The 56826-nt window shown below is 48.1% G+C and carries 61 protein-coding genes (2 of these 61 running past the window's edge); 14 read left to right on the top strand and 47 right to left on the bottom strand.

Going from position 1 to position 56826, the window contains the following annotated elements; all coding sequences use genetic code 11:
• From rplR to lpdA, 18 genes are all read right to left on the bottom strand, one after another.
• Nucleotides 1-28 carry the start of a 50S ribosomal protein L18 gene (gene rplR / locus ACFSUS_RS23080; RefSeq protein ID WP_381526273.1) on the bottom strand. It extends 326 nt beyond the left edge of the window, so only the first 28 of its 354 coding nucleotides appear in the window; its start codon is at nt 26-28; its stop codon lies beyond the left edge, outside the window.
• Nucleotides 29-152: 124 nt separating this feature from the next.
• Entirely contained in the window at nt 153-710 is a 558-nt protein-coding gene (gene rplF / locus ACFSUS_RS23075; RefSeq protein ID WP_381526271.1) for a 50S ribosomal protein L6, read from the bottom strand.
• 13 nt (nt 711-723) lie between these two features.
• Nucleotides 724-1122 carry a 30S ribosomal protein S8 gene (gene rpsH, locus ACFSUS_RS23070; RefSeq protein WP_381526269.1) on the bottom strand — a complete coding sequence of 133 codons (399 nt, stop codon included), beginning with the start codon at nt 1120-1122 and terminating at the stop codon, nt 724-726.
• A gap of 92 nt (nt 1123-1214) precedes the next feature.
• On the bottom strand, nt 1215-1484 hold the full coding sequence (rpsN, locus tag ACFSUS_RS23065; protein ID WP_077919287.1) for a 30S ribosomal protein S14: 270 nt from the start codon (nt 1482-1484) through the stop codon (nt 1215-1217).
• Nucleotides 1485-1505: 21 nt separating this feature from the next.
• Nucleotides 1506-2060 (bottom strand): 50S ribosomal protein L5, encoded by a 555-nt coding sequence (gene rplE / locus ACFSUS_RS23060; RefSeq protein ID WP_381526267.1) that lies wholly within the window; start codon nt 2058-2060, stop codon nt 1506-1508.
• Between the two features lie 34 nt (nt 2061-2094).
• Nucleotides 2095-2454, bottom strand: coding sequence for a 50S ribosomal protein L24 (rplX, locus tag ACFSUS_RS23055; RefSeq protein WP_381526264.1), 360 nt, complete (start codon nt 2452-2454; stop codon nt 2095-2097).
• A 3-nt stretch (nt 2455-2457) separates the two neighbouring features.
• The gene (rplN, locus tag ACFSUS_RS23050) at nt 2458-2826 is read right to left on the bottom strand and encodes a 50S ribosomal protein L14 (RefSeq protein WP_169550472.1); all 369 of its coding nucleotides are present in this window, start codon (nt 2824-2826) and stop codon (nt 2458-2460) included.
• 3 nt (nt 2827-2829) lie between these two features.
• Nucleotides 2830-3057, bottom strand: a complete 228-nt coding sequence (gene rpsQ, locus ACFSUS_RS23045) for a 30S ribosomal protein S17 (RefSeq protein WP_381526328.1) — start codon at nt 3055-3057, stop codon at nt 2830-2832.
• A 159-nt stretch (nt 3058-3216) separates the two neighbouring features.
• Nucleotides 3217-3411 (bottom strand): 50S ribosomal protein L29, encoded by a 195-nt coding sequence (gene rpmC / locus ACFSUS_RS23040; protein WP_381526261.1) that lies wholly within the window; start codon nt 3409-3411, stop codon nt 3217-3219.
• 21 nt (nt 3412-3432) lie between these two features.
• Nucleotides 3433-3864 carry a 50S ribosomal protein L16 gene (rplP, locus tag ACFSUS_RS23035; protein ID WP_381526260.1) on the bottom strand — a complete coding sequence of 144 codons (432 nt, stop codon included), beginning with the start codon at nt 3862-3864 and terminating at the stop codon, nt 3433-3435.
• Nucleotides 3865-3962: 98 nt separating this feature from the next.
• The gene (gene rpsC / locus ACFSUS_RS23030) at nt 3963-4850 is read right to left on the bottom strand and encodes a 30S ribosomal protein S3 (RefSeq protein ID WP_381526259.1); all 888 of its coding nucleotides are present in this window, start codon (nt 4848-4850) and stop codon (nt 3963-3965) included.
• 3 nt (nt 4851-4853) lie between these two features.
• Nucleotides 4854-5246, bottom strand: coding sequence for a 50S ribosomal protein L22 (gene rplV / locus ACFSUS_RS23025; RefSeq protein ID WP_381526257.1), 393 nt, complete (start codon nt 5244-5246; stop codon nt 4854-4856).
• An 85-nt stretch (nt 5247-5331) separates the two neighbouring features.
• On the bottom strand, nt 5332-5610 hold the full coding sequence (gene rpsS, locus ACFSUS_RS23020; protein WP_020600951.1) for a 30S ribosomal protein S19: 279 nt from the start codon (nt 5608-5610) through the stop codon (nt 5332-5334).
• 9 nt (nt 5611-5619) lie between these two features.
• Nucleotides 5620-6444 (bottom strand): 50S ribosomal protein L2, encoded by an 825-nt coding sequence (rplB, locus tag ACFSUS_RS23015; protein ID WP_381526255.1) that lies wholly within the window; start codon nt 6442-6444, stop codon nt 5620-5622.
• A 29-nt stretch (nt 6445-6473) separates the two neighbouring features.
• Nucleotides 6474-6761: a 50S ribosomal protein L23 gene (gene rplW / locus ACFSUS_RS23010; RefSeq protein WP_381526253.1), complete on the bottom strand. Its 288-nt coding sequence runs from the start codon at nt 6759-6761 to the stop codon at nt 6474-6476.
• A 4-nt stretch (nt 6762-6765) separates the two neighbouring features.
• Nucleotides 6766-7395 carry a 50S ribosomal protein L4 gene (gene rplD, locus ACFSUS_RS23005; RefSeq protein WP_381526251.1) on the bottom strand — a complete coding sequence of 210 codons (630 nt, stop codon included), beginning with the start codon at nt 7393-7395 and terminating at the stop codon, nt 6766-6768.
• 3 nt (nt 7396-7398) lie between these two features.
• Entirely contained in the window at nt 7399-8019 is a 621-nt protein-coding gene (gene rplC / locus ACFSUS_RS23000) for a 50S ribosomal protein L3 (protein WP_381526249.1), read from the bottom strand.
• A 476-nt stretch (nt 8020-8495) separates the two neighbouring features.
• The gene (lpdA, locus tag ACFSUS_RS22995) at nt 8496-9896 is read right to left on the bottom strand and encodes a dihydrolipoyl dehydrogenase (protein WP_381526247.1); all 1401 of its coding nucleotides are present in this window, start codon (nt 9894-9896) and stop codon (nt 8496-8498) included.
• A gap of 176 nt (nt 9897-10072) precedes the next feature.
• Here lpdA and prfB point away from each other — a divergent pair.
• Both prfB and ACFSUS_RS22985 read left to right on the top strand, forming a co-directional pair.
• Nucleotides 10073-11150 (top strand): peptide chain release factor 2 gene (gene prfB / locus ACFSUS_RS22990; protein WP_381526245.1). Its coding sequence is split into 2 segments (ribosomal slippage): nt 10073-10132 and nt 10134-11150, totalling 1077 coding nucleotides; the frame shifts between segments, so codons are not numbered across the junction.
• Nucleotides 11151-11384: 234 nt separating this feature from the next.
• Nucleotides 11385-12017 carry an SGNH/GDSL hydrolase family protein gene (locus ACFSUS_RS22985; RefSeq protein ID WP_381526326.1) on the top strand — a complete coding sequence of 211 codons (633 nt, stop codon included), beginning with the start codon at nt 11385-11387 and terminating at the stop codon, nt 12015-12017.
• Here ACFSUS_RS22985 and ACFSUS_RS22980 read toward each other — a convergent pair whose 3' ends face one another.
• From ACFSUS_RS22980 to ACFSUS_RS22915, 14 genes are all read right to left on the bottom strand, one after another.
• The gene (locus ACFSUS_RS22980) at nt 12018-12890 is read right to left on the bottom strand and encodes a carboxypeptidase-like regulatory domain-containing protein (RefSeq protein ID WP_381526243.1); all 873 of its coding nucleotides are present in this window, start codon (nt 12888-12890) and stop codon (nt 12018-12020) included.
• A gap of 25 nt (nt 12891-12915) precedes the next feature.
• Entirely contained in the window at nt 12916-13611 is a 696-nt protein-coding gene (locus ACFSUS_RS22975) for a DUF2306 domain-containing protein (protein ID WP_381526242.1), read from the bottom strand.
• 143 nt (nt 13612-13754) lie between these two features.
• Nucleotides 13755-14660, bottom strand: a complete 906-nt coding sequence (locus ACFSUS_RS22970; protein WP_381526239.1) for a LytR/AlgR family response regulator transcription factor — start codon at nt 14658-14660, stop codon at nt 13755-13757.
• A 31-nt stretch (nt 14661-14691) separates the two neighbouring features.
• Nucleotides 14692-15312, bottom strand: coding sequence for a rhomboid family intramembrane serine protease (locus ACFSUS_RS22965; RefSeq protein WP_381526237.1), 621 nt, complete (start codon nt 15310-15312; stop codon nt 14692-14694).
• A 58-nt stretch (nt 15313-15370) separates the two neighbouring features.
• A complete protein-coding gene (locus tag ACFSUS_RS22960; RefSeq protein WP_381526235.1) occupies nt 15371-16342 on the bottom strand; it encodes a polyprenyl synthetase family protein in 972 nt (323 codons plus the stop codon).
• 60 nt (nt 16343-16402) lie between these two features.
• On the bottom strand, nt 16403-17230 hold the full coding sequence (locus tag ACFSUS_RS22955) for a hypothetical protein (RefSeq protein ID WP_381526233.1): 828 nt from the start codon (nt 17228-17230) through the stop codon (nt 16403-16405).
• A gap of 145 nt (nt 17231-17375) precedes the next feature.
• Nucleotides 17376-17810 (bottom strand): nucleoside deaminase, encoded by a 435-nt coding sequence (locus tag ACFSUS_RS22950; protein ID WP_381526231.1) that lies wholly within the window; start codon nt 17808-17810, stop codon nt 17376-17378.
• 10 nt (nt 17811-17820) lie between these two features.
• Nucleotides 17821-18504: an NUDIX hydrolase gene (locus ACFSUS_RS22945; protein WP_381526229.1), complete on the bottom strand. Its 684-nt coding sequence runs from the start codon at nt 18502-18504 to the stop codon at nt 17821-17823.
• 68 nt (nt 18505-18572) lie between these two features.
• Nucleotides 18573-19253: an NUDIX hydrolase gene (locus ACFSUS_RS22940; RefSeq protein WP_381526227.1), complete on the bottom strand. Its 681-nt coding sequence runs from the start codon at nt 19251-19253 to the stop codon at nt 18573-18575.
• A gap of 6 nt (nt 19254-19259) precedes the next feature.
• Nucleotides 19260-20111, bottom strand: a complete 852-nt coding sequence (locus tag ACFSUS_RS22935; RefSeq protein ID WP_381526226.1) for a phosphodiester glycosidase family protein — start codon at nt 20109-20111, stop codon at nt 19260-19262.
• A 67-nt stretch (nt 20112-20178) separates the two neighbouring features.
• Nucleotides 20179-22437 (bottom strand): S9 family peptidase, encoded by a 2259-nt coding sequence (locus tag ACFSUS_RS22930; protein WP_381526225.1) that lies wholly within the window; start codon nt 22435-22437, stop codon nt 20179-20181.
• A gap of 6 nt (nt 22438-22443) precedes the next feature.
• Nucleotides 22444-22965 (bottom strand): DinB family protein, encoded by a 522-nt coding sequence (locus tag ACFSUS_RS22925; RefSeq protein WP_381526223.1) that lies wholly within the window; start codon nt 22963-22965, stop codon nt 22444-22446.
• Nucleotides 22966-23073: 108 nt separating this feature from the next.
• Nucleotides 23074-25245, bottom strand: a complete 2172-nt coding sequence (locus ACFSUS_RS22920) for a S46 family peptidase (protein ID WP_381526221.1) — start codon at nt 25243-25245, stop codon at nt 23074-23076.
• 181 nt (nt 25246-25426) lie between these two features.
• Nucleotides 25427-26767 carry an NAD(P)/FAD-dependent oxidoreductase gene (locus ACFSUS_RS22915; RefSeq protein WP_381526219.1) on the bottom strand — a complete coding sequence of 447 codons (1341 nt, stop codon included), beginning with the start codon at nt 26765-26767 and terminating at the stop codon, nt 25427-25429.
• Nucleotides 26768-26986: 219 nt separating this feature from the next.
• Between ACFSUS_RS22915 and ACFSUS_RS22910 the strand changes: the two genes are divergently transcribed.
• Together ACFSUS_RS22910 and ACFSUS_RS22905 are read left to right on the top strand one after the other, a co-directional pair.
• A complete protein-coding gene (locus tag ACFSUS_RS22910) occupies nt 26987-29389 on the top strand; it encodes a TonB-dependent receptor (protein ID WP_381526217.1) in 2403 nt (800 codons plus the stop codon).
• A 19-nt stretch (nt 29390-29408) separates the two neighbouring features.
• Complete coding sequence (locus ACFSUS_RS22905; protein WP_381526216.1) at nt 29409-30362, top strand: DUF4249 domain-containing protein; 954 nt, start codon at nt 29409-29411, stop codon at nt 30360-30362.
• An 81-nt stretch (nt 30363-30443) separates the two neighbouring features.
• Here ACFSUS_RS22905 and ACFSUS_RS22900 read toward each other — a convergent pair whose 3' ends face one another.
• On the bottom strand, nt 30444-31547 hold the full coding sequence (locus tag ACFSUS_RS22900; protein WP_381526214.1) for a chorismate mutase: 1104 nt from the start codon (nt 31545-31547) through the stop codon (nt 30444-30446).
• Nucleotides 31548-31823: 276 nt separating this feature from the next.
• On the opposite strand from ACFSUS_RS22900, the gene ACFSUS_RS22895 reads away from it, so the two are divergent.
• Together ACFSUS_RS22895 and ACFSUS_RS22890 are read left to right on the top strand one after the other, a co-directional pair.
• Nucleotides 31824-33032: a proline dehydrogenase family protein gene (locus tag ACFSUS_RS22895; protein WP_381526324.1), complete on the top strand. Its 1209-nt coding sequence runs from the start codon at nt 31824-31826 to the stop codon at nt 33030-33032.
• A 128-nt stretch (nt 33033-33160) separates the two neighbouring features.
• The gene (locus ACFSUS_RS22890; protein WP_381526212.1) at nt 33161-33955 is read left to right on the top strand and encodes a lipoprotein signal peptidase; all 795 of its coding nucleotides are present in this window, start codon (nt 33161-33163) and stop codon (nt 33953-33955) included.
• A gap of 76 nt (nt 33956-34031) precedes the next feature.
• Here the strand turns inward: ACFSUS_RS22890 and ACFSUS_RS22885 are convergent, their stop codons facing one another.
• Nucleotides 34032-34910: an OmpA/MotB family protein gene (locus ACFSUS_RS22885; RefSeq protein ID WP_381526210.1), complete on the bottom strand. Its 879-nt coding sequence runs from the start codon at nt 34908-34910 to the stop codon at nt 34032-34034.
• A 374-nt stretch (nt 34911-35284) separates the two neighbouring features.
• On the opposite strand from ACFSUS_RS22885, the gene ACFSUS_RS22880 reads away from it, so the two are divergent.
• Nucleotides 35285-36427 carry a lactonase family protein gene (locus ACFSUS_RS22880; protein ID WP_381526208.1) on the top strand — a complete coding sequence of 381 codons (1143 nt, stop codon included), beginning with the start codon at nt 35285-35287 and terminating at the stop codon, nt 36425-36427.
• Nucleotides 36428-36502: 75 nt separating this feature from the next.
• Here ACFSUS_RS22880 and ACFSUS_RS22875 read toward each other — a convergent pair whose 3' ends face one another.
• The 4 genes from ACFSUS_RS22875 to ACFSUS_RS22860 all read right to left on the bottom strand — a co-directional run bounded on the left by ACFSUS_RS22875 (nt 36503) and on the right by ACFSUS_RS22860 (nt 42072).
• Nucleotides 36503-36994 (bottom strand): hypothetical protein, encoded by a 492-nt coding sequence (locus ACFSUS_RS22875; protein WP_381526206.1) that lies wholly within the window; start codon nt 36992-36994, stop codon nt 36503-36505.
• Between the two features lie 189 nt (nt 36995-37183).
• Nucleotides 37184-38581: an FGGY-family carbohydrate kinase gene (locus tag ACFSUS_RS22870; protein WP_381526204.1), complete on the bottom strand. Its 1398-nt coding sequence runs from the start codon at nt 38579-38581 to the stop codon at nt 37184-37186.
• The gene (locus ACFSUS_RS22865) at nt 38578-39852 is read right to left on the bottom strand and encodes a sugar isomerase (RefSeq protein ID WP_381526202.1); all 1275 of its coding nucleotides are present in this window, start codon (nt 39850-39852) and stop codon (nt 38578-38580) included. The genes ACFSUS_RS22870 and ACFSUS_RS22865 overlap by 4 nt, the downstream gene beginning before the upstream one ends.
• 72 nt (nt 39853-39924) lie before the next feature.
• Nucleotides 39925-42072 (bottom strand): bifunctional aldolase/short-chain dehydrogenase, encoded by a 2148-nt coding sequence (locus ACFSUS_RS22860; protein WP_381526200.1) that lies wholly within the window; start codon nt 42070-42072, stop codon nt 39925-39927.
• Nucleotides 42073-42199: 127 nt separating this feature from the next.
• Here ACFSUS_RS22860 and ACFSUS_RS22855 point away from each other — a divergent pair, with 127 nt between their 5' ends.
• Entirely contained in the window at nt 42200-43267 is a 1068-nt protein-coding gene (locus ACFSUS_RS22855; protein ID WP_381526198.1) for a GntR family transcriptional regulator, read from the top strand.
• A gap of 83 nt (nt 43268-43350) precedes the next feature.
• Here ACFSUS_RS22855 and ACFSUS_RS22850 read toward each other — a convergent pair whose 3' ends face one another.
• Nucleotides 43351-44355 (bottom strand): YpdA family putative bacillithiol disulfide reductase, encoded by a 1005-nt coding sequence (locus tag ACFSUS_RS22850; RefSeq protein ID WP_381526196.1) that lies wholly within the window; start codon nt 44353-44355, stop codon nt 43351-43353.
• A gap of 479 nt (nt 44356-44834) precedes the next feature.
• Here ACFSUS_RS22850 and ACFSUS_RS22845 point away from each other — a divergent pair, with 479 nt between their 5' ends.
• Entirely contained in the window at nt 44835-45689 is an 855-nt protein-coding gene (locus ACFSUS_RS22845) for a M12 family metallopeptidase (RefSeq protein WP_381526194.1), read from the top strand.
• Between the two features lie 127 nt (nt 45690-45816).
• Here the strand turns inward: ACFSUS_RS22845 and ACFSUS_RS22840 are convergent, their stop codons facing one another.
• The 3 genes from ACFSUS_RS22840 to ACFSUS_RS22830 all read right to left on the bottom strand — a co-directional run bounded on the left by ACFSUS_RS22840 (nt 45817) and on the right by ACFSUS_RS22830 (nt 46869).
• Nucleotides 45817-45990, bottom strand: coding sequence for a hypothetical protein (locus ACFSUS_RS22840; RefSeq protein ID WP_381526192.1), 174 nt, complete (start codon nt 45988-45990; stop codon nt 45817-45819).
• Between the two features lie 15 nt (nt 45991-46005).
• Nucleotides 46006-46143 (bottom strand): hypothetical protein, encoded by a 138-nt coding sequence (locus tag ACFSUS_RS22835; RefSeq protein WP_381526190.1) that lies wholly within the window; start codon nt 46141-46143, stop codon nt 46006-46008.
• A 192-nt stretch (nt 46144-46335) separates the two neighbouring features.
• A complete protein-coding gene (locus ACFSUS_RS22830) occupies nt 46336-46869 on the bottom strand; it encodes an SdrD B-like domain-containing protein (RefSeq protein WP_381526188.1) in 534 nt (177 codons plus the stop codon).
• A gap of 210 nt (nt 46870-47079) precedes the next feature.
• On the opposite strand from ACFSUS_RS22830, the gene priA reads away from it, so the two are divergent.
• From priA to pyk, 4 genes are all read left to right on the top strand, one after another.
• Nucleotides 47080-49608 carry a replication restart helicase PriA gene (gene priA, locus ACFSUS_RS22825; protein WP_381526186.1) on the top strand — a complete coding sequence of 843 codons (2529 nt, stop codon included), beginning with the start codon at nt 47080-47082 and terminating at the stop codon, nt 49606-49608.
• A 38-nt stretch (nt 49609-49646) separates the two neighbouring features.
• Nucleotides 49647-49865, top strand: a complete 219-nt coding sequence (locus tag ACFSUS_RS22820) for a DUF2281 domain-containing protein (RefSeq protein WP_381526185.1) — start codon at nt 49647-49649, stop codon at nt 49863-49865.
• The gene (locus ACFSUS_RS22815) at nt 49865-50260 is read left to right on the top strand and encodes a type II toxin-antitoxin system VapC family toxin (protein ID WP_381526183.1); all 396 of its coding nucleotides are present in this window, start codon (nt 49865-49867) and stop codon (nt 50258-50260) included. The genes ACFSUS_RS22820 and ACFSUS_RS22815 overlap by 1 nt, the downstream gene beginning before the upstream one ends.
• Nucleotides 50261-50363: 103 nt before the next feature.
• Nucleotides 50364-51800, top strand: a complete 1437-nt coding sequence (pyk, locus tag ACFSUS_RS22810) for a pyruvate kinase (protein WP_381526180.1) — start codon at nt 50364-50366, stop codon at nt 51798-51800.
• A gap of 189 nt (nt 51801-51989) precedes the next feature.
• Here pyk and ACFSUS_RS22805 read toward each other — a convergent pair whose 3' ends face one another.
• Both ACFSUS_RS22805 and yihA read right to left on the bottom strand, forming a co-directional pair.
• The gene (locus tag ACFSUS_RS22805) at nt 51990-52478 is read right to left on the bottom strand and encodes a DUF5606 family protein (protein WP_381526178.1); all 489 of its coding nucleotides are present in this window, start codon (nt 52476-52478) and stop codon (nt 51990-51992) included.
• Nucleotides 52479-52605: 127 nt separating this feature from the next.
• The gene (gene yihA / locus ACFSUS_RS22800) at nt 52606-53208 is read right to left on the bottom strand and encodes a ribosome biogenesis GTP-binding protein YihA/YsxC (RefSeq protein ID WP_381526322.1); all 603 of its coding nucleotides are present in this window, start codon (nt 53206-53208) and stop codon (nt 52606-52608) included.
• Between the two features lie 282 nt (nt 53209-53490).
• On the opposite strand from yihA, the gene ACFSUS_RS22795 reads away from it, so the two are divergent.
• Nucleotides 53491-53979: a thioredoxin family protein gene (locus ACFSUS_RS22795; RefSeq protein ID WP_381526176.1), complete on the top strand. Its 489-nt coding sequence runs from the start codon at nt 53491-53493 to the stop codon at nt 53977-53979.
• Between the two features lie 53 nt (nt 53980-54032).
• Here ACFSUS_RS22795 and ACFSUS_RS22790 read toward each other — a convergent pair whose 3' ends face one another.
• The 3 genes in view from ACFSUS_RS22790 to ACFSUS_RS22780 are tightly spaced (each overlapping or abutting the next) and all read right to left on the bottom strand, a layout consistent with a single transcriptional unit that may run on beyond the window.
• Complete coding sequence (locus ACFSUS_RS22790) at nt 54033-54998, bottom strand: MraY family glycosyltransferase (RefSeq protein WP_381526174.1); 966 nt, start codon at nt 54996-54998, stop codon at nt 54033-54035.
• Nucleotides 54995-55924 (bottom strand): NAD-dependent epimerase/dehydratase family protein, encoded by a 930-nt coding sequence (locus ACFSUS_RS22785; protein ID WP_381526172.1) that lies wholly within the window; start codon nt 55922-55924, stop codon nt 54995-54997. The genes ACFSUS_RS22790 and ACFSUS_RS22785 overlap by 4 nt, the downstream gene beginning before the upstream one ends.
• Nucleotides 55921-56826, bottom strand: partial view of a glycosyltransferase family 4 protein gene (locus ACFSUS_RS22780; protein WP_381526170.1) — the 3' portion only. The gene runs 306 nt beyond the window's last position; 906 of the gene's 1212 nt are visible here — the last part of the coding sequence; its start codon lies beyond the right edge, outside the window — the gene reads right to left on this strand; its stop codon occupies nt 55921-55923. Before ACFSUS_RS22780 ends, ACFSUS_RS22785 begins: the two co-directional genes overlap by 4 nt.

Genomic DNA, 56826 nt, shown 5'->3' with positions numbered 1-56826 from the left:
GTCTTCTTGCTTTTTTATTCGTTGCCATCTTATTTGATTCCAACCAAATAGGCGATTTAAATTGTCATTGATTGTCATTCTTCGTCATTAATTGCCATCTGTTGTGATCAACGAATGATCACCTAATGACAATCAATGATAACCTGATGACCTTATTTCTTAGACGAAGATTTACCAGCTTTACGACGAACTTGCTCGCCAACAAAACGGATACCTTTGCCTTTGTATGGTTCAACTTTACGCAACGAGCGAATCTTTGCCGCTACATCACCTAAAAGCTGCTTGTCTGACCCTTCAAGGTAAACTTTGGGGTTTTGACCTTTTTCGGTTACCGCTGTTACTTTGATTTCAGACGGAACAGCTAAGTACACATTATGTGAGTAACCAAGCTGCAATTCAAGAACATTATTAGCTACAGATGCTTTATAACCAACCCCGATTACTTCAAGATCAAGCTTAAAGCCCTCGCTTACACCAGTCACCATATTGTTAACCAGTGACCGATAAAGACCATGCAGCGCTTTATGACGCTTCTGTTCAGTTGGGCGAGATACTTGAATCTGCCCGTCTTCGACTGCTACCGAAATATCCCGGTCAATCGTTTGGGTCAGCGTTCCTTTAGGTCCTTTTACCGTAACGACATTCTGGTCGTCTACAGACAACGTAACGTTGCTGGGCAGGACGATGGGTTTCTTACCTATGCGTGACATCGTTCAGTTCGGATTAATATACGTAACACAATACCTCACCACCGACATTCAACGTCTTTGCCTCTTTATCGGTCATTACACCTTTAGAGGTCGAGATGATAGCAACCCCTAATCCATTCAGGATACGTGGCAGGTTGTCGGCACCCCGATACTGGCGCAAACCTGGACGGCTGATGCGCTGTAAATCAACGATAGCTGGTTGCTTAGTCGTTGGGTTGTACTTCAGAGCGATTTTTATAATACCCTGTGGAGTGCTATCGTCAAACTTGTAGTTTTGGATGTATCCTTTGTCGTACAAAACCTTCGTAATTTCTTTCTTTATATTGGAAGCAGGAATTTCCACAACCCGGTGCTTGGCCCGGATAGCGTTTCTGATACGAGTCAGAAAATCTGCTATTGGATCTGTATTCATTCTTAGCGTTGCGTTACTTGCAAACCCCTGTTTCCAAGAAAGTTCGCAAAATTACGGAAACTGAATTACAAATTGAAATGATAAACTGGAACTTACCAGCTTGCCTTAGTTACGCCAGGAATCTTACCTGCTGATGCCATCTCACGGAAGGTAACCCGCGAAATACCGAACTTACGCATGTATCCTCTTGGACGACCCGTTAGCTTACAACGGTTATGCAGACGAACAGGTGATGCATTTTTGGGCAGTTTGTCAAGCCCAATGTAATCACCAGCGGCTTTCAGAGCAGCCCGCTTCGCAGCATATTTAGCTACTAACGCTTCACGTTTCCGCTCCCGTGCTTTAATTGATTCTTTTGCCATGTCTAACGCTTTTATAGGTTATTATTTGCCACTCTTGGCGAATGGCATACCCATTGCTTTCAGTAACTCATAGCTTTCGTTATCGGAATTGGCAGTCGTCACAAACGTGATATCCATTCCAGAAATCCGAGCTACTTTATCGATGCTGATCTCAGGGAAAATAATCTGCTCCTGGACACCAAATGTGTAGTTACCACGACCATCAAACCCTTTGTCACTAATGCCTTTGAAATCCCGAACCCGTGGCAGTGATACTGTCGTTAGGCGGTCAAGGAATTCATACATTTTCTCACCACGCAGAGTTACTTTAGCGCCAATAGGCATTTTCTCTCGTAGTTTGAAGTTCGATACAGCCTTTTTCGACAGTGTCGGAACAGCTTTCTGACCAGTAATGGTCGTTAACTCTTCGACACCTACATCTACCAGCTTTTTATCAGCTACAGCGGCTCCTATACCTTTGTTGATAACGATCTTGCTCAGACGCGGTACTTGCATAACCGACTTATACTGGAATCTATCTTTCAACTGAGGTACGACCTCGTTTAAGTATTTTTCTTTCAGTCTTGGCGTTGCCATTTTCTTAGACCTTTTCTGGTGTTACTTACGAATCTTAACGAAGACTCGGATCAGGGATAAAGTTGCCGGTCTTCTTCGAATACCGTTGCAACTTTCCTTTCTCGTTTAATTTACGGCCCGTGCGGGTAGGTTCACCAGTAGCAGGATCAATTACTTTCAGATTGCTGATGTGGATTGATCCTTCTGTTTTTTCCAGGCTTCCCTGCGGATTAGAAGCTGTTGGCTTCATGTGTTTGGTAATCATAGCTACGCCCTCAACGCGAGCACGATCTTTCTCTACGATCACTTCTTTCACCACACCGCGCTGACCCTTTGAGTTACCACCAATCACGACGACAGTGTCGCCTTTCTTGATATGGAACTTGTGTTTTGGCAGCGTTATTTTCTTTTCCATTGCTTACAGTACCTCTGGGGCTAACGATACAATTTTCATGAACTGCTTCTCGCGTAATTCACGGGCTACAGGCCCGAAAATCCGAGTACCGCGTGGCTCATCGTTGTTGTTTAGCAGCACGGCTGCATTATCTTCAAATCGAATATACGAACCGTCTTTACGGCGTATCTCTTTCTTCGTACGAACAACAACAGCTTTCGATACCGTACCTTTTTTCATGTTACTGGACGACAGCGCTTGCTTCACCGTCACGACAATCTTGTCACCGACTGACGCATAACGCTTGCCAGTACCGCCCAGGACGCGGATAACTAGTACTTCTTTCGCACCACTGTTATCGGCTACACCTAATCTCGATTCTTGCTGTACCATGTGTTATTTAGCCTTTTCGATGATTTCGACTAATCTCCAACGCTTATTCTTGCTCAACGGGCGTGTTTCCATCACACGAACCGTATCACCAATGTTACATTCGTTATTCTCATCGTGAACAGTAAGTTTCTTCGTTTTATGCTGAAACTTACCGTACAACGGGTGCTTCACTTTGCGGTCAATGGCTACAGTGATTGTCTTTTGCATTTTATTGCTGGTCACTTTACCAATACGCTCTTTACGTGCGTTCCGCTCCGACGTCGACTCTGAGCTACCTGCTGTTGAAGCTGGGGTAGCTGTTGCCTGCGGCTGTTCTGGTGCTACGACCGCTGGGGTTTCGGTTTCCGCCTGCGGTGCTGGTGCTTGTTGCTCTTCCATCGTCGTGTCTTATTAGGCTTGCCCTGATTTAGCCGTCAATTCCGTGTGCAGGCGAGCAATCCGTTTCCGACTCTCGCGAATGCGCATAGGGTTCTCAATAGGAGATACCGCATGGGCAAATTTCAGTTTCAGCAGACGGTCTTGTTCTACACCAATTTCAGTGCGCAATTCGTCAGCCGACAATCCTTTTAAATCTTCTTTTTTCATCTTGTTCGTCGCTTAAGGATACTACTCGTCACCTTGCTCCTGATAATCGCGCCGAACCACAAATTTGGTCCGAACGGGAAGTTTCTGAGCGGCAAGGCGCAGGGCCTCCATACCCGTTGCTAAATCAACGCCCGTTGCTTCGAACATAATCGTGCCGGGCTTCACTACAGCTACCCAATACTCGGGAGCCCCTTTACCTTTACCCATCCGTACTTCGGCTGGCTTCTTGGTAATTGGCTTGTCGGGGAAAATGCGAATCCAAACTTGGCCTTCACGTTTCATAGCCCGCGTTACAGATATACGAGCAGCTTCAATCTGGCGGGCGGTGATCCGACCTGGTTCCAATGATTTTATACCAAACGTACCGAAGGCGATTTCATGGCCGCGTGATGCAATACCTGGAATCCGCCCTTTATGTTGCTTACGGAATTTTGTTCTTTTTGGCTGTAACATCTTTGTAAGAAGTCTACAATTTGCAGTTCGGGGGCTTCAGTTTAACAAGCAATTGTCAAGAGAAATTCGACACTGCAAACTGAAAACCGAAAACTCGTTTATCGTCTTGGTCCTCCACCGCCACGGTTGCCACCCTGGCCACCACCGCGGTTATTACCACCACCACGGTTGCCACCCTGGCCACCGCCACGATTGTTACCGCCACGGTCATTTCCACCGCGATCACCACGTCCGCGTCCACCACGGTCGTTACCATCGCGATCACCACGTGGACCACGACGTTCACCACGATCGTTTGCGCTAGCAGTACGTTCGCCGGCTTGAGCCTGGCTCATCATAGCAGCTGGTGATAAATCACGCTTTCCGTATACTTCGCCTTTAAAGATCCACACCTTAATGCCGATTTTACCGTAGACGGTTTGCGCTTCCGAAATAGCGTAATCAATATCAGCACGGAGTGTATGAAGAGGAACACGACCTTCTTTGTACTGCTCCGAACGAGCGATTTCAGCCCCACCTAAACGGCCTGATACTTTCACTTTGATGCCTTGCGCACCTACACGAATCGCTGACTGGATAGCCTGCTTCATGGCACGGCGGAAGGAAATACGTGCCTGTAATTGCTGAGCAATCGCTTCTCCAACAAGTTTCGCATCGATTTCAGGACGCTTAATCTCGAAGATATTGATCTGGACATCTTTGCCCGTGATCTTCTTCAGCTCTTCTTTGATCTTGTCTACTTCACCACCGCCTTTACCAATCACAATACCCGGACGAGCTGTGTGAATAGTAAGTGTAACACGCTTCAGCGTACGCTCGATAACTACACGAGCAATAGCTCCTTTCGGAATACGAGCAGCTACGTATTTCCGGATTTTTTCGTCTTCAACGAGTTTATCCGAAAACTCTTTACCGCCGTACCAGCTCGATTCCCAGCCCCGAACAATGCCAAGTCGTAGGCCAACTGGATTTATTTTTTGTCCCATTTCTTATTGTTCGTTTTCAGGGGTGGTTTCTTCTACCTGAGTTAATGCAGACTGAGCCGCGCTATCAACCACAATTGTAATGTGATTTGACCGCTTACGAATCCGGTGACCACGCCCCTGAGGAGCCGGACGCAAACGCTTCAGCATCGGACCGCCATCCACAAAAATCGTTTTTACATATAAGTCAGCGTCTTCGATCCGCTCATCTTCATTTTTTTGTTGCCAGTTAGCAACTGCCGACAACAGCACTTTTTGCAATACGGCGGCACCGGCTTGCGGCTGATATTTCAATAAACCCAACGCCCGGCTAACGCGCTGACCACGAATTAAGTCGGCGATTAACCGCATCTTACGGGGCGACGTGGGCACATCTCTAAGTCTTGCTACTGCTTCCATTTTTTCAGTTATCACCGGGTCGCCGGTGCGATTAGGAGCGAACAGCTATCAGTTACCTATTGATAACTGTTGGCTGTTAGCTGATTTATCGTTTGCCCTTGTCTTTCTTTGCGGTGTGCCCCCGGAAGTTACGCGTTGGTGAAAACTCACCCAGTTTATGACCTACCATGTTTTCGGTGACGTAAACCGGGATGAACTTGTTGCCGTTATGAACAGCAAACGTGTGGCCTACGAAATCTGGCGAAATCATCGAACGACGCGACCAGGTTTTGATGACCGATTTCTTGCCCGATTCGTTTTGCGCCTGCACTTTGTTGTCCAGACGAAAATCAATATATGGGCCTTTTTTAAGTGAACGTGCCATTGTTATCTGTTACTTTTTGCGTCGGCTAATAATCATGCTGTTCGATGCCTTGTTCTTCTTACGGGTCTTTTGACCTTTAGCGAACTGGCCATTGCGCGAGCGTGGGTGACCACCAGATGCCCGGCCTTCACCACCACCCATTGGGTGATCGACAGGGTTCATCACAACAGCCCGTGTACGAGGGCGAATACCTAACCAACGGTTTCGGCCAGCTTTACCCATCACAACGTTCATGTGATCAGGGTTCGATACCGAACCTACTGTAGCAACGCATACGCTCAACACCCGGCGTGTCTCGCCTGAAGGAAGACGCAGAATAGCATACTTATCTTCACGACCTACTAACTGAGCATACGTACCAGCCGAGCGAGCCATAGCTCCACCTTTACCAGGCGTCAGTTCAATGTTGTGAACAATTGTACCGATTGGCATAGCATTTAACGGCATGGCGTTACCTACATCAGGTGTAGAACCTTCGCCAGACATAACGGTCTGACCAACGGTAATGCCCTGAGGAGCGATGATATAGCGCTTCTCACCATCAGCATACTGTACCAATGAGATACGAGCTGAACGGTTTGGATCGTACTCTACAGTCAAAACTTCGGCAGGTTGGCCGACTTTGTCGCGCTTGAAGTCAATGATGCGGTAGTGCCGCTTGTGACCTCCACCAATGTAGCGCATAGTGCGGTGACCTTCGTTGTTCCGGCCACCGGTTCTCTTGATGGGCTCCAGCAGGCTTTTTTCTGGCTTGGAGGCTGTTAGTTCCGCAAAGTCAGGTGCCACGCGGAAACGTGTACCTGGCGTTATCGGTCTTAGTTTTTTAACTCCCATGACTGAATAATTGGTAGAGCAATGTTGGTTTACAGGTCAGCGTAGATATCGATTACTTCGCCTTCTGCAACCGTTACGATTGCTTTCTTGGTAGTTGGGGTTTTCCCCGTTACAACGCGTCCGTTAATGTTCTTGCTACGCTTTTTGCCCAGCGACCGCAGTGTGTGCACAGACTCAACGTTAACACCGTACATTTTTTCGACGGCTTTACCGATTTCGAGCTTATTCGCTTTTAGCTCAACCTCAAAAGCATACTTCCCCTGCTTGTTAAGGCCCGTCATCTTTTCGGTGACGATTGGTCGTTTCAGTACGCTCATGATATTATTTGTCGAACAACGTTTGAATGGTTGACAAAGCTTCTTCGCTAATCAGCAGTTGGTCGGCGTTCATCAGATCATAGGTATTAACCTGTGAAGCGGTGGTAACCTTCGCTTTCTGCACATTCCGGCTAGATAAAACAACATTCGTGTTTACATCTGGCAGAATGAGAAGAGTTTTACGACCGGTTACATTCAGGTCACTCAAGAACTGGATGTAATCTTTCGTACGAGGAGCTTCTAGAGCGATGTTATCAATTACTGAGATGTTATTAGCCTGCGCTTTAACGGCGAAAGCTGATCTACGGGCCAGCGACTTAACCTTCTTGTTTAATTTGAAGCTGTAATCGCGGGGACGGGGACCGAAGATGGTGCCACCACCAACAAATACTGGCGACTTAGCGCTACCGGCGCGGGCACCACCTGTACCTTTTTGCTTCTTCAGTTTACGTGTCGAGTGCGCGTTTTCGGCCCGCTCTTTCGCCTTGTGCGTTCCCTGACGTTGGTTGGCCAGGTATTGTTTCACGTCGAGATAAATCGCGTGTTGGTTCGGCTCGATACCGAAAACCTCTTCCGGAAGGGTGACCTTCTTGCCTGTGTCTTCGCCCTTGCTGTTATATACGATTACTTCCATGGCCTATTTCTCAATAATAACGTATGAATTTTTGGCTCCTGGAATCGAACCGCTAACAACGAGCAGGTTTTGCTCAGGCATAACACGCAGAACGCGCAGGTTTTGCACTTTCACACGGTTGCCGCCCATGCGACCAGCCATGCGCAGACCTTTGAACACCCGCGAAGGGAACGAACAGGCACCAATCGAACCTGGGTGACGACCCCGGTTGTGCTGACCGTGCGTTTGACCGCCAACCCCGCCAAATCCATGACGCTTTACAACGCCTTGAAAACCGCGACCTTTGGCTGTTCCAACGACATCAACGAAATCTGCTTCGGCGAATACGTCGGCTACCGTAAGCGTTTCACCAAGGTTAAACTCTTTGTCGAATTCTTTGAACTCAACGAGTTTACGCTTAGGCGTGGTGCCAGCTTTTTTGAAGTGGCCTAGCTCCGGCTTGTTGGTGTGCTTTTCTTTCTTTTCGCCGAAACCCAGTTGCACAGCCGCGTAGCCATCCTTCTCGACGCTACGAACTTGAGTTACGACACAGGGACCTGTTTGAATCACTGTACATGCCAGAGCCTGCCCGTCCGCATTGTACACGCTGGTCATCCCGATTTTCTTGCCAATTAAACCAGACATTTGTGTTTGTTTAAAGTAAGCAGGTAATTAAGATAATGAACTCCCGTTCTCGGCTTTGCGGAAAACCTCGCATCGCCCAAATTGGGCCGCAAAGGTAAGGAGATTGTCGGACGATTCCTATATCTGCCTATTAATCAGGTCCAATAAACAACATAAAAAAGGTCGGGCGCACTGCACCTGACCTTAAATGGCGACAATACCTTTACGCTGCAAGGTTTGTTCACCGAAAAGTCAGATGTGGTTTCTACCAAGTCATATAGACCTCAGCGGACCTTCATCCTCGTATGTTGTTGTATTACACTCCGAGTTTGGGAGTGCAAAAGTAAGAATTACTTGTGAGAAATGAAAAATTTATTTTAAACTAATTTGCTTATTCTTTTGGTCTAACGTAAAAAGTGGTCAGCCTAGAGCTAATAGCTTTAAGCTGACCACTTTTACGTAGCTGCAAAGTCTTAGGGGTCTTACAGATTGAGGTACTACAAGTGAATTGCTTCTCCGTAAGCAGCTTCGGTTGCATCTTTTATAGCCTCCGACATAGTTGGGTGCGGGTGAACAGCTTTGAGTATTTCTTCGCCAGTGGTTTCGAGCTTGCGAGCAGCTACAACTTCGGCAATCATCTCCGTTACGTTGTTACCAATGAAGTGAGCTCCCAGAAACTCGCCGTATTTAGCGTCAAAGATTACCTTGACAAAGCCTTCTGGTGTACCCGATGCTTTTGCCTTACCCGAAGCGGTAAACGGAAACTTACCTACTTTAAGGTCATAACCTGCTTCGCGAGCTGCTTTCTCAGTGTACCCCACCGACGCAATTTCAGGTGTGCAATAGGTACAGCCGGGAATGTTGTTGTAATTAAGTGGCTCGACGTGCGGCAAACCAGCGATCTTCTCTATACAGATTATACCTTCGGCTGATGCTACGTGTGCCAACGCCTGTCCTTTGGTTACATCGCCAATAGCGTAATATCCTTCGATGTTAGTCCGGTAGTAATCATCAGTAACGATCTTGCCCCGGTCAACAGTTATACCGACCTCTTCCAGACCAATATTTTCGATATTAGCAACAATACCAGCGGCCGACAAGACGATATCAACATCAAAGGTTTTTTCGCCATCCTGCGTTTTAACGAATACTTTGCAGCCCTGGCCGCTCGTGTCCACTTTAGTTACCTCGGACTTGGTATAAATTTCGACGCCCAGCTTTTTGTATTGCTTGGCAAGTTCTTTCGAAATTTCTTCGTCCTCAATGGGCACAATGCTAGGCATGAACTCAACGATAGTTACTTTGGTACCCATGCTGGCGTAGACGTAAGCAAACTCAACGCCGATGGCTCCTGATCCAATCACGAGCATTGAGTTGGGCCGCTTTTCAAGCGTCATTGCCTTACGATATTCGATAATCTTTTCTCCGTCGTAAGGAGCAGCTGGCAGCTGACGAGCGCGGCTTCCGGTAGCAATGATGATGTGCTTCGCTTCATACTCAGTTGCTTTTCCATCGCCCCCGGTTACTTCAACTTTCTTACCGGGTTTAACTTTACCAACGCCGTTTATAACATCAATTTTGTTCTTTTTCATTAAGAACTGTACTCCCTTACTCATACTGTCGGCGACGCCCCGGCTCCGCTTAATAACAGCTCCAAAGTCAGCTTGTGACTCACCCTGGATAGTAATTCCATAGTCGGACGAGTGCTTAATGTATTCAAAAACCTGAGCTGATTTTAACAGGGCTTTGGTTGGAATACAACCCCAGTTTAGACAGATGCCGCCGAGGCTTTCGCGCTCAATAACGGCCGTTTTCATACCCAATTGCGACGCCCGGATCGCGGCTACGTAACCGCCTGGACCGCTACCCACAACGATTACATCGTACTGTGAAGCCATTTTTCGTTTTTAGTTAGTCATTAGGTAGCCATTGATCGTCAATAATGACAATCAATGACACTATTTAGAGAACGCAAAGGTAGACTGAAAAGTTGATACCGAAGCCAAACCTCTTACCCGCCTTCTTTTGTTCTATCTTTGCATTCTTTTATAATAAACTAGTATACGACAAGTTCATGACAACCGACCAGTTGAACGACTTGAGGGCCAGAGTAGAGGCCTTGAGGGGGTATCTTTGACTACGACACTAAGAAAGAACAGCTAGCCGAGCTTGAGCAACAAACGTTTCAGCCTGAATTCTGGAACGACCCTGCCCGTGCTGAAGGCGTAATGAAGCAGGTACGCGGTCTGAAAGGCTGGATTAGCGGCTTTGATAAATTGAACGGCCAGTTTGGCGACCTCGAAACACTATTTGAGTTCTATGAAGCGGGCGACGTAATTGAGGCAGAGGTGGAAGAGGAAGGTCGCAAAATGACCGATACATTAGAAGACCTTGAACTCAAAAAGATGCTTGGCAATGAAGAGGATCAGCTCAGTGCCGTGCTTGAAATAAACGCTGGAGCGGGCGGTACAGAGAGCCAGGATTGGGCCGACATGCTCTACCGTATGTATATGCGCTGGGCTGAAAGGCATGGCTACAGCCTTAAGCAGGTGGATTACCAGGAAGGCGACACAGCAGGCATAAAATCGGCCACAATCGAGGTGGATGGTCCGCTGGCGTATGGTTTTCTTAAATCTGAAAACGGAGTTCACCGGCTTGTCCGTGTATCACCTTTTGACTCAAATGCCCGGAGGCATACATCATTTGCTTCGGTATTTGCCTACCCATTAGTCGATGACACCATCGAGATTGAGGTTAATCCGGCTGATATCGATTGGGATACGTTCCGATCAGGGGGCGCTGGTGGCCAGAACGTGAACAAGGTAGAAACGGCCGTCCGGTTACGGCACCGCCCATCGGGTTTGATCATCGAGTGTCAGCAAGAACGCAGCCAGCTGCAAAACAAAGAAGTAGCGATGCGCCTGTTGAAATCAAAACTCTACGAAATAGAAGTGCAGAAGCGTAACGCAGCTCGTGCTGAAGTAGAAGCCGGTAAGCAGAAGATCGAATGGGGCTCGCAAATTCGGTCTTACGTGCTCGACGATCGGCGTGTGAAGGATCACCGAACGGGTTACCAAACGTCTAACACCGACGCCGTACTCGATGGTGATATTGATCCGTTTATCAAAGCGTTTTTGTTGGAGCAGGAATAGTCTGATTATCTGAGCAGGAATAGTCTGATTATCTGAACCGGGGTTTTAACAGGATTTAGAAGACTTACACGATCTTGTTTCAAGAATCTGATTTGAGTATGTAAACGTTTATGTAATCACAAACATTATGTAGATGCCTGTCAAATGAATCTTGTAAATCCTTTTAATCTCGTTAAAATCCTGGTTCAGACACTTCTCCTGGTCGCTTGTACCCAGCGCTCTGATGAGCCCATTATGATTATGAATCCGAATCCTAGTGCATCTAAGTATACCTTTCTTTCATTGGGGGATTCATACACGATAGGAGAAAGCGTATCAGCAAACGACCGTTGGAGCGTTCAACTGGCGGGTATGTTGCAGAAGGATGGTATTGACGTAAGTAGTCCAGACATTATTGCTAAGACCGGTTGGACAACGGCCGAGTTGCAGGATGCTATTAAAGCCAGCGGGAATAAAAAGACGTACGATTTAGTCTCTCTGCTTATTGGTGTGAATAACCAATATCGCGGGCAAAGTCAAGATCGTTACCGTACGGAGTTCAATCAACTACTACAAACGGCAATTGGCTTTGCGGGAGGTAAACCGGGACGCGTTTTTGTGCTGTCGATTCCTGATTGGGGCGTATCTCCGTTTGCACAAGGTCGAAACCAAAGGCAAATCTCTGGTGAGATCGACGCCTTTAATGCTATCGCTAAGGAAGAATCTCAGAAAGCGGGGGTTTCTTACGTCGACATTACTCCTTTAACGCGCAAAGCCGCTGGTGATAGCAAGCAATTTGCAGACGACGGATTACACTATTCGGGTCAGCAGATGCGACTATGGGCTGAAGCCGCCCTACCGATCGCGAAAACATTGCTCGAAAAATAATCAGCGGGGCGCACAAACCATTGCCAGATTCATACACGCTGACATTTGCCCAAACTTCTTCCACCGAGTCTGACTACCGTACTTGTACAGGTGCACAGCGCCAATAGACGGCATCGTAATAGGAATACCAAGGTAACTTCCTTTGCCCCCATAATTGACCCATTCGATACTTACCGCTACGTCGTCTGCCGCAAATACGTTATAAGGCCGCAGATCAACAGTAATCCATCCTTTCTGTGCTTTCTTCAAGTCGATGTATACTGGACGTTGCAGTAAGGAATTGCTGGGATAGTTACGACGTAAGCTGTACACATTGATGCGAAACCGGGTTGAGTCGAAGTTATTAGCGCTTACGTAGAAACGAAACTCTTCCAGATACGCCCCCTGCTTCGGAACACGAAAGACTCTACCAATTTCAGCACCCAAATTTTGCCTGGGTTTGTTTGACAGCGCAAAGTTGGTTTTCATCCTTGTGTCTACGTGATTATTACCGGTTTGTCGTACTTCCCAGTCTGCGGAGCGTACCGTTACTTCTCTTAGCCGAATCGACAAAGGAGTAAGCACAATAACGGGTTTAATGGCAAGCTTAGCTACGGCTACGTTAACTGGTAAGCTCAGGGCGGAATACCCTATTAAAGACACACGTAGCGTATCTGTTTGCCGAATGCCGTTCGTCAAATACAAGCTGAATCGTCCATTTTCATCAGCGACCGTACCTACTGTTGTATTCACAAGGCCCACACTGGCAAATGGTAGTGATGCGCCGGCCGTGTCAGTAACAACCCCTGTTAAAGTTGAAGGTAAACTTTGCCCCCAAACAAATGAGATTGATGCAAAGAGCATAAAAAAGGTTGCCCAATAAACCGTTTTCATTAGTGTACAATGAGTGATAGTTTGACTAAGCCAGTGTACTATTTGCTTTTGAAGCGAATTTGCTTTTGTAATACCATACGGTTCGGCTAATAATTAGCCCACCAATAATAGAGGGGGCAATCCAAGTAATCGTGCCAACCCACTCTGGAGAATTGGCGGGTGTAAGGCGGTTACCATTCGTAACAAGGGCGGCAGTGAACGTAGCGATGTAAGAGCCGCCCATCCGGGTTATGTGCTGGAAAAACCAATGCATTTTTTCTGCCGGCCGCTGAAAAAACTGATAATCTCGCCGGGCAAAAACAAACGTCAGAATGCCGAAAAACAGAAACGTAATGGCAAAAAAAGACGCTGATCTGGTGGATAAATACAGGCCGAATGCAATCATGCCAAGGCTCACGGCCATTGTCAGGTACGTAAGGCCACGATCAAATGCTGTACGTTCTCCATTCTTTTGTTTCGTTGCCCGCCAGCCTGTCACGCTTAAGTAGAAGCTTAGAACAGCTATCCCAGTCAGAAACAACCGCATCATTTTGAACGGTTGAAGAACGCACAGTAGCAAAGCTGTTACCGCCACTGCAATCATGCAATACACATAGACCAGCCCAGTACGATTATGTAGGCGGCTACCTTTTTTGGAGAACATAGGCACCAGGCCAATTAATAAGGCTGTGATACCCGCAGCGATGTGAGTAATGAGGAGCAGAACGATCAGCGTTTTCATGATTCCTTACGTTTAAGGTTCGCCATAACGACGAAACAAACGTACAGCGGCTAACCGGCTGAGCGCAAATTAAAGGGCTGAACAGAAGTGGTTTGGGGAGTTTGACAAACCGCTTGCCCGTTTGGCAAAGCTTGTGGGACGTTTTACAAAGCCTTAAGCTCAGCAACTAGTGTATCATTATACCGGCGGGCCACCGGCACCTGAAGTTGGCCGTCCAGTAGATGAAGCTTATAGCCCTGTGCGTTACCAGTTACCCGTTCAACCCTATCAAGGTTGACAATGTAAGAGCGATGGCATCGGACAATATATGGAACGTTGATCTGGCTTTCCAAACGGCTCAAACTACTTCGCAGTAACGGCTTTGCCTGCTGACCATTTTTCAGATAAACAACCGTGCAGTAGTTATCACTAGATTCAATACACAGCAAGTCCTGAGCTGGTAACGTAATAGTGTCCTTATCGTTGTCGGCAATGAGTGTTATCGATTCATGATTTGAGGCTATCTCATCAGGTTTGCCGTCACCAACCGATACCCTTTTCGGATAAATAGATACGCTGTTAGCGTGAACGCGAAGTTCGCCAGCAGCCTGGCTGTACTTCTTAAGTTGGGTAATGTAGCGGAGCAACACCAGGCCAGTTACGGGAAATACACTGACTAGAAATGTAACCAGGATCATGCTAATCCAGTCAAGGCCACCGTGCTCTCCTTCGCCCAAGTGCCACTCTAAATACAATCGGTTCCCAATGGCGATCAAAAGAATATTGAACGTTATGAGCAGAATTTGGCGTCCTACGGTCCAATGCTGATCAGAAAACTGTTTTGGAAAAAGCCGTTGCCAGAACAAAAAGTTAAACGCCGTAATGATAAAGGAAACTAGCCCAAACCCCATTATCTTCCAAAATCTGTTTGGCGTTTCCCAGCTATTTAATCCAAACGGCTGAAACGCAACGAGGAATAAGCCCACAAATAACCCAATGACAGCAGCTTTCCGTAATTGATGCCACGGGCGTTCTTCAGATGGATAGGGTTGGTTAAGTAACTTAATCATAGGTGTTCTACCGCCTGCCCATTAATTAACCTTAAAATAAGCGCCAACTAGCGATCTGTTCAATAAACTGTGGCAAAACGGTTGGATAAACAATAATCATGAACACTACTCCAAACAAGGCACCGTAGAAGTGGGCATCATGATTGACGTTATCACGACCCTGGCGTGACGAATAGTAGGAGTAAGCCAGATACAAACCGCCGAAAATGAAGCCTGGGATACACAGGGTGAAGTACAGACAGATATCAATCAGCGGGCGAAACAATATAGTTGCAAACAAAATGGCCGCTACCCCTCCCGACGCGCCTAACGAGTTGTAATTAGGGTTGTTACGGTGCTTCAAAAAACTTGGAATATCAGACACCAGAATGCCAACCAAATAGAAACCAATTAAATAGATAGGGCCGCTGGCACCAAACAATAGCGCAAACACTTGCTCAATAAAGCCTCCAAAAAAGTAAAGACTGAGCATATTAAACAGTAAGTGGCTCCAATCGGCGTGAAGAAATCCCGATGTCAGCAATCGGTAATACTGCCCCTGCCGACTCACTTGATACGGATTCATGATCCAGCGGTTCATCACGCTGTAGTCATTCCAGGCCCAAACGCTGATGCCGACCGTAACAAGAATAATTAATAAGGTTATGCTCATGAAAATGATTTTGATTTACGGTCTACGACGTACAGGTTAAATCGTGCATCGTAAGTTTTTAGCTTTCCCGTTCGACCAATTGCTTGGCGAACTGAATTAATAATGCTTTCCGGTCAGCATCCGCTCTAATTTCGTTAAAGTTGGCGAATCCGCGGGCAAAGTAATCGTTGATCCGCGATTCGGCAATCTGACGTATACCTAACTGGTCATAAATGGCCGTAACAGCCTGTACTTTCTCGGCCTTATCGAATTCTGTCCGGGTCAGCCAGCTATCCAGCTCATCTTTAACGGTCCCCTTGGCCTGTTCGAGGGCTTCAATAAGCAAAAAGGTCTTTTTATTCGCAATAATATCGCCCCCCACCTGCTTACCAAACTTCGCCGGATCGCCGTATACATCTAGTAAATCATCTTTCAACTGAAAGCCAATGCCAATGTTCATTCCTCCTTCGTAGAGATGTCGCGTAGTTACGTCATCAGCACCGGCAATGAGTCCACCTAATTCTAACGCGTAACCAAGCAATACTGACGTCTTAAGCCGGATCATCTCGATATATTCCGCTTCTGTTACGTCCCAGCGGGTCTCAAAATTCATGTCCATCTGCTGGCCTTCGCAGACTTCAGCGGCAGTGCGAGTGAAGCGGGCCATAATGGGCTTAATTTTATCAGCTTCAACATTCAGCAGAAGTTGATAAGCGTTCACCAGCATGACATCGCCGGATAAAATGGCAATATTATGATTCCATTTCTCATGCACAGTTGGATGCCCCCGGCGCAGCGGAGCCTGATCCATGATATCGTCGTGCATGAGTGTGAAGTTGTGGAAGACCTCAACTGCTAACGCGGGTCGAACGGCTTTTTGCCAGTCATCGGTGAAAAGATACGTAGCCATTAAGGTCAGTAAGGGACGCATCCGCTTACCTCCAAGGCTCATAATGTAGCGAATCGGATCGTACAGTTCGGGCGGGTGTTGCCCATATTGGGTAAGTTGAAGTTCGTTTTGAAGTTCGTCAATAAAAGCAGTTGGACTCATTCGACTAGGGCGGCATACCGCTGGTTTGGGGCCAAAAATAAGGCAAAAGCCCCCAAAAGCCTAACGGCCAATCATCCGTCGGTAACTACGCTGGCCAGGCGTAATCAAAATGAAGATCAGACGCCCAGATACAATAAAGTAACCGTCATTGCGATTACTGTTACCACGCTGTGCTCCTATGGAATTAGGCGTTTGTCCTATTTCTAATCGGCGGTCGGATAGAGCAGCGGCCAATGGTTCCATAGTTGTTCGGTCGGGATAAATCGTGCTGACATCATCTACATAATCACTCATTACGTGCGTGTAAGAGCCTTCTATATTAATCCGAAATCGCTCTGTCGCAACGACTGGCAGTCCCAGTCCATAACGGAACATCACTGGTAGGCGGTTGTATTCAACACTTTCGGTACGCAACGGAGCAAGACTATATGACTGACCTTTATAAGTGGCTTTCGGCGTAAGGTATGTCAGTCCAACTCCCGCAAATGCGTAGGGGATAGTCGCTCTATATGGATCATCGATGGGCCAGAAATCATATTGCAGGCCGGTCCAGACATCCGGATTTAAGCTATGAAACGAAAGGTTATTATACTCAATGCGGGTGTGCCGATGACTACCGTAGATGTAATAAAGCTGCGCTTCGGTCCGAAAGGTTAGTTTATAGGATAAACGGTAAGCAACACCCACGTTCAAAGCGGCTCCCAACCGCAGGTGAGATAGGTCGCCACGCTCGTTCATATCGCCGGCGTAGCGCGTGGTGCCTACTCCCGCGCTTAAGCACCATGTGCCGGGTTTTTCCTGCCAGATTTTATACCGCTGCGCCGAAGCACCTGCGGATAGCATAAGCCACGGCATGCCGACCAGCAGCACGCGTTGATACAAGTTCACAAGTTCAGTACGTTACGGTGTAATTCAAGCACGAAAAGTAACGTGTATACTAAACAAATGAAAGGTATCCGATTTTTAAGATTAGTTGATTAACAGATTTATTTCGTAAGCGGTCTATTACCTTCTAATCCAATAGAAATAAAGCTTACAATTCGCCAATATCTTCGTTCCAGAGCGTTGGCTTCTCGGCAATGAACTGGTTCATCATGTCGACGCACTCGGGCAGATCAAGGTCAATTACTTCAACGCCGTGCTGCTCCATAAATTCGCGTGCTCCGGTAAACGTCCGCGACTCGCCAACAATCACTTTAGGAATCTTAAACTGCACAATCGTACCGGCACACATATAACACGGCATGAGGGTCGAATAAATAACCGTATCGCGAAACGAGCCGACGCGTCCGGCATTGTTGAGACAGTCCATTTCGCCGTGCAAAATAGGATTATCTTCCTGCACGCGTTTATTGTGACCCGAAGCCACCAACTTACCATTCTTGATCAGCGCTGATCCGATGGGAATGCCACCTTCACTCAAACTCTTACGGGCCTGGCGGATGGCCTCCTGCATAAATTCGTCCATTGTAATGGGTTTAAAGCAAATTCATGGTTTCGTAATCACCTACTTCTTTTAGATACAAGAGGTGGCTCATGACACCGTGTATGTTCGGCACGAGCCGGTGCGCTTCGGGTAACGTAACAACGTGCAATTGCGTATGTTCATTCTCGCCCTCAGCCCCGGTCGATTGACCTTCAAATTGTTGAATGTCAGCTAGCGGCATCCGGCGTTCAAGATAGAAAAAGTGAAGCGCTTCGTCGCTGGTTGCCGTAGCTGAGAATAGCGGTTTGTTGAATAAAGGCTTCAAATCGCCTGGTTTAACCTCCAGTTTTGTTTCTTCACCCAGTTCACGCGCAGCAACCTCAACGGGCGAATCATCTTCTTCATCAATCATGCCCGCGGGATGTTCGTAGGTGTATGAGCCGTCGCAGATGCGCCGTTGCTTCACTAACAATACGTATTTGTCGTCGGTCTCTTCAGCAATCAAAATCACCAGTATTGATACAGCGTCGCCTTTGATGAAACCAATTGGATTCAGCTTAGTGCCTTCGGGCGTGTCGGCGTCTATATTGAGTAAGGCATACAATACGTTACCGTCTTTGTTGGCCCGATGAACGTACAGCTCCTGCACGTCATTAAGCTTAATTTTATTCTGCTCTAAATGATTGCGCCAGGTCTGGTATTTAGTAGCCTCGCTGAGTTTCTCTTGTTCTTCCATGATCGATTGGGTTGCACCAGAAATTCAACCCGCTCAAGCCGGAAGAGTTTGTGCCGATGAGGAAGCGCTTACAGTAGCTTCATTGTCTCGAAATCACCAACGTGCTTCAGATACAGAAAATGGAGCAGTAGTCCGTTTACATTATTGACCAGTTTATGCGCTTCGGGTAACGACGTAACACTGGTCGTGATACGCTCGAACTCCGACTGGTTGCCCATGTCTTTGTGATGAAACGCCATAATTTCCTCACGAGGCATCTCTCGCTCGATGAAGAAGAAATGCATACCTTCATCGCTGGTGCCCGTGCTTGGAAACCACAGCCGGGGGTTAAGCCGGATTAAGTCAGCAGCCGTAACGGCCAGGCCGATTTCTTCGCCTAATTCACGGGCGGCCACTTCGTCGGGCAAATCGCTCGAATCGACCATCCCAGCTGGGTGTTCGTAGGTATGCGAACCGTCGCAGATACGTCGCTGACGTACCAGAACCACAAATTTCTCTTTCGTGTCTTTGTCGATCAGACAAACCAGTACAGATACAGCATGGCCTTTCAGGAAACAAACCGGCGGAATCTTATCACCTTCTGGCGTGTCGGCGTCCACTTCAATCATGGCAAACAACACCTCGCCATTATGCCGCCGACGAATGAAGTGATCTTTCACCGCATTGATTACTAATCCATTACTTTCCATCTGACTTTTCCAGAACCGGAACTTTGGGGCATCCTGCAGCGCTTCTTCTTTTTTACTCATGTTAATTTATCGAATCAAGATTACATTACTTACCGGGCGTTCTCCGGTATGAATCCATTGTTTACTGTCGGATGGGTAATTAACGACGCCATTGTCTGCCTGGTTGGCGAGCCAAAGCGTGGTAGAACCGCCCCCGTCGAGATTGATAGCGTCGTGGCAGCCAAGCCAGCGCATCAGCTTAGTCAATTCGTGTAAGTTCATACCTTGTGCATTGGCATTACGTCCGTCTACAGTGGCCAGAATTAGCCGACGACGGGGACCGATGCACAGACAAGTTCGAGGGTGTCGGTTATCATTAAAAGCGTTTTTCAGCAACGGATGCGGCTTCCCATCCCGAAGCAACAACGGCCCGGTTGTCATTACGTTATCGCTGGCCAGCTTACGGTCCCAGCCCGGCTGGTTGCCGCCATAGACAATCTGAACTTGGTTGTGATCAATTGTGATGGCTGCTTGCTGGTGCTCGGACAGCCCTTTAGCAGACACCCGAGTTGTGTCAAAAACATACCCATCAATTTTAACAAAATCGACGGAGCCGCCATTTTTTGTGTCGAAGAACGTACCGTTTAACGCAACTAGCGCCCCAAATCGTTTGCCAAACCAGCTGGTCGGTTTCAAGCTGTCGCCAGCCGATGCCAGTGCCATAACAGGGCGCCGGCGCCGGTTCTTCAGGACAATCAAATTAATATTCTGCTTCGCCTGAAATAGACTATCAAAATGGGCTTCCTGCCAGACAATGTGCCTGGTAACCCGTGTCTTACGCCAATTGGCTTTCGCTACCTGTACGGAATCCGGTATAGACTGGGCATAAAGCGTAACAGAGATCATTACGCCTACTATCAGGAAAAGAAATTTTTGCATCGTCGTTAATAACCTGCCGTAAAAGTAAAACCCCACACGTTTCGTTAAAGCCGTGTGGGGTTTAAAATTATCGTTGTGACACGCCCTGGGCATCCGGGCCGACATATCGTTCAAAGAATTCGTAGATACGTAACAATCGATCTATTCGCTGCCGGACATTTCCTGACCGGCTTAGCTCATGAGTAGCCCCCGGCATCCTGACGTATTCGACGGGGCGGCCAAGTATCTTCAAGCTTTTGTACATCATTTCGCTTTGTATCACCCCTGTGCGAAGATCGTTTTCACCATGCTTGATGAGTAAGGGCGTTTTGATGTTTTCGACGAAGGTATATGGCGAGTTAGCATCCAGTACCTTTTGCGCTTCAGCTTGCCAGGGATACCCACCAAAGTAATTGGGCACGAGTCGCCAGGCATTGCCCTCGCCCATAAATGTCGTAAGATCGTAAACCCCACGCTGGGCAAAAGCAGCTTTGAAGCGGTTGTCGTGCCCAACGATCCAAGCGGTTAGGTAGCCAGCGTAGGAGCCACCTGTAATCACTTGGCGGCTTGTATCGACCCAGGGCTCTTTAGCGGCATCGGTAACTGCGGCCAATACGTCTTCGGCCGGACCGGTTCCCCAATCTTTTACGTTAGCTCGTTGGAAATTAGCACCGTAACCACCCGACCCACGAGGATTGGCGTACACCACGCCATAGCCTTGTGAACACATGTACTGAAACTCATGCCACATGGATGGTTCGCCAGGACCCCACATGGCGGTTGGACCACCGTGCATATTGAGCAGCAGCGGGTGTTTCTTGCTTTTGTCGGCCGCCGTAGACGCGTCCGTCACAGGCTTCATGATCCAGTAATCGACTGTCTGGCCGATAGAATTCTTGTACGTACGCTTTTCGGGGAAGCTCAGCTGCTTTTGGGCTACCCAATCATTGTGATTGCTCAGCTTGATCTGATTTTTAGCCGTTGCATCCGTCAGATACAGTTCCGACGGGTTGACCACTTCGGTCTTGCTGATAACCACCCGATTTGCGACAGCATCAAAGCTGGTAACCCCGTAGGTAAAGTCTGTTAGTTGCGTTACTTGCCGGGTGGCCGGATTAAGCCGGTACAGGGGCGTACCGCCGTTGGCCGGAGCCGTGAAGTAGATAGCGTAATCCGCTGCGGCTTTCTTACTGCCGGTCAACGTTGCCAAAGTCGTCCATTTTAGATTTCCGGCAGCCCGATCAAACGTAACAAGTTGCAGTCCGGCGGCCATTTTTCCGGTGAATGCCGCCAACCCAATTTGGGAAAACCCTACGCCTTCCGACGTACCAACTAAACAAGCCAATTGCTTGCCATCCGGCGAAATCTTCGGTGAACCAAAGCTTTTGCCCGCTTCAGCCAGCACGGTTGTGTATCTGCCAGAGCCATCAGCCGGAACCAACACAATGGCGTTATCTTCGTCGCGGTCAGGGTGTTTAAGCGAATCACGATCCGTTACGACCAATAGGGCCTGGCTGTTTGGAAGCCACTCGGCCGCTTGAAATGACGCAAAATTTCGGGTGAGCGGCTTCGGGGTTGCCCCTTCCCGGACATCTACGATGAATAGATGCGTGAAAGTTAGTTCAGGCTCAGTGGTCGACTCTCCCTGAAAATTGAGTCGGTTTATGACTTTGGCCTTTTTGTCGTCGACGTCTTTATTGAGGTAAGCGCGAATCTCAGCTAACGATCCATCCGGGTTGGGTTTAACCTTTTTGTCTGGTTTAATGAAGTTGTTGTTCGGGAAGCCGGGCTTTTCGAGCGACCACGACGGCGTTTTCTTACCAGGATTCAGGAGCGAATCCGTCAGCATCTGCGTCATCGTTACGCCCCCGGTGAAGGCCAGCCGTTTCCCATCTGGCGACCAGAGCGGATTGTAAGCGCCGTAGTTGCTGTTGGTTAGTTGCCAGGCTTCTCCCCCATCTAATGGCATGACAAAGATTTGGCTCTTTCCCTTCACCGACCGCACAAATGCGATGTGCTGCCCATCGGGTGCCCAAACCGCCTGCCGGGCTGATTCACTGCCACGGGTTAACGCTTTAGCATCGCCGGGTTTTAAATTGGTCAGATACACGTGGGTTTTGTAATCGTAATCCTCAGACTCGGTAGGCCGAAGTGGGCTGTCTGATTTTTGGTCCGAGGTAGGTTCAATGGTGGTAAGCGCGTAAATAGCCCGTTGCCCATCCGGCGCCAGTTCGATTCCTCCAATTTGCTTAATTCGGGTTAGGTCAGTAACGGTAACTTTTGATTTCGTCTGGGCGTAAACAACCTGCGTCGTTACGGCAATAAGTAGAATAATTCGTTTTAACATAGCTTGTTAATTTAACAGCAGTAAGTAACGCTCCCGAATAATATTAACGTGGTGAGTAGCATGCCCAACGAGTACGTAGCCCAAGGCCAATACTGAAATATTTTGGTTAAAGCAGACTCCGCTACGTAGCAACATTTCTTCGCTAAAGCTTTTGTAAAGCATAATGCTTGCCTGGCGGACAGCGGCATACTCGGCGTAGAGGTCAGCAATTGAACGCCGATCTGCCGCTGCAAACTGGGCCAGCAACTCTTCATCATAACCCGGTAATGGCGTCTGATCATTGCGGGAGAATCGCATGGCCCGGTACGTCATGATCCGTTCATTATCAATGATGTGTTGCAGAATGTCTTTAACCGTCCATTTACCGGGCGCATAGCGTAAGTCGCCGATCGCTTCCAGCGTATCGGCAGGAATTAGATCGTTGAATGAAGCCGATTGCGTAAGTGCGTCAACTATATCAGTGTTATCGGCAATGTTAATGTACCGATCGAAAAAGTTCGGCATCACTGGGATGTCAGATTTGGTCATGGGCAACTACGGTTTCATTGAAAACACAAACTCCCCGAAAGTACTGAAACTTTCGGGGAGTTTGTGCACTGAGTCAGACGTTTTATTGCCTACAAAGGCCGCTAAGGCTTATTTGCTTTGACGCCCAGGAGCTGTTGCTGGTGTGCGAGGGCGGGTTGCGCTGGTACTTGTAAGTTCGTTTACTAACCGGTCTGCCTTATAGATGTACCGCATGGCAGCCACAATGCCACCCGCGTGTACCGAAATGCTCCGATTAGCGTCGGGCACGAAGATGAACTCGCCCGGTAGGCTCTCAATATTACCGTCAAAAACTAGTCCTACGGCCTCCAGATTCTTATTAATCATTGGGCTGCCTGAGTTACCACCGATGATGTCATTCGTTGAAATAAAGCACATGGGTTGCTTTAATAACTCAGCGGGTGGATTTTTCCAGCGGGCGGGTAAGTTCCAGGGCGCTTTATCGCCAAACGAATAATTACGGTCGTACAGGCCCGCGAAAGTGGTAATAATGGGTGCTTTTGTGCCATTGTAGTCATAGCTCTTTACGACACCATCGTTAATACGCAATGAAAACGTGGCATCGGGTGGCACTGCCGTTCCATATACATCATACAGCATCCGGCCTAATTGTCCACGCAATACCTCTTGTCGCTGGCTGATTTGCCGAGCCTGACGAGCGGCCGCTACGTAGCGCGGAAAGCCAATGCGAGCCAATACCAGCAGCGGATCGTTCGATGAACTAACAGCCCCAACACGTGTAGATAGCTCGCTCACGAAAGCAGGGTTCGTCAGCTTTGTGTTTTTAATCAGGTAAGCTGCGGCTTCTTTGGGCGTTTTCAGGGTGGTACCCGAACCACCCAGCGCAGCTTTTACGTACGGATCGTCGTTTCCTAATCCTGCCTGGGCCTCGGCCAGGTGAGCGGCTAAATACGCTTCTTCTAACTTAAGATCTCTCACCTTAGGTGTCACAACCAGCGAGCGAGCGCGTTCGGCATCTTGCGGACGCGATGTTGATAGTTCGCCGAATTGAGTCAGCACATTGGCAAACGTCAGTAGTTCGCCCATTGTCCGTTCGCTCGGTCCCAGGTAGTTAGCGTCTTTGAATAAACTACGTAACTGGGCGGTGTTATCAGCAATATCATCCCAGGTTTTCAGCCGGTCGGCGGATAAGTTCTTGGCTTTCGCATCGGCCTTAAACTGGCTTTCGAACGAAGCTTTCCGAGCCATCAGATACGGGTCTCGTAAACCGGCCAATTGACCGTTATAAGCTTTAAGACTATTTTCGTAACTGAAAATTTCATTCAGAACACTGTCATTCTTCGCCGTTGCGTTGTATGCCTGCAACGCATCGGAACGATTACGGAGGAGTTGAATAGTGGCGGGGGTTTGTAAGTCGCGATCAAATTCCAGCTCGGCAACCGTTTTCAGTCGTTCGGTTTGTCCGGGGTTGCCAATCACGAAGATTGGCTCGCCATCGTGCACACCATTGGTGTTAAACTTGAAATAGTGGGTGGTTTGCAAAGGTTTTCCGCCGTCGTAAACCCGGAAAAACGAACAATCCAGCGCGTAGCGCGGGTAGGTAAAGTTGTCGTAATCGCCCCCAAAAAAGCCAAGTTGCAGTTCGGGCATAAATACCAGCCGCACATCGGTGTATCGTTTAAAGCCGTACAGCGCATACCGACCACCGTTATAGAACGTAATGGTCTGCAATTCGAGTCCTTCCCAGTCACTTTTGGTGCTATATTCCTGCTTTACGGCCGTGAACACCTGTTCGCGGGCTTGTAGTTGCGCCTGCTCTGACCCTCCGGCGCTCATGGCATCCTGCACCCGCTTTGTTATGTCTTCAATCTTCACCAGCTGATCAACAAATAACCCGTCAACTTTACGCTCTTCGGCCAGCGTTTTGGCAAAAAAGCCGGTTGCATTTAAATCTTCGCCTTTGCGGGCCACCCCCGTCCCTGATTCACGGGCGCAGTGGTGATTGGTCATAACCAGCCCATTCGCTGATACGAACGAAGCAGAGCAGTAGTCAGCAAAACGTAGTGAGGCTAAGCGCGACTCGTCGAACCATTTATCGTCTGGTGTGAACTTATACGTTTTCTGAAAATACTCTTTGGGCGGATTGTCGAAGGTCCACATCTTACCCATGTCGTATGGGCCAGCCTTCACAGTATCGACATTGACGGAGGTTGATTGCGACGATTGCGCCAATGTGGACCAGCTAAAGGCCGCCAACAACGCACCCGTTACAGCAGTCGAGCGGAGATTGATGTTCAGCATAGTTGGATAAAGTCAGATTGTAATGACATAGAAACGATGGTGGAGCCGGAATTGATGTGAAGGAACGACTTTGCTCTGTGGCGCTGCCATAAACAGCGAGGTCAATTAATTATAGTTCAGGCAGAACGCATAGCCGCTCGCCCAAAACTATAACCAATTGACCTACAGACCGTAACTAACGTCACGCAGTCTGATTTTTCAACATAATCTCTTCTGCCACTTTATCATCTTTTCGGATGTAAGGTCGGATAATCAAACGGGTGCCGCGCTGATACGTAAACAACCGATACATCCAGTTGCTGAATACAATCAGCTTACTACGGAAGCCCACCAGGTACCAGATATGCACGAACAACCAGGCCATCCAGGCAATAAATCCACCTAAGTGAATATTTCCCGGCAAATCGGCCACCGCCCGGCTCCGGCCAACGATAGCGAGCGAGCCTTTATCAAAATACTCAAACGGTTCCGTTGGCTCGTTTTTGAGGATTCGACGCAGGTTTTTAGCCAGATGATTTCCCTGCTGAATAGCTGGTTGAGCAACGCCAGGATGCCCTTTGGGCCATTTTTCGGTTTTCATGAACGCAATGTCACCGATGGCAAACACGTCGGTCAGCCCTTGCACGCGGTTGATCGGATCTACCAAGATTCGGCCCCGTTCGGTTGATTCGGCTGGAATTCCGTCAATCATGGCACCGGTTACGCCAGCTCCCCACACCAACGTTTGGGTTTTGATTTGCTCACCGCCTTTGAACGTCACGGTTTCGCCGTCGTAGTTTTCAACCAGCGTATTCAATTTTATAATGACGCCCAGCTCTTCCAGGTAGCGTTGCGATTTCTGCCCAGCTTCGTCCGACATGGGTGGTAACACCTTACCCATGCCTTCAACGACGTAGATTTTCATCTCGCTGAAGTCGAGCCCCGGATAGTCGGCGGGCAGGACGTGCTTACGCATTTCCGCCAGCGAACCGGCCATCTCGACGCCTGTGGGGCCAGCTCCAGCAATAACAAACGTTAGCAATCCCTGACGTTCGGCTGCATCGCGCGTGATGCTGGCCTGCTCGAAGCATTGCAGAAACTGACTGCGAATGTTTAGCGCTTCGGGCACTGTTTTGAGCGGGAACGAATATTTCTGAATCTGCTCATTGCCAAAGAAATTTGATTTCGATCCGGTGGCAATAACCAGATAATCATAATGCAGGTCGCCAATGAGCGTTGTAACGGTCTTCTCGGCTGGATTAATCTTATTGACGCGCACCATCCGAAAGTGGAAGTCCTCGTGCCCGTCGAACATCTTACGAAATGGCTCCGAGATCGCATCTGGTTCCAGCCCGGCCGTAGCCACTTGATACAGCAGCGGCCAAAAGCCATTGTAGTTCTGCTTATCGAATAGCACGACCTGTACACCGGTGTTACGCAGGCTCTTAGCTAAATTCATTCCGCCAAACCCACCGCCAATGATAACCACGCGGGGTTTGGTGGTGTCAGGTATATTCAGAGAAAGTTTATCGTATTGCAGCATGATTAATCAGGTGTTACATTCACAGTTCGCTCCCTCGTTTACTACCTTATAATCAAGTCTTTTGTTTGGACGCAAGCCCGAAAAGTAAGGAATCATGAACCTGGCCCCTTGTTTTGTTATATGATTCCTACGTTAAGAAATGTTAATACATTAATTAACGCGTCTTATCGTTCCAACTGTAGAGCTACCTTTTCGCTCTTTTACCTAAACCCTCACGTTATGCGGCTACGTTTATACTGTCTTTTCTTTCAATTAGTTACGATTAGCTCTTTACTTGCCCAAAACTCTCCGGCACGGTTCACAGTAAGTGGCTACGTTCGCGAAACAGGTAGCCAGGAGGCCCTTATTGGAGTAAACGTTTATTTGCCAGGCACTTCTACAGGGACAACCACTAATACGTACGGCTTTTATTCCATTACCTTACCCGTTCAGGACAGCACGCGTCTGGCCTTTTCATTCGTTGGATACGAGACTATTTCCCGAACCCTTAGCTTACGGGCTAACGCCACCCTGAACGTGTCGCTCACACCTGGTCGCGTTTTGTCGGAAGTTGAGGTAAAGGCAGGCCGAACGGACGAGAGAGTGAGCGAAAGCCCGCAGATGAGCCGAATAGACATACCAGTTACGCAGATTAAGAAGATTCCGGCTTTCTTGGGCGAGAAAGACGTATTGAAAGTGCTGCAGCTCATGCCGGGAGTCCAAAAGGGTTCGGAAGGGCAAACTGGTATCTACGTCCGGGGTGGTGGCCCCGACCAGAACCTGATCATTCTGGATGATGCCATTGTCTATAACGCCAACCATTTGTTTGGCTTCTTTTCAGTTTTCAACGGCGATGCGCTAAAGAGCGTAGAACTCACCAAAGGCGGTTTTCCTGCCCGGTTTGGCGGTCGATTATCATCGGTTATTGAGCTGAACATGAAAGATGGTAACCGCGAAAAACTACATGGCGAAGGAGGAATTGGCCTGATAGCCTCTCGTCTGGTGCTGGAAGGACCATTGACGAAGAACAAGAGGGGTTCTTTTCTCGTATCGGGCCGACGAACGTATTTAGATGTAGTGGCGGCTCCGCTCATTCGCGCCCAGACCGACGGCGAAACGAATGCCGGTTACTACTTCTATGACCTGAATGCAAAAGCAAACTATGATTTCGGCCAGAAAGACAAGGTGTATGTAAGTGGCTACTTCGGTCGGGACCGCTTCTATGCTCGTGATTCGGGAGAAGGTACGGATGTTGGACTAAGTTGGGGCAATGCAACCGGTACGCTACGCTGGAACCACCTATTCAACCAGAAACTCTTCTCGAACCTGTCCCTGATTTACAGCGACTACAAATTTCAGATTTCATCAGACGAGAAGAACAGCCGGGGAGAAGACAATTTTTCGCTTCGTTATAACTCCGGCATTCGGGATTTCTCGTTGAAGTACGACGTTGATTTTTACCCCACGCCCCAGCACTCGCTTCGCATGGGCCTCCAAAGCATTTATCACCGCTTCACCCCCAGCGCCGTTGTGCTGAAAAATGCGGACATCAACCAACTCCGGCTGGATGTTGAAAATATTGATGTGCTTGAATCGGGTCTGTACGCCGAAGACACCTGGCGCCCGTCTGACCGTTGGCGTATCAACGGGGGCCTACGCCTTAGTTACTTTCAGCAGAAAGAAGTCGGCTACCTACGACCGGAACCGCGTTTGTCAGCAGCGTACAACCTCAAGCCAGACCTATCGGTTAAGGCATCATACGCCCTAATGAATCAATACATTCATTTATTGTCAAATACCGGCATCGGTCTACCTACCGACCTTTGGGTGCCAACTACCGACCGCATTAAACCTCAGCAATCGCAACAGGTAGCCATTGGTATTGCCAAAGATTTCAGCGACAGAGGCTTGGCCCTAACCGTTGAAGGGTATTACAAAACGATGAACAACATCATCAACTACAAAGAAGGAGCCAGCTTCTTATTGATTGACGACCCGACTAGTGCCGAAGCCGTACGTTGGGAAGACAACGTAACATCGGGTCGGGGGTGGTCATACGGGGCGGAGTTTCTGTTGCAGAAGAAAGTAGGACGTTTTTCGGGTTGGGCCGGCTACACCCTCTCCTGGACTCAATGGCAGTTTCCGGAGCTGAACGGTGGTCGCCCGTTTTATCCGCGTTACGACCGCCGACACGACATCTCGCTGGTTGGCATCTATGAACTTAGTAAGCGGGTTACGCTATCAGCTACCTGGGTATATGGTACTGGTCAGGCGCTGACAGTACCCGTTGGACGGTACAACACCTATCAACCGGGAAGCAGCCCTTTTTATACGGGCTCCAATACGATTATTCAATCCCTGTTTCATAACTCACGACTGGTTGAAGATTACGGAACGCAGAAAAATAGCTTTCGCGCCGAAGCTTACCACCGATTTGACGTCGGCATTCAATTCCACAAACAGAAGAAGCATCATGAGCGTACCTGGGAATTTAGCTTATATAACGCCTACAATCGCCGGAATCCGTTCTTCTACCAGTTAGAATCGGTTTCTCAGGGGAATGGGCAACCATCCAGAACAGGGTTGTTTCGTTACTCGGTATTCCCGGTCGTTCCGGCATTCAGTTATAATTTTAAATTTTAGCTTTTCAGATTCAGCCGTTATGTTCCGCTCCTTATATACACAACTTAGTTTATGGATCGTCGGTCTGGTTTTGCTAACCAGTTGCGACAGCCTACGTCAGGAAGTTAATCCCGACCGTTTGAATCGTGAGTCAGCTAAATTAGTAGTGACCTGTTTTCTGTCTCCGCAGGATACGGTTCTAGCGGTAAAGGTCAGCCGGTCTCAGCCAGTACTAGGCGAAGAAACTGGGGGATTGTACACCGGCAATACAGTAGCGAATGCCACGGTGACCATATCGCAAGGAGGACAATCTGTTCAATTACCTTTTGTGAGTAGCCAGGCATACTACAAAATCGACGCAAAGCAACTACCAGTGCTGGCTGGCCAGACCTACACGCTTACCGTTCAGACGCCCAACGGCGAACAGGCCACCAGCCGCTGTATTATACCGGAGCCCGTTGTTATGACAAGCGTTACGTTTGATTCAATCGCTGATAATCAATTCGGACAACGACGTACGCGTTACTTTGTCCGGGCCCGATGGGATGATCCGGCGAATCAAGTCAATTATTATCAGCTAACAGGCTTATTTCAGGCAATTCAGAATTGCCTAGGCTGTGAGCGATCCCCTACGTATAAAGAGCAAGTACTGTATAACAATCTTTACTTCCGTGATAACTCTAACGGACTACTTACTGACCGTACTACCAACGGTGGCCCAATGATTTCGGACCGAGGCTTTCTGGGAGGTGGCTATACGTTCTTTAATGGCCAGCAAGTAGGCTTCACGAGCCAGTACAAAACGGCGAGTGTACAGGCCAATCTATTAAATACGGATCAGGCCTATTACTTGTATCAGGATGCCATTGCCCGGCAATCAGAGGTGTCAGGCAATCCGTTTGCCGAGCCGGTACCCGTGCCCACTAACCTTACAGGTGCTTTAGGCTGCTTTGCAGGTTATAATCGGTCGACGATCACGTTGAAAATAAAATAGCCCCCAGTTCTGTGAACTGAGGGCTATTTGCGTAGCCCGAACGTGACCGTTCGGGCTACATAAAAATTGACAGCGTTATAATTAAACGCCCTGCACAGAGCTATTCATCACTTCGGTTTGCTTGCGAATCGACTCCATGTGGATGATCTTGTAGATCTCCTCTACTAATTCAGGGTACAATCCCAATTTGCTACCCAACTCGGTGCGGGTTTTCAAAATCTCTTTCCAGCGGTCAGGCTGGAACAGCGTCACGTTGTTATCGCGCTTGTATTCAGCCAGCCGCTCAACAAGCGCCATCCGAGCCGCCAGCATTTCAACGATCTGCCGATCAACATTATCAATGCTACGCCGAGACTGCTCCATGAATCCCTGGAACTCCAGGTTTTGCGATTCAACCTGCCGAATTTGTAAGTGATCGAGCATCTCGCCAAAAGCCGCTGGTGTCAGTTGCTGAGCGGCATCACTCCACGCTTTATCGGGGTCGATATGTGACTCAACAATCAGACCATCGTAGTTGAGGTCCATGGCCATTTGCGCCAGTTCGTTGAGGTAAGCCCGTTTGCCTGCCATATGGCTCGGATCGCCAATAATTGGCAACTGCGGGAAAATCGACTTAAGCTCGATTGCCATCTGCCACATCGGTACGTTGCGGTACTTACTGGCTTCGCCCGTAGCAAAGCCACGGTGAATGGCACCTAACTTTTTAATACCAGCACCGGCAATGCGCTCAAACGCACCAACCCACAAAGCCAAATCTGGATTCACGGGATTTTTCACCAACACAGGAACGTCAACACCACGAAGCGCATCTGCAATTTCCTGAACATTGAATGGGTTTACTGTTGTGCGGGCACCAACCCACAAAATGTCAACGCCATACTTAAGGGCAAGCTCAATATGTTCGGGCGTAGCCACCTCAACGGCAAAGGGCAAACCAGTTTCTGCTTTGGCGCGCTGAATCCAGGGGAGAGCAGCTTCGCCCATGCCTTCAAAGCTACCGGGACGGGTGCGGGGCTTCCAAACGCCAGCACGAATAGCATGAACTGCGCCTAGTGCTTTTAACTGGCGGGCGGTTTCAACTAATTGATCTTCGGTTTCGGCACTACACGGGCCAGCGATGATCAGGGGCTTGCCGTTGGTCTCTATCCACGACCCAAGCGGCTCTACGGCTAATTCTACCTTCATAACAAACGCGTAATTGACGAGTAATACGTCTACTCTATGGGGAACTTTTAAATGCTATTTTGTGGTATATTTGCAGAGGGAATCAGCTGTTTTTCAAGCCGGTTCCTTCATTTGTCTAACGCTATTTATACTTTGTCAAACAAGCCGGGCCGGTAAGTTTAACTGATTGACCGAAATTTCGTTATATATTTCGGCCATGTTAACCGACACGCACCTAACGCTATGGAAGTAGCACCGCCCAAACGGAGCACTGATATGTCGAACCGAAGTAATCTAATGCCGGAGACCCTCCAGGGGCTTACAAACGTAAAACCCGTTTCATTTGAGGACACTTCGATTGCTTTTTCGTCCCAGTCGGATTTCAAACTTCGAAAAACCTACTGGTTATTTGCGTTGATGAATAAGGGATGGCTGGTAAATTTAGGGACTTTTTTCATAAAGATTGCCCTACGTCTCCATCTTCCCATTAAATTCCTCATTAAGAACACAATTTTTGACCAATTCTGTGGGGGCGAGAGCATCAAAGACTCTGAAAAGACGATTCAACAATTGCACAACGCCCACGTCGGAACCATCCTTGACTACTCAGTTGAAGGTGAGGAAAACGAAAAAAGTTTCGACGAGACTACACTTGAAATCCTGCGCACCATCGAACGCGCCAGCGAATCCTCCGATATTCCATTCTCCGTCTTCAAAATCACCGGTATTGCCTCTACTGACTTGCTCGAAGCAGTGCAGATTGGCGACTCTTTGGCGAAAGAACAGAAAGCAGAGTTTGATCGGGTGCTGAAGCGCGTGGACACGCTCTGCCGTCGTGCCTATGAACGGAATGTGCGGATCTTTATTGATGCCGAAGAAAGCTGGATTCAGGATACAATTGACACGCTAGCCTACGAGATGATGGATCGCTACAACCACGAGCGGCCCGTCGTTTATAATACGTACCAGATGTATCGCTGGGAAAGCCTCGACCACCTTCGGCGTGACACCGAAGAAGCTCGGGCCAAGGGTTACTACCTGGGTGCAAAGCTAGTTCGGGGCGCTTACCTAGAGAAAGAACGGCTGCGGGCACATGAGGGCGAATACCAAGACCCTATCCAGGCAACGAAAGAAGCAACCGACCACGATTTTAATGCGGCTATCGACTACTGCCTCGAAAACCGTGATACAGTCTCGATTTGTCTTGGTACCCACAATGAATACAGTTGTCAGTATTGCCTGCAGCAGATGAAGCGATTAGGCATTACGCCGAATGACTCGCACATTTATTTTGCGCAATTGCTGGGTATGAGTGATAACATTTCATACAACTTAGCCAACGCAGGGTATAACGTAGCGAAGTATGTGCCCTACGGCCCGGTTGAAGCAGTGATGCCTTATTTGTTCCGCCGAGCCGATGAAAACAAGTCGATCGCAGGGCAAAGCAGCCGGGAGTTTACTTTAGTTTGCAACGAATTGAAACGCCGGAAAGGCTGTCATAAATAATTACAAGGCCAGAACACGGACTACGCGGATGCCGCAGATGATAGACGGGTGTTCCCGTATCAATGCAGAATCTGTGTAGTCCGTGTTCTTTTTTATTACCTGTCTGCCGGGCGCTTTATCTTTGTACTATGATTCGTAAAAGTCCCTTTAAGTTTTTTGTACTTACCTTACTTCTTATCGCACTGGATCAGGGGGTGAAGTTAGCTGTACATTTTTACATGGCTCCTGGCTTCGCTGGTCAAATTAAACTGATTGGCGACTGGCTAAAACTGCACTATGTACTAAACCCTGGTATGGCGTTTGGTATGCAGTTAGGCTACGAATATGGTAAACTTCTGTTGAGTGTATTCCGGTTGTTTGCTATGGTTGGCATCGGTTATTATTTGGTGCATTTAGCGCACCGGGGAGCTCCCGATGGCCTTTTATGGGCGATGTCTATGATTCTGGCAGGGGCTGTGGGTAATGTGATCGATAGTACGTTCTACGGCGTTTTTCTCAATAATGCTCCTTATGGCTCGCCAACTCCCTGGTTTCACGGGCAGGTTATCGACATGATTTTTGTGGATTTGTGGGAAGGCTTCATTCCCGAATGGGTACCTGTTTGGGGTGGCCAATATTATTCTACGCCTATTTTCAATATTGCTGATTCGTGCATCTTTATTGGTGTCTGTCTGATTCTTTTCTTTCAGCGTCGCTTTTTTGGAGAGCAGCACATCGAGAATAGTATGCTCCCAGCCACTCCTGATGCAAACGAAGCAGCTGTCTTGCCTGCAGCTGAGTTTATGGGTGAAGAGCAAACGGAAAAACTAAGTAGCGATGAGCCTGCCGTTCAAAGTAGTGACGATTTACCATCGGCTTCGGCTACTCCGACTTCTACTGAATCAGAATCCGTTCTACCAAACGAGCATAAGCGTAGCGAATAAGTATTTGCCCATGTCTATAAAAAAGCTCCGGTTTGCACCGGAGCTTTTTTTATAGCAAGTCTTTAGACTAGACTATTTACTTACCAGCCTGTCCGTTTGAAAGCAGATTAAAGAACTGGTCAAGTTTCGGAGTAATGATGATCTCCGTCCGGCGGTTCTGCTGACGTCCGGTTGAAGTCGTGTTGTCATCTTTCGGAATGTACTCTGACCGGCCACCGGCTGTCATGCGCTCAGGCGCTACACCAAATTTACTTTGCAGCGTCCGTACAACCGACGTAGCCCGTAAAGCGCTCAAATCCCAGTTATCTTTAATTGACGCCGTTGAGATAGGCACTATATCCGTGTGGCCTTCTACCAGGATGTCTAATTCTTTGTGGTCATTCACTACTTTAGCCACTTTACCCAGCACCGTTTCGGCACGAGGGGTGATGTCGTAGCTACCTGACTTGAACAACAGCTTGTCAGAAATAGACACGTAAACAACACCTTTCTTCACTTCAACCTGCACGTCCTGGTCATTGATATCGTCCAGCGACCGCTTCAAGCTCATCACCAGCGCCAAGTTCAACGAATCTTTACGCTGTATGCTGGCGTTCAGATTATTGGTGTACTTGGTCTGCTCATTGAGTGTCTCCAACGATTTTTTGATACTTTCGGCACCTGACTTACTAACGATCGACAAATCAGACATCCGGTCGAGGAGATTTGTGTTTGTCTTTTTCAGATAATCAATCTGAGCTTGCAGATCGCCTACTTGCTTATCTTTTCCTTGCAGATCATTGTCTTTTGCGGAAAGCTGCGAACGTAAATCAGCCGTACGCTGGTCACAGTCGTTCAGAGAAGCTACGGCCTTGTCGCGGGCTTCTTGTAGAGATTTGATTTCAGCCAGGCGCTTTTTGCTGTTACAGGATGCAAGCATAGCCACGGCCGCAAATACAATAAGTATTCGTTTCATACTAGTAAGTGGAAATTTTATCGGTAACGAAAAGTTAGGCTTGAACGATACAGGCCATTAACCTATTCAATCATTTCACAAAAGTAAGTAGATTCTGGCTAACCGTTTTAACTACCTCATTCATCTGAGAAAAATTATATCAACATTTTTTTAATAACTACTTAAAATTTATTGGTAGATAGCCTGATTTGTTTGTACGCCAGCGTCTTCTATCTGTTAACTCACACAATAAACTAATTGGTTAGGGTATTATTTACGGTGTATTGATCTGACAAGTCCCTCAAAAATCCTAAGCAGATTGAATAGCTTTTCATTTGTGTTCTCGGTAGTTTATGCCGGATTTATGCTTACCAATACGACTTACTATAGCTCTTATGAACAAACTAGTTGCCAGTCTCTTCATTGTATCGCTTGGAATGAATGCACCTGCCACCGCTCAATCAGGTAAAGAAATTATGTATGTAGGCACCTACTCGGTTCGGGGTAGCGAAGGCATCTACGTGTTTGAGTTTGACCGAAAAGCTGGTACTATGCAGAAGCTGCAGTCCGTATCGAATGCAAAAAGCCCTTCATTTCTGGCCGTACATCCATCCGGTAATTATTTATATTCAGTTAACGAAGCCGCCGAAACAGGGCCTGGCAAAGCCGGAGCAGTTAGTTCGTATGCCGTGGATAAGGCTACAGGTAAGCTCAACTTTCTGAACACCCAATCATCGCTTGGCAGTGGTCCATGCCATATTAGCATCGATCAAACCGGCAAAACCGCGTTCGTCTCGAATTATGGCGGAGGAAGTTTAGCTGTTTTACCTATCAAAGCAGACGGTACGCTGGGCGCAGCCACCGACAGCGTCCAGAATTCAGGAACTGGCCCCAATACCCAGCGACAGGAAAAAGCACACGTTCATTCCGCAATTGTAGCCCCTGATAACCGTTTTGTGTATGTTTCTGACCTTGGAACAGACAAGTTGTACATATTCGAAACTGATGTAAAGGCAGGCACCGTAAAACCCGCCCAAAAGCCGTATGTAACAGTCAAACCCGGTTCTGGACCAAGGCACTTTACGTTTCATCCCAATGGCAAACATGCGTATCTGGTAGAAGAGCTTACCTCGTCTGTAGCCGTGTTTAGCCGCGACGCAAAAACGGGCACCTTGACACTGCTCGACGACGGAGTGAAAACGTTACCAACGGACTTTATTGGCCAAAACACGAGTGCAGACATACATATTGATCCAAGTGGCAAGTTTCTATATCAATCAAACCGAGGACGTAACGCCTTAGCGATTTTCGCTATTGGCATTGACGGTAAGCTGACAAAAGTTGGCGACCAATTAACCGAAGGCAAAACTCCACGCAACTTTTTGATTGACCCCAGAGGAGAATTCGTTTTTGTTGCCAACCAAGACACCGATGACATCACTATTTTCAGACGCGATGCCAAAACCGGCAAGTTGACCTACACTGGCCAATCGGTAAAAGTGCCCGCCCCTGTTTGCGTAATTATGGCGAACCGGTAAGCGTGCATTATTGTATACAAAGGGGCGACCAATGTTGGTCGCCCCTTTGTATGCAATAATGTATTGAAGTATATTTTACTGGGTGGCGCGTAACATTCTTTCCAAGTCTCCTTTTTTCTCGTAGCGCCGTCTGGATTTGCCCTTGCTAAATAACTCGTCCTGCGCGTTACTTGCTTCACAAAGCATACGTAGGCTGCTTAATAAACGCTCAATCTCGTTGTATTGCCACAGACGGTAATCCTGTTTACGCTGAGCCAGCTGGGTTACGTTCAGCTTAGTTAATGTCTGAAGCTTTTGTAGTTGACTCGGTGGGAGTTCCGTCAGTTGCTGAGATACACTATTCAGGTGATCAGCAAAGCGATTGGGCAATGATAGCATACTCGCCAGCTGCCCTAATTCATTAGGCCGCCATAAAGTTGCGTTACGTTGCCTTCCGCGAATCATGCTGACCGTTAAATCGGTAGCTTGGCAGATATATGGGCACGAAACTTGAGAGTTAGTTAACGTCCGTAGGACAACCAGGCGAGCATTGGTGTAAGATTGCAATAACTGTAGCAGTGATTCCATAGATAAGGCAGTAAGGGAAAGTAGTTGTTACTAAGGAGCGATATCTACGTACGAAAGGTACAACTGGATTTCATTCTATAAACTTTTTCAAACTTATCATACGCTTTTTTCACCTGAGGGCTTCGGCATGGTTATAACTATATGAATAAGAACACATAAACCGGCGTAGTATATTGCGATCGATAAAAGCTAAGAAACTATTGAAGCCGGGTAAGGCATTAATTCAATGCACTCAGCATTGAAAGGAAGAGGGTTCCAGTACTCATGAATAACTAAAGCCGCTCCTAACGCTGATGCCTGGGCTACCTTAGAGGCCCGTACCTGTAAGTGGGGATAGGCTTCGGCCAATAAGTGCATAAATACGTCATTACGGGAGAATCCTCCATCCACAAACAGTGTCTTTATAGCTGTCTGGCCAATGGCCAGTGACAGCGAGTCCACCTGTTGGGCGACCAAATCGAGCATAAACTGGCAATACGCTTCCTCATACGTTGCGTACTCGTTTAGATTCCGCTCGACAAACGGACTATCGCTTAAGTTGGTTACCTGCGTCTCAGCAGGCTTCTTAAATCGGCTACGCAACGATTGAATTAAGGTCCGGTCGTAGCGCACTTGCCGATAATAATCCAGGTTCTTGTGGAAATATTCGGCTAAGTGTCGAATCTGACGTTCGTGCTCGTTTCCGGCAAATAGTCGTGATGACTTAACTTGCCTACCTTCACAACTCAGGTAGCACAGGCAATCCTGGCGCAACTCATCGGGAGTAAGCGGTTCATCGTTGAATGGATTCATGCTAACGGCCCAGGTGCCCGTTGAAAGCAGCACAAAGGGTGAATCTGCCGAACCAGCACAGGCTTTTAGATATGGCACCAGGGCTGCCGACGAATCATGAATGCCGATTCCTGCATAGCAAGGCTCCTCCTGCGTAAGACTTGCCATCGGATACGCCGTCGCTGAAGGAAGGGGCGTCTGCCGTATGCTATGTAAGTTTTCGTTTAGCGTCCAGGAGTGGTAATCACGACGATTGAAATCCCAGAGCGCCGTATGACAACCAACACTCGTAATTTCGGAAACCGGCTGCCCCGTCAGTAAATAACTCACGTACTGCGGCAGATGCAACGAATGATGAATCTGGTTGGCGATGGCCGGCTTGGCGTGTTTAAGCCAGTAGAGCTGTAGGCCCGAGTTCAACATTCCCAGGTCAGGAGAAGCCGTTTGGACGCAGAATTCGTTGACGGGTCCGTATTGCTCAAAAAATTGGGCATGCAGGTCGCGAGGCAGATCGCGCAGATAGTTGTATAGAGGTGTAACCGGCTGGCCGTCTGCCCCCAAATGCACTAAGCTTGCTCCGTATGCCGATACGTTTACCGCCCGAATCGCTGAGCCATACGTATTCGTGAGTTCCTGGAAGGTATTGAGAACCCAATCAGTTAATCTGTTAAGATCGTCGCACCGAAAACCGTCATCGTCGGTAACCTCGTCGAATGGATTTTGCTTTTCGTGGATGACCTTATAGTGTTGATCAAACACCAATACCTTTTTGTTGGTCTTACCGACGTCAAATACTACGCAAAGTGGCACACTCATAGCCCTGTTGCTACCGTTTTGGCCCCGCGTTGGCTAATCAGCTTACGACGAACGTCTAACTGCCTAAATAAGGCGAGGGGATCTAAGGCGCCACCCGCCCGCAACCGTGCTTCGGCTACCAATGGCCGAACATCGGTGCGGAAGGCATCCTGCAGCAGTTCCTGCGCTTTTACTACGTCGTTTTCTTCACGAGCTTCTTCTAAAGCAGCCCGATCAACCAGCAAAGCCTGTGCGTAGGCGATCTGGATGGCTTCGACGCTCTGCAGCAGATCTTCGAGCGGGTCTTTAACGTTATGGCTGGCATCGATCATCCACCCCAAATCGGTAGCGTGATTCATACCCCGGGCATCCATACCATCTACCAGTTCGTTAAAAATGAGGAAGAGTTGATACGGTTTAATGCTTCCCGCCGTTAGGTCATCGTCACCGTATTTGGAGTCATTGAAATGAAAACCACCTAACTTCTCCTCCATCAGCAGAATGGCAACAATCTGCTCGATATTGGCATTAGGTAAATGGTGGCCTAAATCAACAAGAGTGTAGGCTTTAGGGCCGAGCTTACTGGCGTAGAGATAGCTACTGCCCCAGTCGCCAACGGTCATCGAATAAAAATTAGGCTCAAAGGCCTTATACTCTACGAACATCTTCCAGTCGTTGGGCAGCGCAGCATAGATTTCCTGAAGGCTTTCGAGCGTCCGCTGAAAGGCCTGGCGGAAATTTAATTGCCCAGGGAAACACGAGCCGTCGGATAGCCACACCGTAATGGCCTTTGAGCCAAGTGCTTCACCATGACGTATTACGTCAATGTTGTGGTCAATTGCCTGACGGCGAACGGTCGCATCGACATGCTGTAACGAACCAAACTTATACGATAGGTTTTGGTCGGCCTGATCCTGAAAGGTATTGGAATTGACCGCATCGAAAGCAAGTCCGTAGCTAGCAGCTCGCTGCTGAATGGCTTTAGCATCGGTTGGAATATCCCAGGGAATGTGCAACGAAATGGCACCACTGGCCCGGTTCAGCGTGTGCAATAAGCCAACGTCGTCAATCTTTTCTTCCAGACTGCGAGGCTCACCACCGCCCGGAAACCGCCCGAAGCGAGTGCCGCCCGTGCCGAGTGCCCAGCTAGGAATGGCAATCTGAAAGGCAACAAGTTTTTCGATAATGATTTCAGCATTCGCTACGTCGCCCGTCCAGGGAGCTAGTCGGCTCTGGTGGCGTTCTAGCCGTTGCTGATTATGTTGATCAAGGTGAAGAGAGTCAAGGAGCATGGTCAGGGAGTTTTATAGCAGACAACGATTGGCTTAACACAAGCCAATCGTTCTTCGCAACATATCTAGTTTTTAGCGTACAAACGCCATCGCTACTCCTCCGTCGACGTTTACGACGTTACCAGTAGACTTATTTAATAGTCCACCCACGAGGGCGAAGCAAGCATTTGCTATATCGTCGGGCAGAATGACTTCTCCAAGTAGCGTGCGTTTCGCGTAGTAAGCGGGTAACTCCTCAACGGATACGCCATACGCTTTAGCGCGCCCTTCAGCCCACGCTCCGGCCCATATTTTAGAGTCGGCGATGACAGCGTCGGGGTTAACGACATTAACGCGAATGTGATCTTTGCCTAGTTCAGCGGCATTCAGGCGACTTAAGTGCAGCTGAGCCGCTTTGGCTGAGCCGTAACCGGCGTTGTTGGGCCCAGAAACCAGGGCGTTTTTGCTAACAATATTAATTACGTCACCACCCGAATCTTGCTTGCGCATGACCTCGACACCAGCCTGGGTAACCATGAACTGGCCTTTAACTAATATGTCATAAAGCAGGTCCCAATCTTTTTCGGTATGCTCTTCCAGCGGTTTTGATATACTGATACCCGCGCAATTGACTACTAAATCGACCCCACCAAACGCTAAACTAGCCGCCTGATAGGCCGCCCGAATGCTGTCGCCCTGGGTAACGTCAATAGAGACTCCGGTATGGGTATCTTTACCGTATTGCTGGCGAAATTCATCATCAGCTTCGGTTAACCGCTCAGGATCGTTATCGGTGACAATGACGCAGGCTCCCTCATCAGCAAAGCGTTTGGCAATGGCCTTACCGATCCCACCGGCGCTACCAGTAATCAACGCTACACGACCCGAGAGTGGCTTCGGCTTAGGCATCCGTTGCAGTTTGGCTTCTTCCAGAAGCCAATATTCAATGTCGAACGCTTCCTGACGCGGCAAGGATGTATACTCCGAAATAGCTTCGGCACCCTTCATTACGTTGATGGCGTTAATGTAAAACTCGGCGGCTACCCGCGCCGTCTGCTTGTCTTTGGCGAAGGTGAACATGCCGACACCTGGATACAGCAGTACCACTGGGTTCGCATCGCGAATGGCCGGGCTGTTTGGGTGTTTACAAGTATCATAATATTCCCGATACATAGTCCGGTATTCTTCGAAGGCCGGATTTAGTCTTTCCTTCAAAGCCTGCGTATCAGATAAGTCGTCATTTGCCGAAAGCGGCAGCACAAGCGGGCTGATTTTAGTACGCAGGAAGTGGTCAGGGCAACTAGTACCCATCGGCGCTAATCGGCCAAGATCGTTAGAATTAATAAACTCCAGTACCCGCTCGTCGTCAGTGAAATGACCTACCATTCGAGTTTGTGACGAACACAAGCCCCGGAGCACCGGCGCCAGCTGGGCCGCCTGACTACGTCGCGCAGCGGGCTCCAGCGATTGCAAAGCGGCTCCTCCAAACACAGCCCGGGATGCCGTACCGTAGTTCTCTTCCAGGTATTCGGCGCACTTTTCAATTACTTCCAGCGTATTGATGTAGCTGTCATAAGCGGTGTCGCCCCAAGTGAACAAGCCATGCGAACCGAGCATGATACCCCGGATGCCTGGGTTCTCGCGCACGCACTGTTCTAACTTTAAGCCTAAGTCGAACCCTGGTCGCTGCCAGTCTACCCAGCCAATCTGGCCGTCAAACAGCTCCTGCGTAATGGCTTTGCCGTTTTTAGCAGCAGCAATCGCAATAGCAGCATCGGGGTGCAGGTGGTCAATATGTTTGTAGGGTAGGAAGGCATGCAGGGGCGTATCGATAGAAGGCGCTTTAGACGCTAGATCGTAGATGCAATGGTTGAACAGACCTACCATTTCGTCCTCAAATTCCAAACCCCGGTAAATACGCTTGAGGTTATTCAGGCGTTCCATATACAGAGCGGCCAGGCCACTACGTTTCATGGTACCTAAATCGCCACCGGACCCTTTCACCCACATAACTTCGGTAGACTGGCCGGTCAACGGATCGGGTGACATCACTTTGCAGGACGTATTGCCGCCCCCGTAGTTAGTAAGCCTAAGATCGGCCCCCAGCAGATTGGAGCGGTACACCAGCAGCGCGACCTCCCGATCGCTAGGGTCATCACTAGCCAATTCAGCGGCTTTGGCGTCATCCCATAAATAGCTGACGTGCTTGAACGTGGTGGGGTTTGGCGCAGAAATTTGCATTGGACTGATGAGATTTTGACTAAAATAGGTTTTATACAAAAGTACAGATTAACGGTCGGCTACCTTCCTACGGGTTACCACATGACGGTTAGTCGCTAAGTAATCCGTATTAACCAATTGATGGGTTATGCTCGTAATGAATCCAACTCTCCTACTCGACGCTGATGAGAACGCTGTTTCACTGAGTCAGATTAGAATAAACAGTCGCTCCGAGATACCAAAATACTGGCAGATCTATAATTCGATTATTGAAGGCATTGAGCAACAAAGTATTTTACCGGGTTATAAACTCCCATCCATACATGAAGTTAGTGGTGAATTCGACATATCGCACGGTACGGTAGAAAAAGCCTATCGACTGTTAAAAGCGAATAACATCATCAACTCCGTAAACGGTAAAGGATTCTACGTTTGCCATACGCCAATTGGTCATAAGCTTAAGGTGTTTTTGCTGTTCAACAAACTGAGCACGCATAAAAAAATCATTTACGATGCCCTGGTTGATAGCCTCGGCCCAGATGTATTCATCGACTTTCATATATATAACAACGACTTCCAGCGGTTTAGCGACCTCATTCAACGCGAAGACGGCGGTCATACGCATTACGTTATTATTCCGCACTTTTTTGACCAGGAAGACAAAGCCCGCGCTATTATCAATGCGTTACCCAAAGACAAGTTGTTGATCCTGGATAAGTTTGTTGAGGGCATTTCGGGTAAATATGCGGCTGTATACCAAAACTTTCAGGCCGATATTGAATACGCACTAACCGAAGCTTTGCCCCTACTGCGTAAATACCACACACTGAACATTCTGTTTCCGGCTTACACTTATCACCCTAAAGCCATTCTAAACGGCTTCTACTCATTCTGCCACGCCCATAACTTCAAGACACGGGTCGTGTATGACATTGATAATGAAGCAATTCGACCCGGCAATGCTTATATTAACCTGATGGAAGACGATCTGGTTACATTGGTAAAAAAGATAAAGCAAACCTCATTACGGCTGGGTCAGGACGTTGGCATTTTATCGTACAATGAAACGCCAGTGAAGGAGATTATTCTGGATGGCATTACTGTCATGTCCACTGACTTTGCCGAAATGGGGCGTATGGCGGCTCAATTAATTCGCGAGAACCGCCCAGCGCATATTGAGAACCCCTTCCGGCTGATTGTCCGGCACTCCTTGTAAGAATACAGATAGAAAAGCCCGTTATACCTTCAATGAGGTATAACGGGCTTCCATATATGAATCGAACCGAAAAGATAAGTTGCTCAAATACGCTGAATCAACTCAGCTACTTTATGCACTTCGCGGCCCATAATGTGGTCAATGATAGCCTGTGCGTGCTCACGACCGTTTTCAATGAATACCTTTTCGGTAAAAACACCCGCCAGCACTGTACCGCACACGTATAAACCAGGTATGTTGGTCTCAAAGGTTTCCTTATCAAAGACCGGAACTTGCGTAACAGGATCAAGCTCGATGCCGCAACGACGTAACAACTCGGCATCTGGAATGTACCCGGTCAGGATAAACACGAAATCGGCCGGGAGCTGGGTTTCTTCTCCCGTTTTAAGGTTATTGACGGTTATGTTTTTTTCGTCGATTTGGGTCACAACGGAGTCAAACACCGTTTTGATTTTCCCCTCCTTCACCCGATTCTTCACATCAGGTACGAGCCAGTATTTTACGGTGCTACGAAAATCTTCGCCCCGGTGAACGATGGTAATGTTAACATCGTGGCGATACAATTCCAGGGCCGCTTCGACCGCTGAGTTAGATGCGCCAATGATGACAACGTTCGTGAAAGAATACTTAAACGGCTCGTCGTAGTAATGCGACACGTGCGGCAAATCTTCGCCTGGAATTCCAAGCCAGCGAGGACGGGTGAAATAACCCGTGGCCATGATTACTTTACGTGCCTGATAGCGCTCGCCCGTTTTGGTGCTAACAATGAAAATATCATGCTCTTTTTCAACCTCCCAGACTTCCTGAAATAGTTTAAAATTGAGATTGTAATAAGCGGCTGCTTTACGGTAATACTGCAGGGCCTCATCACGGCCCGCCTTTACGCTTGAAATCGAGAAAGGCAGTCCGCCGATCTCAATATTTTCGGCGGTCGAGAAAAAGCGCATCCGACGCGGATACTGCCGGATCGACTCCGTTAAGCTTCCCATTTCCAGAATTAGATGGCTTAGACCAGCTTTAGCGGCTTCAATACCGGCAGCTAGTCCACAAGGTCCTCCCCCAACAATGATGACGTCGAATGTTTGCATGCTCTACTGAATATCTGTTGATGGTGTCTTCGCCGACCACCTGTTGCTGACAATGTCCTTCACCAGAAAAACCAAGAGTAGATAGCAAAGATTCCTGATACAGTTATTGATTAATGCGGCACTAGCTCAGTTCCAACCAGACAAATAAGCGTCGAAAGCTACTTACTCTATTTACAAAATAATTATTGTATACTTAGTAAAAACTACTTGCCAGGCAGTAAATTTATGATACGTAAAGCTATTTCTTTAAACACAACCATTCAATACATTTTTCTAAGTAATAAAGTGGTAACAAAATCTTAACCCAACGTTTTGGCGTATAAACCGCTTAGGAAAACTACTTATGCTTCAGGCAAATCTGCTTTGTTTAAACATACTTAGATAAAACGTTCGTAAACAACTTAAACTGTTTTCCGTTTTTCATCCCTGATCATTGATTGCTCACGCTTCAATTTACCTAATAAACTATCAACTCAATTATGAAAACAAACTATTACACTACCCTCTGCTGCTTGTCTATGATTGGCTTGCTAAGCTGTTCTCCAGAACAAACCGAAAAGGTTACCCCAGTTGTAGCTCCCGTCGTTCAGAGCAGCCAAACGGAAGAAGCCTTCCCTAATCAGTTGGGGACGCTGCAAAAGGCATACCTCAACCGACAAGCAATTAACTATCGGCTGATCAATGGCGAGGCTGTATTTGAGCGGGATATACTCTTATCACCTGATGATTTAGAACAACGGATTGATATACAAACGGAGGGAACTGGCCGTACAAGGGCATCGTCCCGCTGGCCTAACAAAATCGTGTATTACGCTCTTGATCCGGCTTTGCCTAACCAAGCCCGTGTGCTCGATGCCATTGCTCACTGGGAAGCCAATACGCCTATCCGATTTGTTCAGCGTACCACCCAGCGCGGCTACGTTCTCTTCAGAAAAGGAACCGGCTGCTCATCAAACATCGGTTACTCGGGCGGACTTCAATACGTAAACCTCGCCGATGGATGCACAACGGGAAACACCATCCACGAAATCGGCCATACAATAGGCCTCTGGCATGAGCACTCCCGGGCCGATCGTGATACCTATGTAACGGTTAACAAAGCCAACATTGTAGCCGGTGCAGAGAGCGATTTTCAGACGTACGCAGAACGAGGACTCGACGGGTTTGACTACAGTGGCGGTCTTGACTTCCAATCAATTATGATGTACGGTTCCTATTCTTTTTCGGCTAACGGTCAACCTACGCTTACCAGGAAAGATGGTTCAACTTTTGTAGGACAACGGAGCGGGTTATCGCCGACAGATGCCTTAACCGTGTCTTATATGTACCCGTAAGCGTACATCGCTACCCCTTAATGGAAAGTGGAGTATTATCTTTTAACTCTCTATTAATGGGTAGCGTTTTCTGGAAGGAAATGTATTCGTTTTACATAAAGGAATACACTACTTAAGTCGTACTATCTTAAAGGGAAGACAAGAAGGGCGTTTGTTGAGGCAGGGATCTTCCTGTTCTAACCCACGACTTCACATCAGCAGCTGTCGGCACCCGGGCGGGTGTGTCTACGAAAAGCCCGTATAGCTTACGGTCTTTCAGGTTAATGAAATACAACGCTTTATCGTCTTCCGACATGTCCATACCACCAAAACTAACTCACCCCATAGCACCCATCGCCCCTGGGTCAGTGCTAGCCTGTGTTTTATCGCCGACTAACCCGCTATGCGGATCATCGCCCGTGTCGATACCGATTGTTCTAACATCCAGAAAACTGGTTGTCGTACCCGTTTTCATGTCAGTTACGTAGATCCCCCCGGTACCTAGTGGGCCAAAGCTGGTATGGCGTTTGACGACGGCCCCACTAAACAGTTGCTTTGTCCGCCGTTAATACGGTAAGGCCCAGATTGCTCTGACCGGCCGTAGCCAAGTGATCTGCCGGAAAATTAGTTTGACTAATGACTCCACTTGCGTCATACCTAAACCCCACTAAGGCATCAGCTTTTGCGGCTTGCTTTGCATCGGGTATCGGGATTCCACCACCGTAATCAGCGCATCTTCATTCACATAACAAGGCATAACGATTCGGAGGTCTGTTCGCTGGCAGTAGCCAGATGGGTAATTGATGCCCAGGTTAACATCAGTGGCCGGGGCTTTTATAAACTGAACGCTTGTTCCGCTATTGGTGCCGTAAGGGCCTTCTTGGTCTCCGGTTGGCAGGTTACTGAACTCAATTCGTACGGGTCTGCCTGCTGGAACTTCGCTGCTGCTAAACGAGTACTTTCCTGTAGCATCCGTTGTTGTCGTGACGGGTGCTTTACTAAGGTCCACAAAGGCAAAAATTGTGATACCCGTTACACCCGTTTCGATGGGTAGCGTATCCGAACGAATGCCATTCAAATCATAGTCTCGAAACACAATTCCGCTTATCTGGGCATTCGCTTGAGAGAGAACTCCTAACAATAAAAAGGTGGCAAACCAGCTCTTCAATAGGCCAGTTTGAAAGGAGTAGATTTGCTTCACAGAATGAACAGGCGTGTCTGATATTATTGGTTAGTTTGTAGTATTTTGGCAGTTAACTTAATTGATGGCAAGGCCTGATTAGAACATAGGATACGTAGAAATACTTATCTAATGGTCTCGTCAGGCCGTCATAAGCAGGGTCCCATTAGGCAAAATCTTTGCCAGCAAGCAGCGCTTTGTCTGTATCTTTACCTGACTTCAGTTGAATTTGTGGAAAACCAGACTAATCAATTATTTTTTACCTCGGAAAGCGAAGAAGTGACATTCTTTGCCGATTTAATCTTACCCATTCCAGTCCCTAAACTATTTACTTATCGATTGCCCAGGGGGATGGCCCAGCTGGTCAAAATTGGTGCCAGAGTTATAGTACCATTTGGTAAAAACAACGGCCGGGTGCTCACCGCCATCGTAGCCAAGTTGCACACGTCGCCACCAAGCGGATATCAGGCGAGATATATTACTGAATTATTAGATGAGTACCCTGTAGTTAATAGCTATCAACTCGAACTTTTTCGATGGATGGCCGACTATTACATGTGTTGCATCGGCGACGTAATGAACGTTGCACTGCCTTCGGGACTCAAAATTTCGAGCCAGTCGAAGGTGCAGTTCAACCCCGATTTTGACTATCCAGAACTGCTTACCGACTTTGAGGAAACGTTGCTGGCAGAACTCAAAAAACACCCGGCTTTATCTTACGAAGAACTGGGTCGATTGGTAGGTCAGGGCGGTAATGTACCAGCGCTCATTAAGTCGCTGGTTGGCAAGAAAGCCGTTATTGTTTTCGAAGAAGTCAAGGAAAAGTACGTACCTAAAATGGTACGCAAAGTCCGGTTGCACCGCAACTACGAAGAGAAGGAACAACTTCTGGTATTACTCCAGCGACTAGAAAAGATCCCTAAACAGCAGGAAGTAGTTATGCGCTACCTGCGGCACGTTCCGATTCAGCACAATCCAGAATTAAATCAGAAAGGCCTGGACAAAACAATCTTAAATCAGGACGACGAGATTTCGCAGTCGTCGCTATCAACGCTCATCAAAAACCAGGTATTTGAGACATTCGAAATCATTCAGCCACGCTTTTCGGATAACTCTCCGGCAACACAAGCAGAGATTAAATTGACGGAAGCCCAGCGAACGGCTTCTCAACAAATCATGGCTCAGTTCGAGAGCCAGAACGTAGTACTGCTTCATGGCATTACGGGTAGTGGTAAGACGGAGGTTTACATTGACCTTATTCAGCAGGCGCTGGCTGGTGGCTCTCAAGTGTTGTATCTGTTGCCCGAAATTGCCTTAACGACCCAGATTGTCGTTCGTTTGCAACGGGTGTTCGGCGACAAGATGGGCATTTATCACTCCAAATTCTCCGATAACGAGCGGGTTGAAGTGTGGAAGGGCGTCGTCTCGGGCCAGTACCAGTTTGTGGTCGGCGTTCGCTCGGCCGTATTTCTACCATTTGACAACCTTGGTTTGGTGATCGTAGACGAAGAGCATGAAACGTCTTATAAGCAGCACGACCCGGCTCCTCGCTACCACGCCCGCGACGTAGCCATCATGCTGGCCCACTGGCAGCAGGCTAAAGTCTTGTTAGGCTCAGCGACGCCTTCCCTGGAAACCTATTACCAGGCGAAACAAGGCCGTTATGGGTTAGTGGAGCTTTTTCAACGGTTCGGCAATGCTACCTTACCCCAGATTGTGTTGGTCGACACGAAGCAGGAGAAGAGACAGAAAACAATGAAGAATGAGTTCTCATCGATTCTTCTCGAAGCGCTGGAAAACAATCTGGAGCGCAAAGAACAGAGTATTCTGTTTCAAAACCGCCGGGGTTATTCGCCTTACATGCAATGCGAAGATTGTGACTGGACGGCCGAATGTCCAAACTGCGCGGTTAGTTTGACCTATCACCAACGCGACGCTGAACTGCGCTGCCATTACTGCGGCCATAAAGAACACGTACCTCGCCTATGCCCGACCTGCGGCTCAACGAAGGTAAAGACGATTGGCTTTGGCACCGAAAAGCTGGAAGATCAATTACAAATCTTCTTCCCGGCCTCGCGGGTGTTACGTATGGATCTGGACACGACCCGAGCCAAAAATGCGTACCAGCAAATCATTCAAGAATTTGAAGCTGGGCAGGTCGACATGCTCGTGGGGACACAAATGATTACCAAAGGCCTTGACTTCGACAATGTCAGTCTGGTGGGTATTTTCGACGCCGACCGACTTATTCACTTCCCTGACTTCAGGGCGACGGAGCGATCGTTTCAAATGATTACCCAAGTAAGCGGTCGCGCCGGTCGGCGGGCGGGCCGACAGGGCACGGTATTGATTCAAACGAGTAATCCTCAGCAGACCATTCTCCAAAAAATTATTGAAAACGATTACAAAGGTCTTTACGAGGAAGAAATTCAGGAACGCGAGAACTTCAACTACCCACCTTTCTCCCGACTCATCAAACTGACGGTTCGCCATACCGATAAAGCCATTAGTCACCAGGCGGCTGAGCGGTTGGCCGCCGAGTTAACTGACGCCCTGGGCGGTAGCCGGGTGCTTGGTCCCGAAGAACCGTTAGTCGAGCGAATCCGTAATCAGTTCCTGTTCGATATTCTCATCAAAATTGAACGCGACAAGGTGAACGTTAAAGCGGTGAAAGCGTACATCCAGGACCGTATCAACGATATTTTAACGGACAAAGGCTTACGGCAAGTCAGCATCGTGGCCGATGTCGATTGTTTATAGCTGAATTTGTGTTATCTTAGAAAAAAGCCTCTAAAGCTATGTTAGCGACAGTAACCGGAACTTACGAAAACGGGCAGATTACGCTGGATGAAGATTTGCCGGTGAAAACGTCTAAAGCAAAAATCATCGTAACCCTTGTTGAGGAGATTGAAGAGGAATCTGATAAACCAAAGCGTATTCCTGGTATAATGAAAGGTTCCTTTTGGATAGCTGACGATTTCAATGAGCCGATAGATGATTTGAAAGACTATATGTAATGCAAATTTTACTAGACACTGAAGCGCTGGTTTGGTTCCTTGAAGACCATCCAAGACTATCCACACGTGCACTACAGGCTATACAAAGCGCAGCAACTGTTCATGTAAGCCCCATCAATTTTTATGAGATGGCAAACAAAATAAAGATTGGTAAAAGCATAGGTCTGAATCGCCCAATTAATGACGCTATTGCCTCAAGCCAACAATCAGGTTTTTTATGGCTACCTATTCAGGAGCACCACCTGGTGGCATACCAATCAGTTCCTTTATTCGACCATCATCGCGACCCTTTTGACAGGATGATTTTAGCAATAGCTCTTGCCGATGGATTAAGCGTTGTCTCGTCAGATCACAATTTTCCTCTTTATCACGAGCTAGTCTCAACCATCTGGTAACCTGCTCACTTCGTAAAATTTCTGCGAATACCACTGTATATTATTACAGCCGGTTATTTTTGCACCGGCTTTTGGCCGTTTTTGCCCAATTTTCCCGTCCCTCATGTCAAAAAAAACCAAGATCGTGGCCACCATTGGCCCGGCTTCCGAAACGAAAGAACAATTGCTGGCATTAGCCAAAGCCGGGGTTAACGTTTTCCGGCTAAATTTCTCCCACGGCACTCACGAAGATCACCTGATGCGTTTAACTCGCATTCGTGAAATTAATGCAGAATACAACCTGAACCTCTGTGTATTGCAAGACTTGCAGGGGCCTAAAATCCGCATTGGTAACGTAGAGAACAAAGACGGCGTCATGATCTTGCCAGGCAACCAGCTTGTCTTTACCAATGACGACATCATCGGAACCGCCGAGCGTGTCAGCACACCCTACAAAGACATGTACAAAGACGTACATCCGGGCGAACGCATTCTAATGGATGATGGCAAGCTAGAAGTGCGCGTTGTAGGGAAAGAAGGTACCGACGTAATAACGGAAGTGGTATATGGCGGGTCGATGAAATCAAAGAAAGGCGTAAACCTGCCCAACACGAAGGTATCAATGCCGGCCGTGACGGAGAAAGACTGGGCTGATCTTGAATTTGGTCTTGAACATGATGCCGAATGGATCGCATTATCGTTTGTCCGGGAAGCCTCTGAAATCATTGAGATTAAAGAATACATCAAATCGAAGGGCAAAAAAAGCCGGGTTATTGCTAAAATCGAGAAACCCGAAGCTATTCAGAACATCGATGAGATTATTGCTGCTACCGATGGGCTGATGGTCGCCCGGGGCGACCTCGGGGTAGAACTACCCGCCGAAGAGGTACCGATGATTCAAAAGATGCTTGTTGAGAAATGCAATCGAGCCGCTAAGCCGGTTATCGTGGCTACCCAGATGCTCGAAAGCATGATCGATGCTCCGCGCCCTACCCGCGCTGAAATCAACGACATCGCCAACTCTGTGATGGATGGAGCCGACGCCGTGATGCTTAGCGCCGAAACAGCATCGGGTAAATACCCAATCCTAGCCGTTGAGAGCATGGCCAACACCATCCGGCAGGTTGAAGCTAATACCGACAAAATTTATTACCGGTACCACGCTCACGTAAATGAGCAGCCAACCGAGAACGTAATAAACGACAACGTTGTGATGAGCGCGTGTCGACTAGCCCGCGATACCAAAGCGAAAGCGATTATTGGTATTACAAACTCTGGCTACACAGCCGTGCGACTGTCGCACCACCGTCCTAAGGCAAACCTGTTTGTTTTCTCGAACGATCCGCAGCTACGTAACACGCTGGGCTTATACTGGGGTGTTCAGGTACTGCCCTACGAACCAGACGTGAACCTTACGGTTGATCAAACCGTAGAAGGTATTAAGCAGACCCTTGTTGGTCAGGGCAAATTAGCCTCTGGTGATATTTTCATTAATACACTCAGTATGCCGCTAACACAAGCTCGCCGTACGAATACCGTGAAGTTGAGCACGGTGGATTGAGCAGGAGTCAAGACTTGTCAAGAGTATCCTTAACTATACCTGACAAGTCCTGACCATCATTGACGAGAACGTACATAAAGACTAAAAAGCCGCGAAACCAAGGGTCATCGCGGCTTTTCTGTTCTCACTGAAAATGGAGACTTTCGTTTGCGGTGCCAGAGTAGTTACTGCACTAGCACCACAAAAGTATTATTCGGTTGCGGCTTCTTCGGCCTTGGACTGATCTTGTGTCTCGGCAGGAGCCGTCTCTGCGGCATCGTCAGTTTCTGCAGTTACCTCGAACACTTCGGGGGCATATTGACGTAGGATGCTATACCACGTAATCAATTTCTTAATATCAGTAGCACGAACTCGCTCACGGTCATAGTTGGGTACAACCGTCGCCATGAACTCGGCTAACTCACTGTTTGAACCTTTCGGATCAACGGAAAGGGTATCGCCGTATTTTTCGCTAATCGCTAACAACACATCACCGAGCGGTATTGATTGCTCATCATCGTCATCAGCCACGTAAATCGATATATCGTTCAACACCGAGACGCGAGCCGTTGGCCCCATCATGGTCTTTGCTTTTTTATCATCTAATGACTCAACGATCACGCCCGCCCGTCCGGGTTTCAGGATGCGATACAGACCGCTATAGCCAGCCACATTGGCAATTTGTTTTAATGCTTCCATAGACACATTGTAAAATGGTAACGCCAGTTTTAGCTGGTGTATTGCTTTTTTAATTGGTAATTAATTGATTGTGTTCCTAATTAATAAATTCGATATCCTTGAGCACGTCGTTGTTCGTATGCGCAATCTACCGCTTAAACTGCTCATTCAGAGGGCGTATGAATGACAGGATATCTTCTCGCCCTGCCGACGTAACGGCCGACGTAACAAACATTTGCGGAGCTTCTTCCCAAGTTTCGAGTAGCTTGTTGCGGTAGGTATCCAAAGTAGCCTGGAGTTTTGTCGGACCAAGTTTCTCGGTCTTGGTAAATACGATCACGAATGGCAATCCTCGCTCGCCCAGGTTATCCATAAAATCCAGGTCAATTTTTTGGGGAGGGATGCGAGAATCGACCAAAACGAAAATGCATAATAGATTAGGGCGGCTCGTTAAGTACCCATCGATTAAGGCCGCAAATTTTTCACGCTCCGTTTTACTGACCTGCGCATATCCATACCCCGGCAAATCAACCAGATACCATTCATTGTCGATAACGAAGTGGTTAATTAACTGGGTTTTACCTGGCTTGCCCGAAATTTTAGCCAGCGACGCTCGACCGGTGAGCATATTAATTAACGATGATTTGCCAACGTTAGAGCGGCCGATGAACGCGTACTCGGGCCGATCGGGCTTTGGGCATTTGGCCGGGTCGGAGTTACTGACAAAAAATTCGGCTTGTTTAACAGGCATGGCATTACTGGCTAAAACGGGCGCAAAGTTCGGAAAGAATACCGACAATGGCACATGCTTTGTACGTATAATAAGAAGGCAGAATGGCTCGCTCAACGAGACGGAAGCCATTGGAGTAGACTCGTTCACTGTGTATACCATCAGACGTCTACCTACTTGCGATTCTTGACTATGTCCGCTAATTTGCCTCCGCAAAGAACTAGCCATAAGAAACGAAAGTTGCCTTTGAGTACGTTATAGTCATTGAAAAACCATAAAGACCGCCGGTACACCGGTTCAACTATGAAAAAAGTACTTTGGCTGCTGACTATCCTCTTTGTGGGGTTTGTCTTTATACCAACCAATGCCGCTCTTAATCTGACAGATTCAAATGGCCCCGCAGATAAGAAGCCTGCTGCGAAAGAAGGTCCCGACGGCATTCAATTCACCGAAGCCTCCTGGAAAGAAATTTTAAAGAAAGCGAAAGCGGAGAAGAAGATCATCTTCCTGGACGCTTACGCCAGCTGGTGCCAGCCTTGCAAGATGCTCCAGAAGCAAGTATTTACGAAGAAAGCCGTTGGGGATTTCTACAATGACAAATTCATCAACGTGAAAATGGATATGGAAAAAGGCGAAGGCCCAGCTTTGGCGCAGGTATATCCGCTCGAAGCCTATCCGACCCTGTTGTTCATTGATGGTAACGGCCGGGTACTGAAGAAAGTGTTAGGCTACCAATCGCCGGAGAATTTAATCTCAATTGGTAAAAGTATTCGGTTCACCCGCGAAATCTAGGGAACGATAAAACAAAAAAGGGAAGCTTCTGTAAGCTTCCCTTTTTTGTTTTATCAACAACGACTCATTATCTGCCGTTTCGCCAGCACATACGTTATGACCAGCGCACTCAGAACAAGCACAGCAGCCACCAGTTGAGTTGTTAAAGGACTATCGACAAGTAACAGGACCAGCCCATTAATACCTAGCTGTACTCCTGCGTATAGGGCCGAAACCCATAAATGCGGCCACTGCAACCGATGAACCAAAAGTTGAAACAGGTGCAGCCGATGCGCCCGAAAAATATTCTCTCCTAAACACAATCGGTGACCAATTGTCAGGACGCTATCGACCCCGTAAACCGCCAGTAGCAACACCGGCAGATACGTTTGCTGCTGATTGATAAGTTGCAGGAGCGCATACAAAATCACAAACGCAATAGACACGCTGCCAACGTCTCCCGCAAAACAAACAGCTTGCCGCCGAGCGTTGAAATACGTGAAGATTAGCAGCGCAATAGTCATGAAGGCAAATAATGAATCGTCGGGCTCAACCGCCGTCTGGCTTTGCCAGTACCAGATCGTCCCAACGGTAACCAGACTGTAGAAAGCCGTGATCCCGTTGATGCCATCCATGAAATTATAGGCGTTCAAAATACCTACTCCAACTACCAGCGCTACCAGCAACATCCAGTTCTCATTCGGAAAGACGCCGGTTTCGCGAAGTAGTAAGCTTACCGCTATAAACTGAATACCAATACGATATCGATTTGGTACCGAGTGGAGGTCGTCCAAAAAGCTAATGGCAGCCGCTAGTGTAAGGCCCAGGAAAAAGGAAGAGTATCCGTAATCAGTGTAAATGAATACGCCCAGGGCAGCCACCCAAAAGAGAATGCCGCCCCCCCGGATTGTGGTCAGGCTCGTGTGCGAGCTGCGCTCGTTGGGCACATCAATGATGCTAAAATGACGGGCCAGACGCAGATAAAGCAGTTCTGCACCGAGGAGGATTAAAGTTAAGAACAGGTAAAACGTTATATTCATAGAAACAGGTTTAGTACAGGACGAGGGTTCCAGTTTAGTTGTTGCCGCGCAGCTTCGTCGGAAAATGTTAACGAGCTGGTAAGCTTTTGATACGTACTTGAGTCGAACGGAAATCGACGACCGGTAACAGTCGCAATTCCATCACCGACTTTTCCAATCGTTTTTGCAACTGACAACGGCATATTGATCAAGTGACTTCGGCCAACCAATCGCATAAAAGCAGTTTCAATCTCCCAAACACTGGGATGATATCCATCGGTTAGGTTAAACGTACCGCCTTTCTCAGCCGCACGGATCATCACAGCAGCTACGTCATCAGCGCGGACCATGCTCCGGCGAGCCATGTTATTAGCAATGCGAACATAATAGCCACGGCGGATTGCATCCATCATAGCCGCCAGATTACCCGTCGGCTGTTCGGCTGCAACCAGCGGTAGTCGTAAAATTGTAATACGAACGCCCGTACGGTCACTCCATTGTCGTACTAACTGTTCGGCTTTTATCTTGCTTAGGCCATACACATCTTCGGCATTAAGTGGCGTATTCTCGTCAAGCAACTCACCTTCTGAGCGTCCATACACAAGTACTGTGCTGATGTGCACCAGCGCCTTGGGTAGCGTTGATGCCTTTTCTAACGCAGTTAACAACCGGGCAGTACCTTGTACGTTTATCCGCTCGTATTCGGTTCGGTCAGCGGCATTACGTGGCACAGCATGCGCCTTCCCAGCTGCATTAACCACTAAATCAATCGATTGCCTCGGTAAGATAGGCACTTGGTTAGATAAATCGCAAAAAATATGCTGGTCTTTAGCAGACGAGCTTTCATCCGCCGTTCGACCAAGCGTTGTAATGCTATGCTGCCGACGTAACCGAGCGTATATTCTACTACCCAGAAACCCCGATGCGCCGGTTAGTAAGACGTTCATACGGGATTGGCCGTTTGCAACATATGACGGACCATCATCTCTGCGATAGTTTTACGCTGAAATTGCAGCACAAAATCCGTTCTTATCCCGGTCGTATAAGGCATCTCTCGTAGCTGAACTACCAGACTATCGGCATCGCCAGGATCAAACAAAAGACTGTTGCCAAGATGTTGTCTAACGAAATGAGCGGCATATCCCGCTACCCCAGCCACAATTGGCTTATCCATGGCTCCATACTCGAACAGTTTTGAGGGAAGTACTCGCTTGAAAGCCTGATAATCATTAAGGTGAGCAAACAAATAGTCGGTTTTTTGATATTCGATAAGCAACTCTTTCCGAGCAACTGGATTCCGAACCTCGACGTTAGTGAGTCCTTCATGAGCAATCGCTTTTTCAAGTTTGGCTTTCGCCCCACCGTCGCCAATCACAATAAAGCGATAGTTGTTACCTAATTGTCGGGCCGCCTGAGGAATGATCTTATGCAAGCCTTGCCCTTCGCCAATATTACCAGCGTAAAGTAATGTTTTAACTTCAGGCTGTAATTCATTACATGCAGTACTCGCCGGTGAGGTCAAAAACTCCTCATCTATCCCGTTGGTGCAGTAGCTGTACGAAGCTTGCGTAAACGACGTAAAATATGGCTGAAAGCCCTCTGATACCAGATTAATGTGCTTTGCGTAACCAAATGTGTACCGTTCAACTGCTTGCAGGACGGGGTTCAACGTGAGCCGGATTGGCTGAGCGTACATAGGTCGATGCCTGAACATTTCGAGAATCGTTTCCCGAAACAGGTCACGGATGTCAAGGAACAGCGGAGCCGTTGTACGCCGGGCCAAGCGTGCGCCGACAAACGCGGTGAATAGTCGCGAGGACGAAGCGACTACCAGGTTATAGGCCTTGCC

The organism is Spirosoma soli, from assembly GCF_042684525.1.
GTDB lineage: Bacteria > Bacteroidota > Bacteroidia > Cytophagales > Spirosomataceae > Spirosoma > Spirosoma soli.
This window is presented reverse-complemented; position numbering and strand designations above follow the sequence as displayed.

Bases quoted from the DNA above. Each gene is read 5' to 3' on its own strand.
- rplF (WP_381526271.1), bottom strand. From the start codon at position 710: ATGTCACGCATAGGTAAGAAACCCATCGTCCTGCCCAGCAACGTTACG.
- rpsH (WP_381526269.1), bottom strand. From the start codon at position 1,122: ATGAATACAGATCCAATAGCAGATTTTCTGACTCGTATCAGAAACGCT.
- rpsN (WP_077919287.1), bottom strand. From the start codon at position 1,484: ATGGCAAAAGAATCAATTAAAGCACGGGAGCGGAAACGTGAAGCGTTA.
- rplE (WP_381526267.1), bottom strand. From the start codon at position 2,060: ATGGCAACGCCAAGACTGAAAGAAAAATACTTAAACGAGGTCGTACCT.
- rplX (WP_381526264.1), bottom strand. From the start codon at position 2,454: ATGGAAAAGAAAATAACGCTGCCAAAACACAAGTTCCATATCAAGAAA.
- rplN (WP_169550472.1), bottom strand. From the start codon at position 2,826: ATGGTACAGCAAGAATCGAGATTAGGTGTAGCCGATAACAGTGGTGCG.
- rpmC (WP_381526261.1), bottom strand. From the start codon at position 3,411: ATGAAAAAAGAAGATTTAAAAGGATTGTCGGCTGACGAATTGCGCACT.
- rplP (WP_381526260.1), bottom strand. From the start codon at position 3,864: ATGTTACAGCCAAAAAGAACAAAATTCCGTAAGCAACATAAAGGGCGG.
- rpsC (WP_381526259.1), bottom strand. From the start codon at position 4,850: ATGGGACAAAAAATAAATCCAGTTGGCCTACGACTTGGCATTGTTCGG.
- rplV (WP_381526257.1), bottom strand. From the start codon at position 5,246: ATGGAAGCAGTAGCAAGACTTAGAGATGTGCCCACGTCGCCCCGTAAG.
- rpsS (WP_020600951.1), bottom strand. From the start codon at position 5,610: ATGGCACGTTCACTTAAAAAAGGCCCATATATTGATTTTCGTCTGGAC.
- rplB (WP_381526255.1), bottom strand. From the start codon at position 6,444: ATGGGAGTTAAAAAACTAAGACCGATAACGCCAGGTACACGTTTCCGC.
- rplW (WP_381526253.1), bottom strand. From the start codon at position 6,761: ATGAGCGTACTGAAACGACCAATCGTCACCGAAAAGATGACGGGCCTT.
- rplD (WP_381526251.1), bottom strand. From the start codon at position 7,395: ATGGAAGTAATCGTATATAACAGCAAGGGCGAAGACACAGGCAAGAAG.
- rplC (WP_381526249.1), bottom strand. From the start codon at position 8,019: ATGTCTGGTTTAATTGGCAAGAAAATCGGGATGACCAGCGTGTACAAT.
- lpdA (WP_381526247.1), bottom strand. From the start codon at position 9,896: ATGGCTTCACAGTACGATGTAATCGTTGTGGGTAGCGGTCCAGGCGGT.
- ACFSUS_RS22985 (WP_381526326.1), top strand. From the start codon at position 11,385: ATGATTATGAATCCGAATCCTAGTGCATCTAAGTATACCTTTCTTTCA.
- ACFSUS_RS22980 (WP_381526243.1), bottom strand. From the start codon at position 12,890: ATGAAAACGGTTTATTGGGCAACCTTTTTTATGCTCTTTGCATCAATC.
- ACFSUS_RS22975 (WP_381526242.1), bottom strand. From the start codon at position 13,611: ATGAAAACGCTGATCGTTCTGCTCCTCATTACTCACATCGCTGCGGGT.
- ACFSUS_RS22970 (WP_381526239.1), bottom strand. From the start codon at position 14,660: ATGATTAAGTTACTTAACCAACCCTATCCATCTGAAGAACGCCCGTGG.
- ACFSUS_RS22965 (WP_381526237.1), bottom strand. From the start codon at position 15,312: ATGAGCATAACCTTATTAATTATTCTTGTTACGGTCGGCATCAGCGTT.
- ACFSUS_RS22960 (WP_381526235.1), bottom strand. From the start codon at position 16,342: ATGAGTCCAACTGCTTTTATTGACGAACTTCAAAACGAACTTCAACTT.
- ACFSUS_RS22950 (WP_381526231.1), bottom strand. From the start codon at position 17,810: ATGGACGAATTTATGCAGGAGGCCATCCGCCAGGCCCGTAAGAGTTTG.
- ACFSUS_RS22945 (WP_381526229.1), bottom strand. From the start codon at position 18,504: ATGGAAGAACAAGAGAAACTCAGCGAGGCTACTAAATACCAGACCTGG.
- ACFSUS_RS22940 (WP_381526227.1), bottom strand. From the start codon at position 19,253: ATGAGTAAAAAAGAAGAAGCGCTGCAGGATGCCCCAAAGTTCCGGTTC.
- ACFSUS_RS22935 (WP_381526226.1), bottom strand. From the start codon at position 20,111: ATGCAAAAATTTCTTTTCCTGATAGTAGGCGTAATGATCTCTGTTACG.
- ACFSUS_RS22930 (WP_381526225.1), bottom strand. From the start codon at position 22,437: ATGTTAAAACGAATTATTCTACTTATTGCCGTAACGACGCAGGTTGTT.
- ACFSUS_RS22925 (WP_381526223.1), bottom strand. From the start codon at position 22,965: ATGACCAAATCTGACATCCCAGTGATGCCGAACTTTTTCGATCGGTAC.
- ACFSUS_RS22920 (WP_381526221.1), bottom strand. From the start codon at position 25,245: ATGCTGAACATCAATCTCCGCTCGACTGCTGTAACGGGTGCGTTGTTG.
- ACFSUS_RS22915 (WP_381526219.1), bottom strand. From the start codon at position 26,767: ATGCTGCAATACGATAAACTTTCTCTGAATATACCTGACACCACCAAA.
- ACFSUS_RS22910 (WP_381526217.1), top strand. From the start codon at position 26,987: ATGCGGCTACGTTTATACTGTCTTTTCTTTCAATTAGTTACGATTAGC.
- ACFSUS_RS22905 (WP_381526216.1), top strand. From the start codon at position 29,409: ATGTTCCGCTCCTTATATACACAACTTAGTTTATGGATCGTCGGTCTG.
- ACFSUS_RS22900 (WP_381526214.1), bottom strand. From the start codon at position 31,547: ATGAAGGTAGAATTAGCCGTAGAGCCGCTTGGGTCGTGGATAGAGACC.
- ACFSUS_RS22895 (WP_381526324.1), top strand. From the start codon at position 31,824: ATGCCGGAGACCCTCCAGGGGCTTACAAACGTAAAACCCGTTTCATTT.
- ACFSUS_RS22890 (WP_381526212.1), top strand. From the start codon at position 33,161: ATGATTCGTAAAAGTCCCTTTAAGTTTTTTGTACTTACCTTACTTCTT.
- ACFSUS_RS22885 (WP_381526210.1), bottom strand. From the start codon at position 34,910: ATGAAACGAATACTTATTGTATTTGCGGCCGTGGCTATGCTTGCATCC.
- ACFSUS_RS22880 (WP_381526208.1), top strand. From the start codon at position 35,285: ATGAACAAACTAGTTGCCAGTCTCTTCATTGTATCGCTTGGAATGAAT.
- ACFSUS_RS22875 (WP_381526206.1), bottom strand. From the start codon at position 36,994: ATGGAATCACTGCTACAGTTATTGCAATCTTACACCAATGCTCGCCTG.
- ACFSUS_RS22870 (WP_381526204.1), bottom strand. From the start codon at position 38,581: ATGAGTGTGCCACTTTGCGTAGTATTTGACGTCGGTAAGACCAACAAA.
- ACFSUS_RS22865 (WP_381526202.1), bottom strand. From the start codon at position 39,852: ATGCTCCTTGACTCTCTTCACCTTGATCAACATAATCAGCAACGGCTA.
- ACFSUS_RS22860 (WP_381526200.1), bottom strand. From the start codon at position 42,072: ATGCAAATTTCTGCGCCAAACCCCACCACGTTCAAGCACGTCAGCTAT.
- ACFSUS_RS22855 (WP_381526198.1), top strand. From the start codon at position 42,200: ATGCTCGTAATGAATCCAACTCTCCTACTCGACGCTGATGAGAACGCT.
- ACFSUS_RS22850 (WP_381526196.1), bottom strand. From the start codon at position 44,355: ATGCAAACATTCGACGTCATCATTGTTGGGGGAGGACCTTGTGGACTA.
- ACFSUS_RS22845 (WP_381526194.1), top strand. From the start codon at position 44,835: ATGAAAACAAACTATTACACTACCCTCTGCTGCTTGTCTATGATTGGC.
- ACFSUS_RS22840 (WP_381526192.1), bottom strand. From the start codon at position 45,990: ATGGACATGTCGGAAGACGATAAAGCGTTGTATTTCATTAACCTGAAA.
- ACFSUS_RS22835 (WP_381526190.1), bottom strand. From the start codon at position 46,143: ATGAAAACGGGTACGACAACCAGTTTTCTGGATGTTAGAACAATCGGT.
- ACFSUS_RS22820 (WP_381526185.1), top strand. From the start codon at position 49,647: ATGTTAGCGACAGTAACCGGAACTTACGAAAACGGGCAGATTACGCTG.
- ACFSUS_RS22815 (WP_381526183.1), top strand. From the start codon at position 49,865: ATGCAAATTTTACTAGACACTGAAGCGCTGGTTTGGTTCCTTGAAGAC.
- pyk (WP_381526180.1), top strand. From the start codon at position 50,364: ATGTCAAAAAAAACCAAGATCGTGGCCACCATTGGCCCGGCTTCCGAA.
- ACFSUS_RS22805 (WP_381526178.1), bottom strand. From the start codon at position 52,478: ATGGAAGCATTAAAACAAATTGCCAATGTGGCTGGCTATAGCGGTCTG.
- yihA (WP_381526322.1), bottom strand. From the start codon at position 53,208: ATGCCTGTTAAACAAGCCGAATTTTTTGTCAGTAACTCCGACCCGGCC.
- ACFSUS_RS22795 (WP_381526176.1), top strand. From the start codon at position 53,491: ATGAAAAAAGTACTTTGGCTGCTGACTATCCTCTTTGTGGGGTTTGTC.
- ACFSUS_RS22790 (WP_381526174.1), bottom strand. From the start codon at position 54,998: ATGAATATAACGTTTTACCTGTTCTTAACTTTAATCCTCCTCGGTGCA.
- ACFSUS_RS22785 (WP_381526172.1), bottom strand. From the start codon at position 55,924: ATGAACGTCTTACTAACCGGCGCATCGGGGTTTCTGGGTAGTAGAATA.